Origin of the sequence: Acinetobacter sp. UBA3461, from assembly GCF_002381195.1 — a bacterium.
GTDB classification, from domain to species: Bacteria; Pseudomonadota; Gammaproteobacteria; order Pseudomonadales; family Moraxellaceae; genus Acinetobacter; species Acinetobacter schindleri.
This window is the reverse complement of sequence record NZ_DFRO01000027.1, coordinates 115343-173013: the sequence shown is the minus strand read 5'-3', so window position 1 is coordinate 173013 and position 57671 is coordinate 115343. Positions and strand designations below refer to the sequence as shown.

General features: G+C 44.1%; 59 protein-coding genes, 5 tRNA genes, 1 other RNA gene and 1 riboswitch (2 of these 66 running past the window's edge). Of the genes, 37 read left to right on the top strand and 28 right to left on the bottom strand.

Annotated features, from left to right (window positions below; all coding sequences use genetic code 11):
* Together ftsH and rlmE are read right to left on the bottom strand one after the other, a co-directional pair.
* Nucleotides 1-1392: the 5' portion of an ATP-dependent zinc metalloprotease FtsH gene (ftsH, locus tag B3D47_RS08250; RefSeq protein WP_004814946.1), read on the bottom strand. It extends 498 nt beyond the left edge of the window; the window shows 1392 of its 1890 coding nt (coding positions 1-1392); it begins with the start codon at nucleotides 1390-1392; its stop codon lies off the left edge, out of view.
* A gap of 129 nt (nucleotides 1393-1521) precedes the next feature.
* Nucleotides 1522-2172 carry a 23S rRNA (uridine(2552)-2'-O)-methyltransferase RlmE gene (rlmE, locus tag B3D47_RS08245; RefSeq protein WP_048882412.1) on the bottom strand — a complete coding sequence of 217 codons (651 nt, stop codon included), beginning with the start codon at nucleotides 2170-2172 and terminating at the stop codon, nucleotides 1522-1524.
* Nucleotides 2173-2368: 196 nt separating this feature from the next.
* Here rlmE and yhbY point away from each other — a divergent pair, with 196 nt between their 5' ends.
* Both yhbY and B3D47_RS08235 read left to right on the top strand, forming a co-directional pair.
* A complete protein-coding gene (yhbY, locus tag B3D47_RS08240; protein WP_004814942.1) occupies nucleotides 2369-2692 on the top strand; it encodes a ribosome assembly RNA-binding protein YhbY in 324 nt (107 codons plus the stop codon).
* Between the two features lie 11 nt (nucleotides 2693-2703).
* A complete protein-coding gene (locus tag B3D47_RS08235) occupies nucleotides 2704-3243 on the top strand; it encodes a DOMON-like domain-containing protein (protein WP_163165331.1) in 540 nt (179 codons plus the stop codon).
* Nucleotides 3244-3345: 102 nt separating this feature from the next.
* On the opposite strand, the gene B3D47_RS08230 is transcribed toward B3D47_RS08235, so the two are convergent.
* Nucleotides 3346-3567, bottom strand: coding sequence for a hypothetical protein (locus B3D47_RS08230; RefSeq protein ID WP_286861270.1), 222 nt, complete (start codon nucleotides 3565-3567; stop codon nucleotides 3346-3348).
* A gap of 99 nt (nucleotides 3568-3666) precedes the next feature.
* The gene (locus B3D47_RS08225; protein ID WP_163165328.1) at nucleotides 3667-4158 is read right to left on the bottom strand and encodes a hypothetical protein; all 492 of its coding nucleotides are present in this window, start codon (nucleotides 4156-4158) and stop codon (nucleotides 3667-3669) included.
* A 308-nt stretch (nucleotides 4159-4466) separates the two neighbouring features.
* Here B3D47_RS08225 and carA point away from each other — a divergent pair, with 308 nt between their 5' ends.
* From carA to greA, 3 genes are all read left to right on the top strand, one after another.
* Nucleotides 4467-5609 carry a glutamine-hydrolyzing carbamoyl-phosphate synthase small subunit gene (gene carA, locus B3D47_RS08220; protein WP_004814933.1) on the top strand — a complete coding sequence of 381 codons (1143 nt, stop codon included), beginning with the start codon at nucleotides 4467-4469 and terminating at the stop codon, nucleotides 5607-5609.
* A 13-nt stretch (nucleotides 5610-5622) separates the two neighbouring features.
* Nucleotides 5623-8853 (top strand): carbamoyl-phosphate synthase large subunit, encoded by a 3231-nt coding sequence (carB, locus tag B3D47_RS08215; protein ID WP_286861265.1) that lies wholly within the window; start codon nucleotides 5623-5625, stop codon nucleotides 8851-8853.
* Between the two features lie 97 nt (nucleotides 8854-8950).
* On the top strand, nucleotides 8951-9427 hold the full coding sequence (gene greA / locus B3D47_RS08210; RefSeq protein WP_005222895.1) for a transcription elongation factor GreA: 477 nt from the start codon (nucleotides 8951-8953) through the stop codon (nucleotides 9425-9427).
* Between the two features lie 78 nt (nucleotides 9428-9505).
* Here greA and B3D47_RS08205 read toward each other — a convergent pair whose 3' ends face one another.
* Nucleotides 9506-10087 carry a TetR/AcrR family transcriptional regulator gene (locus B3D47_RS08205; RefSeq protein WP_286861264.1) on the bottom strand — a complete coding sequence of 194 codons (582 nt, stop codon included), beginning with the start codon at nucleotides 10085-10087 and terminating at the stop codon, nucleotides 9506-9508.
* 141 nt (nucleotides 10088-10228) lie between these two features.
* Here B3D47_RS08205 and B3D47_RS08200 point away from each other — a divergent pair, with 141 nt between their 5' ends.
* Both B3D47_RS08200 and B3D47_RS08195 read left to right on the top strand, forming a co-directional pair.
* Nucleotides 10229-10624 carry a RidA family protein gene (locus B3D47_RS08200; protein WP_286861261.1) on the top strand — a complete coding sequence of 132 codons (396 nt, stop codon included), beginning with the start codon at nucleotides 10229-10231 and terminating at the stop codon, nucleotides 10622-10624.
* A gap of 107 nt (nucleotides 10625-10731) precedes the next feature.
* Nucleotides 10732-11346: a CatB-related O-acetyltransferase gene (locus B3D47_RS08195; RefSeq protein ID WP_286861259.1), complete on the top strand. Its 615-nt coding sequence runs from the start codon at nucleotides 10732-10734 to the stop codon at nucleotides 11344-11346.
* Here the strand turns inward: B3D47_RS08195 and B3D47_RS08190 are convergent.
* The 5 genes from B3D47_RS08190 to coaD form a co-directional block, all read right to left on the bottom strand.
* Nucleotides 11343-12149 (bottom strand): hypothetical protein, encoded by an 807-nt coding sequence (locus tag B3D47_RS08190; protein WP_286861256.1) that lies wholly within the window; start codon nucleotides 12147-12149, stop codon nucleotides 11343-11345. The genes B3D47_RS08195 and B3D47_RS08190 overlap by 4 nt on opposite strands.
* A 102-nt stretch (nucleotides 12150-12251) precedes the next feature.
* Nucleotides 12252-12328 (bottom strand) — tRNA-Met (locus B3D47_RS08185).
* 72 nt (nucleotides 12329-12400) lie between these two features.
* Nucleotides 12401-12778, bottom strand: an RNA gene (gene rnpB, locus B3D47_RS08180) — RNase P RNA component class A.
* 26 nt (nucleotides 12779-12804) lie between these two features.
* Complete coding sequence (locus B3D47_RS08175; RefSeq protein WP_034434081.1) at nucleotides 12805-13068, bottom strand: YfhL family 4Fe-4S dicluster ferredoxin; 264 nt, start codon at nucleotides 13066-13068, stop codon at nucleotides 12805-12807.
* 1 nt (nucleotide 13069) lies between these two features.
* A complete protein-coding gene (gene coaD / locus B3D47_RS08170; protein ID WP_004814921.1) occupies nucleotides 13070-13561 on the bottom strand; it encodes a pantetheine-phosphate adenylyltransferase in 492 nt (163 codons plus the stop codon).
* Between the two features lie 139 nt (nucleotides 13562-13700).
* Between coaD and smpB the strand changes: the two genes are divergently transcribed.
* Entirely contained in the window at nucleotides 13701-14180 is a 480-nt protein-coding gene (gene smpB, locus B3D47_RS08165) for an SsrA-binding protein SmpB (RefSeq protein WP_004891982.1), read from the top strand.
* A gap of 59 nt (nucleotides 14181-14239) precedes the next feature.
* On the opposite strand, the gene B3D47_RS08160 is transcribed toward smpB, so the two are convergent.
* Genes B3D47_RS08160 through rluD form a run of 3 tightly spaced genes read right to left on the bottom strand, consistent with a single transcriptional unit; the run spans nucleotide 14240 to nucleotide 16674 of the window.
* Nucleotides 14240-14800 (bottom strand): flavodoxin family protein, encoded by a 561-nt coding sequence (locus tag B3D47_RS08160; RefSeq protein WP_286861251.1) that lies wholly within the window; start codon nucleotides 14798-14800, stop codon nucleotides 14240-14242.
* 31 nt (nucleotides 14801-14831) lie between these two features.
* A complete protein-coding gene (gene pgeF, locus B3D47_RS08155) occupies nucleotides 14832-15581 on the bottom strand; it encodes a peptidoglycan editing factor PgeF (protein WP_286861248.1) in 750 nt (249 codons plus the stop codon).
* Nucleotides 15582-15621: 40 nt separating this feature from the next.
* On the bottom strand, nucleotides 15622-16674 hold the full coding sequence (rluD, locus tag B3D47_RS08150) for a 23S rRNA pseudouridine(1911/1915/1917) synthase RluD (RefSeq protein WP_004814917.1): 1053 nt from the start codon (nucleotides 16672-16674) through the stop codon (nucleotides 15622-15624).
* 71 nt (nucleotides 16675-16745) lie between these two features.
* On the opposite strand from rluD, the gene B3D47_RS08145 reads away from it, so the two are divergent.
* Together B3D47_RS08145 and B3D47_RS08140 are read left to right on the top strand one after the other, a co-directional pair.
* Nucleotides 16746-17735: an outer membrane protein assembly factor BamD gene (locus B3D47_RS08145; RefSeq protein ID WP_004814916.1), complete on the top strand. Its 990-nt coding sequence runs from the start codon at nucleotides 16746-16748 to the stop codon at nucleotides 17733-17735.
* A gap of 190 nt (nucleotides 17736-17925) precedes the next feature.
* The gene (locus B3D47_RS08140) at nucleotides 17926-19860 is read left to right on the top strand and encodes a DNA primase (protein ID WP_004814914.1); all 1935 of its coding nucleotides are present in this window, start codon (nucleotides 17926-17928) and stop codon (nucleotides 19858-19860) included.
* A 68-nt stretch (nucleotides 19861-19928) separates the two neighbouring features.
* Here the strand turns inward: B3D47_RS08140 and hemA are convergent, their stop codons facing one another.
* Nucleotides 19929-21212: a glutamyl-tRNA reductase gene (gene hemA / locus B3D47_RS08135; protein ID WP_286861243.1), complete on the bottom strand. Its 1284-nt coding sequence runs from the start codon at nucleotides 21210-21212 to the stop codon at nucleotides 19929-19931.
* 79 nt (nucleotides 21213-21291) lie between these two features.
* Between hemA and B3D47_RS08130 the strand changes: the two genes are divergently transcribed.
* From B3D47_RS08130 to panD, 11 genes are all read left to right on the top strand, one after another.
* Nucleotides 21292-23004, top strand: a complete 1713-nt coding sequence (locus B3D47_RS08130) for a tetratricopeptide repeat protein (RefSeq protein ID WP_004891967.1) — start codon at nucleotides 21292-21294, stop codon at nucleotides 23002-23004.
* Between the two features lie 7 nt (nucleotides 23005-23011).
* Nucleotides 23012-23593: a lipoprotein insertase outer membrane protein LolB gene (gene lolB, locus B3D47_RS08125; protein WP_004891964.1), complete on the top strand. Its 582-nt coding sequence runs from the start codon at nucleotides 23012-23014 to the stop codon at nucleotides 23591-23593.
* A 22-nt stretch (nucleotides 23594-23615) separates the two neighbouring features.
* Nucleotides 23616-24446: a 4-(cytidine 5'-diphospho)-2-C-methyl-D-erythritol kinase gene (gene ispE / locus B3D47_RS08120; protein WP_004814910.1), complete on the top strand. Its 831-nt coding sequence runs from the start codon at nucleotides 23616-23618 to the stop codon at nucleotides 24444-24446.
* Nucleotides 24445-24519: transfer RNA gene (locus tag B3D47_RS08115), tRNA-Gln, on the top strand. The genes ispE and B3D47_RS08115 overlap by 2 nt, the downstream gene beginning before the upstream one ends.
* A gap of 26 nt (nucleotides 24520-24545) precedes the next feature.
* A tRNA-Gln gene (locus B3D47_RS08110) sits at nucleotides 24546-24620 on the top strand.
* A gap of 18 nt (nucleotides 24621-24638) precedes the next feature.
* A tRNA-Gln gene (locus tag B3D47_RS08105) sits at nucleotides 24639-24713 on the top strand.
* Nucleotides 24714-24804: 91 nt separating this feature from the next.
* A tRNA-Gln gene (locus tag B3D47_RS08100) sits at nucleotides 24805-24879 on the top strand.
* A gap of 36 nt (nucleotides 24880-24915) precedes the next feature.
* Entirely contained in the window at nucleotides 24916-25869 is a 954-nt protein-coding gene (locus B3D47_RS08095) for a ribose-phosphate pyrophosphokinase (protein WP_048882398.1), read from the top strand.
* A 99-nt stretch (nucleotides 25870-25968) separates the two neighbouring features.
* Entirely contained in the window at nucleotides 25969-26265 is a 297-nt protein-coding gene (gene rplY, locus B3D47_RS08090; protein WP_004891957.1) for a 50S ribosomal protein L25, read from the top strand.
* Nucleotides 26266-26284: 19 nt separating this feature from the next.
* On the top strand, nucleotides 26285-26866 hold the full coding sequence (gene pth / locus B3D47_RS08085) for an aminoacyl-tRNA hydrolase (RefSeq protein ID WP_004814907.1): 582 nt from the start codon (nucleotides 26285-26287) through the stop codon (nucleotides 26864-26866).
* 143 nt (nucleotides 26867-27009) lie between these two features.
* Nucleotides 27010-27390: an aspartate 1-decarboxylase gene (gene panD, locus B3D47_RS08080; protein ID WP_099338479.1), complete on the top strand. Its 381-nt coding sequence runs from the start codon at nucleotides 27010-27012 to the stop codon at nucleotides 27388-27390.
* Between the two features lie 71 nt (nucleotides 27391-27461).
* Here the strand turns inward: panD and B3D47_RS08075 are convergent, their stop codons facing one another.
* Together B3D47_RS08075 and B3D47_RS08070 are read right to left on the bottom strand one after the other, a co-directional pair.
* Nucleotides 27462-28046 carry a GDYXXLXY domain-containing protein gene (locus B3D47_RS08075; RefSeq protein ID WP_286861233.1) on the bottom strand — a complete coding sequence of 195 codons (585 nt, stop codon included), beginning with the start codon at nucleotides 28044-28046 and terminating at the stop codon, nucleotides 27462-27464.
* The gene (locus B3D47_RS08070; RefSeq protein ID WP_286861231.1) at nucleotides 28043-29848 is read right to left on the bottom strand and encodes a DUF2157 domain-containing protein; all 1806 of its coding nucleotides are present in this window, start codon (nucleotides 29846-29848) and stop codon (nucleotides 28043-28045) included. Before B3D47_RS08070 ends, B3D47_RS08075 begins: the two co-directional genes overlap by 4 nt.
* A gap of 170 nt (nucleotides 29849-30018) precedes the next feature.
* Nucleotides 30019-30173, top strand: a riboswitch (FMN riboswitch).
* Between the two features lie 106 nt (nucleotides 30174-30279).
* On the opposite strand from B3D47_RS08070, the gene ribB reads away from it, so the two are divergent.
* Complete coding sequence (gene ribB, locus B3D47_RS08065) at nucleotides 30280-30939, top strand: 3,4-dihydroxy-2-butanone-4-phosphate synthase (RefSeq protein ID WP_286861230.1); 660 nt, start codon at nucleotides 30280-30282, stop codon at nucleotides 30937-30939.
* A gap of 65 nt (nucleotides 30940-31004) precedes the next feature.
* Here ribB and B3D47_RS08060 read toward each other — a convergent pair whose 3' ends face one another.
* The gene (locus tag B3D47_RS08060; RefSeq protein ID WP_286861227.1) at nucleotides 31005-31616 is read right to left on the bottom strand and encodes a LysE family translocator; all 612 of its coding nucleotides are present in this window, start codon (nucleotides 31614-31616) and stop codon (nucleotides 31005-31007) included.
* Between the two features lie 44 nt (nucleotides 31617-31660).
* Nucleotides 31661-32149, bottom strand: a complete 489-nt coding sequence (locus B3D47_RS08055) for a DUF1289 domain-containing protein (protein WP_005222926.1) — start codon at nucleotides 32147-32149, stop codon at nucleotides 31661-31663.
* A gap of 188 nt (nucleotides 32150-32337) precedes the next feature.
* Here B3D47_RS08055 and B3D47_RS08050 point away from each other — a divergent pair, with 188 nt between their 5' ends.
* The 5 genes from B3D47_RS08050 (at nucleotide 32338) to B3D47_RS08030 (ending at nucleotide 35535) form a co-directional block, all read left to right on the top strand.
* Nucleotides 32338-33270 carry a rhodanese-related sulfurtransferase gene (locus tag B3D47_RS08050; RefSeq protein WP_004814900.1) on the top strand — a complete coding sequence of 311 codons (933 nt, stop codon included), beginning with the start codon at nucleotides 32338-32340 and terminating at the stop codon, nucleotides 33268-33270.
* Nucleotides 33271-33475: 205 nt separating this feature from the next.
* Nucleotides 33476-33754 (top strand): hypothetical protein, encoded by a 279-nt coding sequence (locus B3D47_RS08045; protein WP_004814898.1) that lies wholly within the window; start codon nucleotides 33476-33478, stop codon nucleotides 33752-33754.
* 84 nt (nucleotides 33755-33838) lie between these two features.
* Nucleotides 33839-34456: a DedA family protein gene (locus B3D47_RS08040; protein WP_004814896.1), complete on the top strand. Its 618-nt coding sequence runs from the start codon at nucleotides 33839-33841 to the stop codon at nucleotides 34454-34456.
* 30 nt (nucleotides 34457-34486) lie between these two features.
* Nucleotides 34487-34909, top strand: coding sequence for an ABZJ_00895 family protein (locus tag B3D47_RS08035; RefSeq protein WP_008307594.1), 423 nt, complete (start codon nucleotides 34487-34489; stop codon nucleotides 34907-34909).
* Between the two features lie 185 nt (nucleotides 34910-35094).
* Nucleotides 35095-35535: an ABZJ_00895 family protein gene (locus B3D47_RS08030; protein WP_163165298.1), complete on the top strand. Its 441-nt coding sequence runs from the start codon at nucleotides 35095-35097 to the stop codon at nucleotides 35533-35535.
* An 80-nt stretch (nucleotides 35536-35615) separates the two neighbouring features.
* On the opposite strand, the gene B3D47_RS08025 is transcribed toward B3D47_RS08030, so the two are convergent.
* Both B3D47_RS08025 and B3D47_RS08020 read right to left on the bottom strand, forming a co-directional pair.
* Nucleotides 35616-36140 (bottom strand): YecA family protein, encoded by a 525-nt coding sequence (locus B3D47_RS08025; protein WP_004814890.1) that lies wholly within the window; start codon nucleotides 36138-36140, stop codon nucleotides 35616-35618.
* 72 nt (nucleotides 36141-36212) lie between these two features.
* The gene (locus tag B3D47_RS08020) at nucleotides 36213-36419 is read right to left on the bottom strand and encodes a PA3496 family putative envelope integrity protein (protein ID WP_004814888.1); all 207 of its coding nucleotides are present in this window, start codon (nucleotides 36417-36419) and stop codon (nucleotides 36213-36215) included.
* A gap of 398 nt (nucleotides 36420-36817) precedes the next feature.
* Between B3D47_RS08020 and rpoD the strand changes: the two genes are divergently transcribed.
* The 6 genes from rpoD to B3D47_RS07990 all read left to right on the top strand — a co-directional run bounded on the left by rpoD (nucleotide 36818) and on the right by B3D47_RS07990 (nucleotide 43391).
* A complete protein-coding gene (rpoD, locus tag B3D47_RS08015) occupies nucleotides 36818-38704 on the top strand; it encodes an RNA polymerase sigma factor RpoD (protein WP_286861222.1) in 1887 nt (628 codons plus the stop codon).
* Between the two features lie 113 nt (nucleotides 38705-38817).
* A complete protein-coding gene (locus tag B3D47_RS08010) occupies nucleotides 38818-39105 on the top strand; it encodes a YbeD family protein (RefSeq protein ID WP_004814884.1) in 288 nt (95 codons plus the stop codon).
* A 167-nt stretch (nucleotides 39106-39272) separates the two neighbouring features.
* A complete protein-coding gene (gene lipB, locus B3D47_RS08005; RefSeq protein WP_163171007.1) occupies nucleotides 39273-39932 on the top strand; it encodes a lipoyl(octanoyl) transferase LipB in 660 nt (219 codons plus the stop codon).
* A gap of 75 nt (nucleotides 39933-40007) precedes the next feature.
* A complete protein-coding gene (locus B3D47_RS08000) occupies nucleotides 40008-40541 on the top strand; it encodes a hypothetical protein (protein ID WP_180184737.1) in 534 nt (177 codons plus the stop codon).
* 1 nt (nucleotide 40542) lies between these two features.
* Complete coding sequence (locus B3D47_RS07995; protein WP_286861217.1) at nucleotides 40543-41727, top strand: iron-containing alcohol dehydrogenase; 1185 nt, start codon at nucleotides 40543-40545, stop codon at nucleotides 41725-41727.
* 269 nt (nucleotides 41728-41996) lie between these two features.
* Nucleotides 41997-43391, top strand: coding sequence for an APC family permease (locus tag B3D47_RS07990; protein WP_180184738.1), 1395 nt, complete (start codon nucleotides 41997-41999; stop codon nucleotides 43389-43391).
* Between the two features lie 81 nt (nucleotides 43392-43472).
* Here B3D47_RS07990 and B3D47_RS07985 read toward each other — a convergent pair whose 3' ends face one another.
* The 8 genes from B3D47_RS07985 to rplU form a co-directional block, all read right to left on the bottom strand.
* The gene (locus tag B3D47_RS07985) at nucleotides 43473-43862 is read right to left on the bottom strand and encodes a hypothetical protein (protein ID WP_312441526.1); all 390 of its coding nucleotides are present in this window, start codon (nucleotides 43860-43862) and stop codon (nucleotides 43473-43475) included.
* 174 nt (nucleotides 43863-44036) lie between these two features.
* Nucleotides 44037-44513 carry a tRNA (cytidine(34)-2'-O)-methyltransferase gene (locus B3D47_RS07980; protein ID WP_005222949.1) on the bottom strand — a complete coding sequence of 159 codons (477 nt, stop codon included), beginning with the start codon at nucleotides 44511-44513 and terminating at the stop codon, nucleotides 44037-44039.
* A 36-nt stretch (nucleotides 44514-44549) separates the two neighbouring features.
* Nucleotides 44550-45923 (bottom strand): siroheme synthase CysG, encoded by a 1374-nt coding sequence (gene cysG, locus B3D47_RS07975; RefSeq protein ID WP_286861211.1) that lies wholly within the window; start codon nucleotides 45921-45923, stop codon nucleotides 44550-44552.
* A 71-nt stretch (nucleotides 45924-45994) separates the two neighbouring features.
* Entirely contained in the window at nucleotides 45995-47266 is a 1272-nt protein-coding gene (serS, locus tag B3D47_RS07970) for a serine--tRNA ligase (RefSeq protein WP_103799678.1), read from the bottom strand.
* 100 nt (nucleotides 47267-47366) lie between these two features.
* On the bottom strand, nucleotides 47367-48128 hold the full coding sequence (locus B3D47_RS07965) for a DUF3298 domain-containing protein (RefSeq protein WP_286861209.1): 762 nt from the start codon (nucleotides 48126-48128) through the stop codon (nucleotides 47367-47369).
* 168 nt (nucleotides 48129-48296) lie between these two features.
* Nucleotides 48297-48989, bottom strand: coding sequence for an outer membrane lipoprotein chaperone LolA (gene lolA / locus B3D47_RS07960; protein ID WP_005222953.1), 693 nt, complete (start codon nucleotides 48987-48989; stop codon nucleotides 48297-48299).
* A 240-nt stretch (nucleotides 48990-49229) separates the two neighbouring features.
* Complete coding sequence (rpmA, locus tag B3D47_RS07955; protein ID WP_004814861.1) at nucleotides 49230-49484, bottom strand: 50S ribosomal protein L27; 255 nt, start codon at nucleotides 49482-49484, stop codon at nucleotides 49230-49232.
* A 19-nt stretch (nucleotides 49485-49503) separates the two neighbouring features.
* Nucleotides 49504-49815: a 50S ribosomal protein L21 gene (rplU, locus tag B3D47_RS07950; RefSeq protein ID WP_004814860.1), complete on the bottom strand. Its 312-nt coding sequence runs from the start codon at nucleotides 49813-49815 to the stop codon at nucleotides 49504-49506.
* A gap of 456 nt (nucleotides 49816-50271) precedes the next feature.
* Between rplU and sdsA the strand changes: the two genes are divergently transcribed.
* The 4 genes from sdsA to B3D47_RS07930 form a co-directional block, all read left to right on the top strand.
* On the top strand, nucleotides 50272-51249 hold the full coding sequence (sdsA, locus tag B3D47_RS07945) for an All-trans-nonaprenyl-diphosphate synthase (protein WP_004814857.1): 978 nt from the start codon (nucleotides 50272-50274) through the stop codon (nucleotides 51247-51249).
* 15 nt (nucleotides 51250-51264) lie between these two features.
* Entirely contained in the window at nucleotides 51265-53307 is a 2043-nt protein-coding gene (locus B3D47_RS07940) for a site-specific recombinase (RefSeq protein ID WP_286861202.1), read from the top strand.
* 743 nt (nucleotides 53308-54050) lie between these two features.
* A complete protein-coding gene (locus B3D47_RS07935) occupies nucleotides 54051-55319 on the top strand; it encodes an efflux RND transporter periplasmic adaptor subunit (protein WP_286861199.1) in 1269 nt (422 codons plus the stop codon).
* A gap of 12 nt (nucleotides 55320-55331) precedes the next feature.
* Nucleotides 55332-57671, top strand: the 5' portion of a protein-coding gene (locus tag B3D47_RS07930; protein ID WP_163171003.1) for an efflux RND transporter permease subunit. 840 nt of this gene lie beyond the right edge of the window; 2340 of the gene's 3180 nt are visible here — the first part of the coding sequence; the start codon lies at nucleotides 55332-55334; the stop codon falls past the right edge of the window.

The window sequence follows — 57671 nt, the reverse complement described above, 5'->3', positions numbered from 1 at the left end:
TTTGTAATGGCTGGTCTGGTCAAACTCAGGCAACTGCCAGGTTACACCTAATGCCCAACCACGCGGCATGATCGTTACTTTATGCACAGGGTCAGTACCTGGCAGCATTTCCGCAACAATTGCATGTCCTGCTTCATGGTAAGCCGTAGCACGACGCTCTTCTTCACGAAGTACCATCGATTTACGTTCAGGACCCATATACAGCTTGTCTTTAGCATCTTCAAAGTCATGCATGTCGACAGTATTCTTGTTACGACGTGCCGCGAATAATGCTGCTTCGTTTACAAGGTTTGCCAACTGCGCACCAGAGAAGCCTGGAGTACCACGAGCCAGGACTTTCACATCCACACCCGTTGTAGACGGCAGTTTCTTCAAGTGAACATTCAGGATTTGCTCACGGCCTTTAATGTCTGGCAAGCCAACCATTACTTGACGGTCAAAACGACCTGGACGAAGTAAGGCTTTATCCAGTACATCAGCACGGTTAGTTGCCGCGATGACGATAATACCTTCATTGCCTTCGAAACCGTCCATTTCAACCAGCATCTGGTTCAGTGTCTGTTCACGTTCATCGTGACCACCACCTGTACCTGAACCACGGTGACGACCAACAGCATCAATCTCATCGATGAAGATGATACATGGCGCATGACGCTTCGCCTGTTCGAACATGTCACGTACACGAGATGCACCAACACCCACAAACATTTCTACGAAGTCAGAACCGGAAATACTGAAGAATGGAACTTTCGCTTCACCTGCAATCGCTTTTGCAAGCAGGGTTTTACCCGTACCTGGAGGACCCACCATCAGGACGCCCTTAGGAATAGTTGCACCTAGACGTTTGAATTTTGCAGGATCTTTCAGGAAGTCAACGATTTCTACAACTTCCTGTTTTGCTTCATCACAACCCGCAACATCAGTAAAGGTGACTTTAATCTGGTCTTCAGACAACATTTTCGCCTTCGACTTACCAAAGCTCATCGGGCCGTTCTTACCGCCTGCACCGCCACCCATGTTGCGCATAAAGAACATGAATAACAAAATGATTAAGAGCACAGGGAAACTTGCAATCAGCAACTGCATCAACAAGCCTTGGCGTTGTGGTGCAGTACCTTCAACAACCACATTGTTCTTGATGAGATTTGGCATCAGTTCAGGATCCTGAACTGCAGGACGAATACTTTCAAACTCGGAACCGTTTGATTTCTCACCACGAATTCTTTCGCCATCTATTGTCACTTGCTTAATCTGGCCGTCATTCACCGCTGCAACAAACTCTGAATAGTTCATTGTTGTCGGCTGATTGCGATCACTGACGTTGCTGAAGATGAGCACCAGCACACCCAGTATCACGAGCCACAATACGGCATTCTTAAAAAGATCGCTCAAAGCTTTATTCCCATTTCCAATCTAATTTGATCATGCCCTCGCGGGTGACCTGAATTTCCAAGTTTGTTCAACTTGCAATTATTAAAAACGTACAAAATGCACAATTTTTAGCGTGTTGGCAAGTAGACTTTATTTAGAAGCCTTCTTGCGCCCCTGCCCCACCAGAAAGACTTCTTTCGAGCGAGCACGCGATGCAGCAGGTTTTACCGTTTTCAGAACATCAAAACTATTAACAACTTCCTTACGGAATTCATCAAAGCCAGTGCCCTGGAAGACTTTAACAATAAACTGACCTTTAGGACCTAAAACCTTGTTGGCAAAGTCGAGGGCCAGTTCACAGAGATAGATCTGACGCGGTTGATCTACAGCCTTATTACCTGATGTATTGGGGGCCATATCGGAAATTACAACGTCTACCGTACGTCCATCTAAAATATTTAACAATTTATCGAACACTTCCTGCTCACGAAAGTCACCTTGCAGAAAGGTCACATCTGGCAGTGCATCCATTTCCAGGATATCCGATGCGATCACCAGACCTTTAGAACCGACCAGTTTGCCAGCAATTTGCGACCAGCTTCCTGGCGCTGCGCCCAGATCGACAACCGTCATACCTGGTTTGATAATGCCGTATTTTTCTTGAATCTCAAGAAGTTTATACGCTGCACGTGCCCGATAACCTTCTTTTTGCGCTTTCTTCACATAAAAGTCATCGAGATGCTCTCTCATCCACGCACGACTACTTTTGGATAACTTCTGGTTGGTAATGCGTGTTGCCATAACTCTCTAAATAAAAAAAACTTCCAATTATTAATTGTACGTGAAAAACACATGATTTGCAGTATTGATCTGTATCTAAATCTAAGACAGTTGGTTGGATTTTTTATGTGATAGCACCGATTATTTCCGGAGAATATAAAGCGTTTGTTTTTTGCTTTTGCTATACTAAGCCGTTTTAAAAATCAGGTTATCTCTCATGGCGTCTTTATCTATTCAGGAACGTAAACGTTTACGTCAAATCGGACATGCATTAAACCCGGTGGTAATGCTTGGTGACAAAGGCCTGACTGAAAATGTGATCGAAGAACTTGAGCGTGCGCTGAACGACCACGAACTGATTAAAGTGAAAGTTGTGGCTGAAGATCGTGAAGCACGTGCTGTTCTCATTACTGAGATCGTTGAAGCAACAGGTGCTGAAATCGTACAAACCATTGGTAAAATCGCGTTGCTTTACAAAAAAGCGCCGAAACAGAACCAAAAACTGTCTAACCTTGTTCGCTTTGCGCACTTGTCTAACTAAGTTCAGGATCTATGGCTAGTTACGAACTGAATGCATTCGATCGTCGTTTTCAGGCGATCTCGCTGGTCGGCGCGATTGAACAGCAAGGCCCATCCACATTGAATGTGGGTTTTTGGCTACGCGATCCGAACCAGTATGTGCTTTGGCCAGAACTGGTCGCAGCACACCCCCGTCAGGACTTTCTCTGGGAACAGACGTGTTTTGAAATTTTTATTGGGGTAAAGGACGAAGATTTTTATCGCGAAATCAATCTCTCTCCTTCTCAGGCCTGGCAAGCCTATCAGTTTGAAGAATACCGTTATCCGGAAGAAATGCCGCCACAAGTGGCTTATGATATCGACCTGAACCAGCTCAAGCGTACCCATTATGGACTCAATGTCAGTCTGGATCTAACCGATTTTATGGCCCTGAACAAGCTAAAATGGGCTGATCTGTTCCTTGGCTTGTCTGCTGTATTGAAAACCCCTCAAGGCGATCAATACTATGCCATGCAGCACAGCAGTCCACAGGCAGACTTTCATAACAAGCGTGACTGGTTACATGTGTTCTAGGATGTAAATACTCTCCTGTAATACACAAATGATAAAAATATAAAAACGTGAGGCTCATCGGTCTCACGTTTTTTATTTTGCCTGCAGTTCAGGGTAAGTGGATTAGTGATGTAGTCTTGCATTTCTCTGTACTGTTGTCACAGCAGCGTAAAAAATCAGAATCATCGTAATCGCAATAATGGAAACTGCGGCCTGTAAAACACTGAGATAGCTAAAACTCAATGTCACCATGGCAAGATAGGCTAGACGGCTTTTCCAGGTTTCAAGATTCAGAACCATGATCAAGGCGAGTAGAAATATTGCCGCTATAAGATGATGTTGCATCATGACCCCCTATTTTTTTTTATGAGTCAGTGTTGCGTACAACACGAAAGGAGAACTTAGATGCTCCCCTTCAGCTGCTTTTTTTGTTTTGTTGCTTGTTTAACTTTTTAGATCAGTTTCTTTTTCTTCGGTTTCTCCTTTTACAACGACGGGTTTAACTTTTTTCAAAACTTCAATCGTACTGTCTTTAGAGCGTTTTAGGGTATCTGCCAGATGATCCTTATGTTTGGTCGAAATCTGGGTGACATCTTCTTTTAATTCTTTACCGAGTTTCGATAGATCATCAATGACCACATTAAATTCGGTTTTGATAAAGCTGGTCAGTTCATTCAACTCTTTTTGTGAGCCAAACAACTGCTCTTTCAGGGTATCGATGCGCTGCAGTAAATCCTGTTTAAACTGGGTCAGCTGATCAGTCACAGTATTGCTCAGTTTTTTTACTTCAGCTTCAATATTTTCTTTGCTTTCGCCAAGCGTTTCCACTGCCTGCTCTTTCGCCTCTATTGCTGCTTTTTCAAGCTGCTCGGCAGTTTCTGTGACAACGACATTCAGATTTTTTTTAGATGTTGTAGTTTTAGTTGGGGTAGCCATGTCTTTTGCCTTTAGTTATGTTTTGACGATTTCATTTTAGTAAATTCGATAAAATTTAAGACTTGATTTGTCTGACAATTATTAAATGGTTACATTTTTCAACATTGATCATGAAACAGACTTTCAAGCAAAAAGCAAGCCATTTATCTCATACTTTTGCAGCAAAGCTATTGGACTTAGCAGGTGTTACTGCGTATAATGCCGTGTTAAGTTCAAGCGAGCAGACATAGGAGGGTAGGTTTAAAAATTAACCTTCCTTTTTTTTCGTCTACTCGCTTTTTTACAGCCTAAATTTCAGGAGCTTTGGTTTGAGCACCCCAGCAATTTTAGCCCTTGCCGACGGAACTATCTTTAAAGGTACTTCGATTGGCGCATCGGGTTGTACGACTGGTGAAGTCGTTTTCAACACTGCCATGACTGGCTATCAAGAAATTTTGACTGATCCAAGTTATGCACAGCAGCTTGTAACTTTAACTTACCCACATATCGGTAATACGGGTTGCAACGAAGAAGACGCAGAATCAGGTCGTATTCATAAAGTATGGGCAAACGGTTTAATTATCCGTGACCTTCCTTTATTACACAGTAACTTCCGTGCTGAACAATCACTAGGTGAATATCTAGAACAGCACAATGTAGTGGCTATTGCTGACATCGACACGCGACGATTAACTCGAATTTTGCGTGATAAAGGTGCACAAAACGGTTGTATCCTTGCAGGCGAAAACATCACTGAAGAAGAAGCACTTGAAAAAGCACGCGCATTCGGTGGTCTGAATGGTTTAGACCTTGCAAAAGAATGCTGTGATCCTGAAGGTTTTGAATGGACTGAAGGTTCATGGACTTTAGGTAAAGGCTTCGCTCAACCAGAATTTAAATTCCATGTTGTTGCATACGATTACGGTGTCAAAACCAACATCTTACGTATGCTTGCAGATCGCGGTTGTAAATTGACCGTTGTGCCTGCGCAAACTCCTGCTGCTGACGTACTTGCACTGAATCCAGATGGCGTGTTCCTGTCGAACGGCCCTGGCGATCCAGCTGCATGTGACTACGCAATTGAAGCTGTAAAAACAATTGTAGAAGATGCCCGCAATATTCCTGTATTCGGGATTTGCCTGGGTCATCAGATTCTTGCGCTTGCAAGCGGTGCCAAGACTGTGAAAATGCCTCACGGCCATCACGGTGCCAACCATCCTGTACAAAACATTGAAACTGGTACAGTGATGATTACTTCTCAAAACCACGGCTTCGCAGTGGATGAAAGCACCTTGCCTGCGGTATTGCGTGTGACTCATCGCTCACTGTTTGATGGTACTAACCAAGGTATCCATCGCACAGACAAACCTGCATTCAGCTTCCAGGGTCACCCTGAAGCAAGCCCTGGTCCACATGACTGCGCACCATTGTTCGATCATTTCATCGAACTTATCGAAGCATCTAAGAAGTAATTAAGGAAGCATCATGGCTAAACGTACAGACATTAAAAGCATCTTAATTATCGGTGCTGGTCCTATTGTGATTGGTCAGGCGTGTGAGTTTGACTATTCAGGCGCGCAAGCGTGTAAAGCGCTTCGTGAAGAAGGCTACCGTGTTATTTTGGTGAACTCTAATCCAGCAACCATTATGACTGACCCTGCGATGGCAGACGCAACGTATATCGAACCGATTACCTGGCAGACTGTTGCAGCAATCATTGAGAAAGAACGCCCAGACGCAGTTCTTCCTACAATGGGTGGTCAAACTGCATTGAACTGTGCCCTTGCCCTTGATGAGCACGGCATTTTAGAAAAATTCAATGTTGAACTGATCGGTGCGACCAAAGAAGCGATTGAAAAAGCTGAAGACCGTAAACTGTTCGACCAGGCAATGCGTAAAATTGGTCTTGAATGTCCAAAAGCAGACATTGCCGAATCAATGGAAGAAGCTTTAGAAATTCAAGCGCGCTTCGGTTTCCCTGTGATTATCCGTCCATCATTCACCATGGGTGGTTCAGGCGGCGGTATCGCATACAACAAAGAAGAATTCATTGAAATCTGTGAACGCGGTTTCGATCTTTCTCCAACCAAACAATTATTGATCGATGAATCATTAATTGGCTGGAAAGAGTACGAAATGGAAGTTGTTCGTGACAAAAACGACAACTGTATCATTGTATGTACCATTGAAAACTTCGACCCAATGGGCGTGCACACAGGTGACTCGATCACTGTTGCGCCTGCGCAAACGCTTACAGATAAAGAATTCCAGTTACTACGTAACGCTTCTCTAGCTGTACTTCGTGAAATTGGTGTAGAAACAGGCGGTTCTAACGTTCAGTTCGGTATTAACCCGAAAGATGGCCGTATGGTTGTGATCGAGATGAACCCGCGTGTTTCTCGTTCATCTGCGCTTGCGTCTAAAGCAACTGGTTTCCCAATTGCGAAAATTGCGGCGAAACTGGCTGTAGGTTATACCCTTGATGAACTGAAAAATGACATTACTGGCGGTACAACACCTGCATCATTCGAACCTGCGATTGACTATGTAGTTACTAAGATTCCTCGTTTCAACTTCGAGAAATTCCCACAAGCTGATGCAACTTTGACAACACAGATGAAATCTGTGGGTGAAGTGATGGCCATTGGCCGTAACTTCCAGGAGTCTATGCAAAAAGCGCTTCGTGGTCTTGAAGTCGGTGCATCTGGCTTTGATGAGAAAATCGAAGCGGGTACTGAAGGTGCGCGTGAGAAAATTTTACAAGAGCTTAAAGTTCCAGGTCCTGAGCGTATCTGGTACGTGGGCGATGCATTCCGTCACGGCTTCACGCTTGATGAAGTCTTTGCTGCGACCAACATCGACCGTTGGTTCTTGATCCAAATCGAAGACATCATCAAAACTGAAAACCAGATCAAAACTTTAGGTTTTGGTGATTTGAATGCGGATAACATCCGTGCATTCAAACGTAAAGGTTTATCAGATCTTCGCATTGCGAACTTGATGGGTATTTCACAAAAACAATTCCGTAAACACCGTTGGAACCTGGGCGTAACGCCAGTTTACAAACGTGTCGATACATGTGCTGCAGAATTCGAATCTGATACAGCTTACATGTACTCAACTTACGATGAAGAATGTGAAGCAAATCCATCGACTCGTGACAAGATCATGGTGATTGGTGGCGGTCCTAACCGTATCGGTCAAGGTATCGAATTCGATTACTGCTGTGTACACGCGGCGCTTGCAATGCGTGAAGACGGTTACGAAACGATCATGGTGAACTGTAACCCAGAAACAGTTTCTACGGATTACGACACATCTGACCGTTTGTACTTCGAACCAATTACACTTGAAGATGTGCTTGAAATCGTACGTATCGAGAAGCCGAAAGGTATTATCGTTCAGTACGGTGGTCAAACACCTTTGAAACTGGCTCGTGCTTTAGAAGAAGCAGGTGCGCCAATTATCGGTACATCTCCTGATGCGATTGACCGTGCAGAAGACCGTGAACGTTTCCAACAAATGATTCAACGTCTACAACTTCGTCAACCAAACAACAGCATCGTAAAATCTGCTGAAGAAGGTATGGCTGAGGCATCTAAAGTAGGCTACCCACTTGTGGTACGCCCTTCTTACGTCCTTGGTGGCCGTGCGATGGAAATCGTGTATAACGATGAAGAACTCAAACGCTACTTACGTGATGCGGTTCAAGCATCAAACGAAGCGCCTGTTCTGCTTGACCGTTTCCTGGATGATGCCATCGAAGTTGACGTAGACTGCGTATCTGACGGTAAAGACGTTGTGATTGGCGGCATCATGCAGCATATTGAACAAGCAGGTATTCACTCTGGTGACTCAGCATGTTCGATTCCTCCTTACTCTCTTTCTAAAGAGATTCAGGACGAAATGCGTCGTCAGACAATTGCAATGGCAAAAGAACTTGGCGTAATTGGTCTAATGAACGTTCAGTTTGCGGTCAAAGGCAAAGACGTTTACATCCTGGAAGTGAACCCACGTGCATCACGTACTGTGCCGTTCGTTTCTAAGTGTATCGGCGAATCTTTAGCGAAAGTGGCTGCACGTTGTATGGCGGGTCAATCTCTAGAATCTCAAGGATTCACTTCAGAGATTATCCCTGAACACTTCTCTGTCAAAGAAGCAGTGTTCCCATTCAACAAATTCCCTGGCGTTGACCCGATCCTTGGTCCTGAGATGAAATCTACAGGCGAAGTCATGGGCGTTGGTAAAACATTTGGTGAAGCATTCTATAAAGCTGTTTTAGGTGCGAACGAACGTCTACCTGGTCTTCCGACAGAAGGTGAAGTGAAACACGCATTCATTTCTGTACGTGACTCAGATAAACCTCGTGCAGCAGGCATTGCGAAACAATTGATTGACCTAGGCTTCAAGATTCTTGCAACTGATGGTACATTTAAAGTGATTAGCGAAGCTGGTCTTGAATGTGAACGCGTAAACAAAGTAACTGAAGGTCGTCCAAACATTGTGGACCGTATCAAAAACGGCGAAATCCACCTTGTAATCAATACGACTGAAGGTAAAAAAGCGCAGGAAGATTCATTCTCGATCCGTCGTTCCGCACTTCAAGGTAAAGTGTATAACACAACTACCTTGAATGGTGCGGATGCAGTATGCCAAGCTTTAGCAATTAAATTGCCGATGGATGTATATCGTTTGCAAGATTTAACAGTAGGTTAATTCGTTACTGAGAAGTCCCGCCACCTTCTCGGTGGCGGGCTTTTTTTCATTTATACACTTTGTATTTTACTTACATACCTAATTTTGAGGGACAACTATGCAACGTTATCCTATGACTCCTGAAGGCAAACTTGCCTTGGAAAAAGAATTACATCAGCTAAAAACTGTTGATCGCCCGCGTATTACAGCTGCAATTGCTGAAGCACGTGAACATGGAGATCTAAAGGAAAATGCAGAGTATCATGCTGCACGTGAACAACAGGGCTTCTGTGAAGGTCGTATTCAGGACATCGAAGGTAAACTTGGTGCTTGCCAGGTGATTGATGTTAAAGCACTGGAACAAAACGGTCGTGTTGTATTTGGCGTGACAGTGACCATTGAAAATCTGGACACTGAAGAACAAAAAACTTACAAAATCGTGGGTGATGACGAAGCAGACTTTAAGATTAACAAGATCTCTGTGAACTCTCCGATCGCACGTGGCCTTTTAGGTAAAAACGAAGGCGACGAAGTGAAAATCGTGACACCACAAGGTGAAGTGGAATACGAAATTTCCAAAGTTGAATATATCTAATTTTTATTTAGATATTTTTAGGCTGTAAGACCCCTCGCTTGAGGGGTTTTTTATTAATCCTGAAAATTTCTATCGATTTTATTTTAAGAAGCCAGAAGCCAATGCTTCAAATGCCTGTAAAGCCTGAGGTAAAACCTGTGCAGGATCATCGCTGGATGCCACCCACAGTGCTGCATTCATTGCTGCGCCATTTAGCAAGACCGCGGTAGCAAGCGCATCGACTGGTTTTAATCGACCCTCAGCCAATAACTGTTCTACACATTCACGTGTTGATTGCAAGCATTTATTTTGACTTGGCCAATGCGCTGGATCACCCAGCACAGCCGGCCCGTCACGCAGTACAATGCGCTGGAATTCCGGATTCAGGGCATTTTGAATATAGGTCCGCCCTTCTAGCATCAATCCTTCCCAAAGATCATCAGGCTGCTCCAGATGTTGCTGGGCAGATGAAGCCATTTCTGAATCAATCTGATCGACCACTGCCGCAAATAAGCCCTTTTTATCACCAAAATGATGATATAGCGCACCACGGGTCAGCCCTGCTTCTGCTGTGAGTTTATCCATTGAAGTCTCTGCATAGCCATATTCCCCAAATGCACGGCGTGCCACTTGAATCAGTTTTTTATGGGTCTCGGCCATTTTTAATTCACGAACAGACATTTCTATTCTCACTTCAGCATTACAAAAATTTTAATTGACATACGCAGCGTATGTCAATTATGTTTACATACGAAGCGTATGTGAAACTGCCAGATGCTTTAAGAAAAATTTTTCATAGTAAGTATTTCAAAGAGAATAGCCATGACTAGAACTGCAATATTTCCCCAAGACCGCCATGCCCTGTATGAACAACATGGTTATTCTGCTGCAATCAAATCGCAAGATTTACTGTTTGTTTCAGGTCAGGTCGGTAGTCGTGAAGATGGCTCTCCTGAACCAGATTTTGAAAAACAGGTAGAACGGGCTTTTCAAAATTTAGCTGCGACATTGGCAGCGGCTGGTTGTACTTTTGATGATATTGTCGATGTCACCACCTTTCATACCAATCCTGAACAGCAGTTTGAAAGCATTATGAAAGTTAAAAACCAGATTTTTACCCAAAAGCCTTATCCGAACTGGACGGCTGTGGGGGTGACCTGGCTGGCAGGTTTTGACTTCGAAATCAAAGTCATTGCGCGTATTCCTCAAAGCCCTTAGATCAGCATTTACTTTAAAATTTTCTTCACGGACTAGATTGAGATTGTTGATTCAGCTTGCAGCGCAATTCGGTATAATGATCCATTCCTTATTATTCTTGTCTCCCTATGTTCGAAAAGTTAATTAATTCGCCTGTGAATCATTGGTGTGAATTTGAGTTCATCTCAAAAACTGTGAAGAACCCGAATATTCATATTAAAGGGAATTATTCCTACTATTCAGCCTATTGGGATCAAGGTTTTGAGCGCTGTGTAGTACGTTATTTACATGATAAGCCTGCCACGCCAGACAAGCCGATTGATCAGCTTTATATCGGTAATTTCGTCTGTTTTGGCGCAGAATGCGTGATTATGATGGGTAGTAACCAATTGCACCGTATCGACTGGATTTCAGCGTTTCCGTTCGATACACGTGGTTTTGAGCTTGCTGGTGATACGATCATTGGTGATGGCTGCTGGATCGGCTCTCGTGCCATGATTATGCCGGGTGTAAAGCTTGGTGAAGGTGCTGTGGTCGCAACGGGGGCTGTCGTGACTGAAGATGTGCCACCTTATGCCGTCGTTGGTGGTGTACCAGCCAAAATTATTAAATATCGCTTTCCTGAGGAAGATATAAAAAAACTGCTTTCACTTAAACTTTATGACTTAGATGAAAAGCAGTTTTTAAAGATGCGTGAGCAGTTGCAGACGGATGATGTTAAAAATCTATTAGAAATCTTTTAATAATTTCCTTTCTTTTTATATCGATTGATCATCACACTATAGGATTTCATATATGGATCATCATATTCATAAATCTTAATCTCTATCTCTTCATTATATTGCAATCCATAACAATCATGATATTGAATTAGAAATAGTTGTTGTAATTTTTTATTTTTTTGAACCTCATTAATTTCATCATCAGATAGATAAATGAGAAATTCATTCTTAACTTTTTTTTGTATTTCATGTCTAGTACAAATAATACGTTTACTATCCACCTTAATAATTGATATTTCTTTTGCAACTTCCCCTTCATTTTCAATAATTAAATTATAGCTAGCTTCATAACCCATCTCTACATCTATGACTTCACCATCAGCATCTCTTATTTCTCTTTGCCGATCTTCGATAAAGAAATTTTCGCTCTTAAAATTTAAAAATGGCTTCGCCGCGAATTGTTTTTGCTTAAGTTCATTTTCATAAAATTCTGCCAACCGTGATTGTTGTTCAACGGAAGCTCTCATTTCTTTAACTTGCAGATCCAAAGCGTCAGTTGTTTTTTTAAGTTCATCTGCCTGTAATTTTAAGGCTTTAGAGTTTTGCTCAAGTCCTTTACCTTGCTGATAAAATCCTCTAACTAACCAGAAAAATGCCAAGGGTGCAAAAGCTCCAGCAATAAAATCACCGAATTCATTTAAGTTTGTAGGCAAAATTCCATTATGAATTTTAAAATAAATAAAAATGAGCCATGCAAAAGTTATCGCCCACGACAAACAGCTCCCAATATTTAATTTGAACCATTTAAAAAAGTCTTTAGACATTGTTCTTAAAATTCAGTTGCTTATTTCGTGATTATCATATCATTGTAATTCTTATAGGCATAAAAAAAACCCACTCAATCGGAGTGGGTTTTTCTAAGAATATGGTGGCTATGACGAGACTTGAACTTGTGACCCCCGCATTATGAGTGCGGTGCTCTAACCAACTGAGCTACATAGCCTTAAACTGTGCGCGCATTATGAGTTTTTCTAAAAAAAACGTCAACCCCATAATGCACTGATTGATCAAAATTTGGTGAAGTGAGCCGATAAGCCGGGTTCTGTCGAGAACGATCATTCCTCTAGGCGTACAATCACTCATACGCTCAAGCGACCTACCCGGATCCAGCATGGGCCATGCCTAAAGGATCCCTATTTGGTCTTGCTTCCGGTGGGGTTTACCATGCCATGAACTGTTACCAGTCATGCGGTGCGCTCTTACCGCACCCTTTCACCCTTACCTCCGATTCCGATTGCTCAGAACCATAATGAAGGCGGTCTACTCTCTGCTGCACTTTCCGTCGGCTCACGCCGCCCAGGCGTTACCTGGCACCTTGCCCTATGAAGCCCGGACTTTCCTCCCCTGCTTCAATCACGGAGATCTCCACAGCAGCGATCGTCTGGCTCACTTCGAGCCGCATAGTATCAAATCTGGCAACTAATTGCTTGATGTTTTTTGAGCAGTCAGTTTTTCATACTTGGCTTGAAGCTGTTCCTGCGTCTCTGCATGGTTTGGATCCAGCGGGATACAGTCTACAGGACAGAATAACTGACACTGCGGTTTATCATGATGTCCGACGCACTCGGTACACAGATCAGGATTGATCTCGTAAATGAGTTCCCCCATATAAATTGCCTCATTCGGGCATACAGGTTCACAGACATCACAGTTGATGCATTCATCGGTGATATATAAAGACACGCTACCAACCTTGTTGAAGTTTACGCTCGAAGGCAGCAACCACGTTTGGCGGAACAAACTTGGTTACGTCCCCTCGCAAGCGGGCAATTTCACGCACCAGAGTGGATGAAATAAAGGAATACTGTTCTGAAGGGGTTAAAAATACCGCTTCAAAATGTGAATCCAGCTGACGGTTCATATTGGCCAACTGAAATTCATACTCAAAATCTGACACTGCACGCAGACCACGCAGGACTGCTGTAGCATTCTGCTCACGAAAGAAATTCACCAGCAGGCCATCAAATCCTACAAATTCAACATTGTTCAAATGGCTCAACGACGCTTGGGCCAGCTCAACTCGCTCTTCCAGACTAAATACCGGGTTCTTGTGATGTCCAATCGCAATTGCAACTACAACTTCATCAAACATCTTTGCTGCACGGGTCACCAGGTCAATATGGCCATTGGTGATCGGATCAAAGGTCCCCGGATAAATTACACGAGTTTTAGTCATCCATTTTTACTCTGTTTATTGTGTAAGTTTTCCATTTTAACAAAATCTTGATTTTTTGGCGAAGAAACTCCATCAATTTAAAAACTTCAACTCAATTAAAGTTGCGGTACAATAGCAGCAAGTTTGGAAGTATCAGATTATGGCGAAAGCAAGTATTGTAGTTAAAAAAAATAACGGCGGAACGATTGCGCTAAACAAACGTGCCCGTCACGATTATTTTATTGAAGAAAAATTTGAAGCTGGACTTTCCTTACAAGGCTGGGAAGTAAAATCCTTGCGTGCTGGTCGTATGACCATCGTGGAGAGCTATATCACCTTTAAAAATGGTGAAGCTTTCCTGTTTGGTGCCCAGATTCAGCCGCTATTGAGTGCGTCTACCCATGTGGTGCCTGAAGCGACGCGTACCCGTAAACTGTTGCTGAATCGCCGTGAAATTGAAAAGCTTCTGGGTGCAATTAACCAGAAGGGTTATTCATGCGTACCACTGGCTTGTTACTGGAAAGGTCCAAATGCCAAACTGGAAATTGCGTTGGTAAAAGGTAAACAGCTGCATGATAAGCGTGCAACTGAGAAAGACCGTGACTGGCAACGCGACAAAGCGCGAATTTTCCATCGCTAATGGTTACATAATGCCTATAAAAAAACCTCCATGAAATGGAGGTTTTTTTATGAATCCAATTAAGCCTTCAGATTCATACGGGCCAGCGTCAAGGCAATATATTCACCAAACCAGAGCGCAGTTTTTAAATCTCCCTCAGGTGGGGTTACATCAACAGGTGCATTATCCGATTGAGTCATTAAACCTAAAAAGCTGGACATACGGTTGAGGTCAGTTACGCTACGTCCAGTTGGCATTAACGGCAAACCTGCCCATAACATGCCGTGCTGCATGGCAAACAGATTAATCTGCTGCAATACCGCCAGCTTGTCGCCACTGAGACCGCCGCCATTGGTAAAAGCTGCTGCCAGCTTGCCCTGCCATGCACGTGCCAGCCAGCGTTTCGAAGACTGTTCCATAAACAGCTTCATCGCCGAAGTCAGACTACCCATATAAGTTGGACAGCCAAAAATAATCGCATCGGCAGCGTCCAGCACTTCCCAATCTATATGTTCGACATTCATCATATGCACCTGAACACCAGTTTCCCGTGCACCATCGGCAATGAAATTTGCCACTTTAGCCGTGTGTCCATAAGGACTGTGATAAACAATCGCAACAGATTGGGAAGATAGGGACATAATACTTAAAAACCAAGAATTTCAGTCAAGTTTAACATTTCCAAGCCATAAACACGAATGTTGCCATGCGTCCGGTCTTGGCTTCACGGCGATAAGAGAAGTATTCATCTGCCTGACGGTAAGAGCACTGATCACCCCCCAGCACGGTTTTGATACCATGCTGATTCAGGATATAACGCGCAATTGCATACAGATCGGCATAGTGCTTGCCTGCCTGCTCTCCTGCCTGAAATGCACTGTCCAGTTCAGGATATTTGGAACAGAAAGCTGCTTTTACTTCTGCGCCAATTTCAAAACACGGCTGACTAATCGCCGCACCGAGCCATGCCCAGGTCGGCTGAGTCTGCATGGCAGCAATGGTATTTTCCACAATCCCACCTGCCAGCCCACGCCAGCCTGCATGTAAATTGGCAACTTCTGTGCCATCTGCATTTCCCAGTACCACAGGTAAACAGTCTGCGGTCATCATCATCAAGGCGTGCGCTTTGCGCTGCGTAACCAGACCATCACCGATCAGCGCCTCAAATGGCATCTGCTCATTGATGGTATAACAAATCGTGCTATGGGTTTGGGTCATCCAGGTGATTTTATCCACGCCAAAAGGCTGGAAGTCTTTTAGCAACTGGATGCGATGTTTTTGCACACGCGCCGGATTGTCATTGACATGCAATGCCAGATTAAAGCCCGCCAGTTCTGGCTGCTCCGATGGCTGTATCTGTTCATGATGAACACGAGTCTGACCCACATAAACGCTTTGAGGCAAACCTTGTACAAATTGCATGTCTCTTTCCTTTTAATGACCAATGCTGGAAATGAAGAAATTAATAAGCCTTGTTTTCGCTGCGCAGTACTTCAACCAGATTGGTGAAATCTTCTGGCCACGGCGCATTAAAGGTCATTTCTTCTTTGGTCCGTGGATGTTTCAGACCTAAAGTCGCAGCATGCAGTGCCTGACGTTTAAAGCCACGCAAGGTATCTTCAAGCAACTGTGAAGCACCGGCTGGCATACGCACACGCGGCATATACACCTGATCACCCACCAAACCATAACCGATATAGCTAAAGTGCACACGGATCTGATGGGTACGACCAGTTTCCAGACGTGCTTGAACACGGGTAAAGTGCTGAAAGCGTTCTTTCACATTGTAATGCGTGACTGCATCCTTGCCACCTGGAAGTACGGTCATTTTGACACGATCTACCGGATGACGTTTGATTGGCTCATCAATGGTACCGCCGGCAATGATGTTGCCATATACAACTAGATCATAAACGCGGTATACCGATTTTTTCTCAAGCTGACGGCTTAAAGAAAACTGTGCTTCCAGGTTTTTCGCAACCACCAGTAAACCCGAGGTATCTTTATCGATACGATGTACCAGACCGGCACGCGCCAGTTCTGCTGATTTTGGATAATGATGCAATAAAGCATTCACCAAAGTACCAGAACTATTGCCTGCACCCGGATGTACGACCATGCCAACTGGTTTGTTGACCACAATAATGTCATCATCTTCATAGATGATATCCAGTGGAATATCTTCAGGAAGGCTGCGGGTCTGTGCTTCAAGTTCAACATTTAGTGTAAGCGTTTCAAAACCATCACATTTATATTTAGGCTTTACAGGCTGGCCATTGACCAATAAATTACCGTCTTTAATCCACTGTTTCAGCTTTTCGCGGGAAAAATCGCTCCATACGATCGCGGCAACCTGATCGATACGCTGGCCCAGATAGGTTTCATCCACTTGAAATTGCAACGCTAAACGTGTTGCAGTTGTGTCTGAAGTATGGTTATCTGCATCCTCAGAATCTTCAAGTAAATTAAAATCAGTTTCAGGGAAATTAGAATTGGAAGATTGTGCTTGACTCATTTGCTCATTCAGACAAAAGTGGTTTAATAGTGCAATTGTAGCTCATTGCCCGTATTAACAGAGGAATTTTTATGTCGCTACCACATTATAAAATGACAATGCTTGCAATTACGTTAGGCGTTGCATCGGCAATGGTAGGCTGTAGCAGTAATCCAACAAAAAAAGACGTCGTGGATAAAGGCCCTGAAGCCAGCGAACAGGTTTATATTCAAAAAGCACAAAAAGCGCTTGATCGTCAGCAATATAGTGATGCTGCACGTCAGCTTGAAGGTCTGGAAACCTATTTCCCTACCAGTCAGTATGCAGCTCAGGCGCAACTGGATCTGATCTATGTCAAATTCCAGCAAAAGGATTTTGAAGGTGCAGTGGCATTGGCTGAACGCTTCATCCGCCTGAACCCACAACATCCAAATGTGGACTATGCCTACTATGTGCGTGGTGTAGCCAACATGGAGCAGAACTATAACGGTCTGCTGCGCTATACCAAACTGAAACAGTCACACCGCGATGTCAGCTATCTGAAAGTGGCTTATCAGAATTTTGTCGATTTTATTCGTCGCTATCCTTCAAGCGAATATGCAGTTGATGCTGCTCAACGTATGAAGTTTATTGGTCAGGAACTGGCTGAGCACGAAATGAATGCGGCGCGTTTTAATATCAAGCGTAAAGCCTACCTTGCGGCTGTTGAACGTGCGCAATGGGTGATTGAACACTACCCACAAGTGCCACAAACTCCGGAAGCTCTGGCGACCATTGCCTATGGCTATGACAAGCTCGGTGATAAAGCGACTTCACAGCAATATATCGAAGTGCTGAAACTGAACTATCCAAATCTGGTGAATGCCGATGGTACAGTGGACTTAAGTTCGGCACGCAGTGAAGGCAGTTTCTTTAACCGTGCAACCTTAGGGATCTTCGGTAAGGAAGCGCGTACCTACTCAGGTTCAGACAATATTCCGGAACCGAAACAGGAACGCAGCCTGACCAATCGCATGTCCTTTGGTTTGTTAGATCGTCCTAAAAACACTGAAACTGAACAGCCTGAGCCGACTGCTGAATAAGCCGACTGTTACAGGTGCAATTTTGCAAAGGGCAAGGTATCATACTTGCCCTTTTGCCATTTCTGAGCAACGCTTGAACAAATCGTGCAAAAGGTATACAAAGGAATTTATATAGAGCCGGCTTAATTCCTACTCTTAATTTTTCAATGATTTACACCTTATAAACGCAGCACGAGAAGCTCAGCAGACTATGGCTATTCCTCAACATACGATTGATCAGATTCTCGATCGCACCGACATTGTCGATGTGATTGGTCAATTCGTGAAATTAAAAAAAACTGGCCGTACCTATTCGGGCTGTTGCCCTTTCCATCAGGAAAAATCGCCTTCTTTCCACGTTTACCGAGACAAGCAGTATTTCCACTGTTTTGGCTGTCAGGCCAATGGGAATGCCATCCGTTTTTTAATGGACATTGGCAACCGTAATTTCATTGAAGTGATGAAAGACCTGTCCAGTCAGACCGGCATTGAATTACCTAAAGATAATCAGGAATCCAGCAAGCTTAAATATAAGCGTGAAGCAGCGAAGCCTAAAGCTGCAACAAAACCGTCTGTGCCAAAGGCAGCAACCAATACATCCAATAATCAGAATCAGGCAACTTCAGCTGCCAGTAATACTGCATCGGTCACCAGTTTTGACCCTTTTGCAGAGTTTCAGAATCCTGAACAGGATTACTATAGCGATCCGTTTGCTGCTTTTGAGCAAATGCCAATGCAGGACGCGCCTCAGGAAGGCAACCTGTTTGACCTATTGGAAAATATCGCACAATTCTATGAGCGCCAGTTACCGAATAGTGCCAGTGCACAGCAGTATTTCCGCCAACGTGGCCTCAGTGCTGAAACAATTGCCTATTGGCGCTTAGGCTATGCACCGGAAGACTGGCAGCACCTGGAAAAAGCTTTCCCGCAGGATATTGAAGGTCTCAAGCTCTTAGGTTTGATTCGTACCAGCGACAATGGTCGTGATTTCGACCTGCTTCGTGACCGGGTGATTTTCCCGATTCGGGATGCGAAAGGTCGCGTGGTCGGCTTTGGTGGCCGTGCCCTAAATGATGAGATCAAACCAAAATATATTAACTCGCCGGATTCGGAAGTTTTCCATAAGAACCAGTTGCTGTATGGCCTGTATGAGGGCCGTAAGCAGAAAGCCCAAGAGTGGCTGATGGTCGAAGGCTATATGGATGTCATTGCCTTGCAGCAATATGGCATTCATGGTGCTGTGGCGACACTGGGGACTGCCAGTAATACCGAACATCTAAATATCCTGTTCAAGCAGAATCATCGTATTACCATTGCCTTTGACGGTGATGCTGCCGGTCAGAAAGCGGCACGACGTACACTTGAGATTGCCCTGCCGTTACTCAATGATGGTCGTGAGCTGAAGTTCTTTGTACTGCCAAATGACCATGATCCAGATTCATTGATCCGTCGTGAAGGCATTGAAAACTTTCGCCGTCTATTAGATCAGGCTCCGCTGTTATCTGATTTTGTATTTGCTCATCTGGCCCAAAACCATGATGTGACCACACCTGAGGGTAAAAGCCAGGTCATGGCAGAGTTGCGTCAGCTGACCGAGCTATTACCAAAGCAAGGTTCTTATCGCTATTTGCTGCAACAGTTCTTCCGGGAAAAACTGGGTTTTAACCGCAAATGGCAACCCAAGGTTAATAATGACGCGAGCTTAAGCTTTAGTACCAAGATTGATGCTGAAGAATATGTAATTGCAATCTTGCTGAATCATCCTTATCTGTATATCCATTTTGAACCATTGCGTGCTCTAGTTTCACCGGACCAATTGCTCTACAAGATATTGAATATTCTAAATGTAATTTTTGATGATCTACCAGATGATCCAGAGTTGTCGACTTATTATGTACTCGGTGCTTGTGCCGCACATCACCATGAATTACAGCACATCCTGCAACATGCTAATGTCAGCGACTATACCTCTTCTCCTGAACAGGCAGACAAGCTGGCAGCTGATTTCTCCACCAAGCTGCAATATCAGTGTTTAAAAAACAAGATTAAGTCGAAGAAATTTAGCAGTATTGAAGAAATGAAGAATCTGAAGTTGCAGATTTTTGAGATTGACCGGAAGCGTACCATGACACTGCTTGAAGAATAATTTTCTTATTTTTAAGTTGAGTAATGGAGATCTGTGTAGATCTCCATTTTTTATTGGATCGAAAACATCTAGTGCTTTGGTTTACGGCGTTTTAGCATGACCTCATGCAAGGTATGCTGTACCATCTCAAAACAGCTCGGGTCTTCAGCTTTGGCCGCTTCACGCAGCACAATCGAAGTGGGATGTAGCAGCTTTTGAGTCAGACGATGTGATAAATCTACTAGTACCTCTACAGCCAGATCACCTTTGGCAATACGTTGCATGGCATGGGCCAGTTCTTCTTCACGTAACTGTTCACCATAGTCACGATAGGCATGAATGGTGTCACCTGCCAGATTTACTTTCTGTTGGGTAACCAGTTCAGTTGCCAGCTGATTGACCATTACTTCCGCTTCAACCGCCGCCTGACGACGCTGTGCCAGGTTTTCCTCAATCACGCTTTGCAGGTCATCGACACCATAGAGATAGACTCCATCCAGCTTTTCAACCTTGGCATCGATATCCCGCGGTACAGCCAGATCAACCAACAGCATTTGCTGGTAACGGCGTTTCTTTAATGCCGCTTTGACATCAGCAAAGTAAATCACCTGATGCAGACTACCGGTACAACTGGAAATGACATCAGCACGATGCAGGTTCGCTGCCAGCTGATCAAATTCAATAATTTCAACATCGACACGATGCGCGATTTCCTGTGCCAGACTTTCAGCACGTGCGCGGGTACGGTTGCAGATAATGACCTTACCGACACCCATTTCCGCCAGATGCTTGGCCACCAGGCTATTCATTTCACCTGCGGCAACAATCATGACGGTCAGTTTTTCTGGCTTGGAAAAAACCTGGATCGCCAGCTGTGCCACCGCATACCCCATCGATACGGCATGACTCCCCACTGCAGTTTCCGAACGCACACGTTTGGCGGCATAGAAGGCATATTCAAATATACGGTTGAGGTTTGGCGAAACGGTATGAGCTTCTTTAGCCAGGGATAAAGCGGTTTTTACCTGTCCCAGAATCTGTGGCTCACCTAACATCAGTGAATCCAGACCACTGGCGACACGCATCAGATGTGTAACTGCCTGAGCATTTTCATAGCGATACACATGGTTTTGCAGCTGCTTGACATTAACCCCATTTTTTTGGGCGAGCCAGTTCAGCACCATGTCGACATTGTCAGACATCGCGTAGATTTCAGTTCGATTACATGTAGACACCACCACCATGTCATTCAGCTCAGGGTGCTGGCTTTGTTCAGCAAGCAAGACACTTAATTTTTCAGGACTAAAAGCAACTTGTTCACGAAGTTCTACAGAGGCAGTTTGATGGTTGACACCCAATGCAAAGAAAGACATATCAGGTCATCATTTCACTAAATTTATGCTATTGTGCAACATCGGTGTCATAAAAAGCATTACTTGGATCAAGAAAAAATTGCGATATATCAACAGCCGTAGTCACGGCCATACAATTAAGCAATATTCTACCACATTCTTACTTGTGGGTAGCATGGCTTCCACTGCCCAGCTTCAGGCAGCAGGAACAGTTTACCATGCCAACCCAAATTATGAAGCAATAAAACAGAGTATGATCGCCGAGTTTGCTTTAGCTTCCAACGACATTCCAACTGCACTACATAACTATACTGTGCTGGCCATCAAGAGCAATTCCACCACAGTAAAACAACGTGCCTTGAATGTTGCTTTGGAACATGATGATCTGCGTGCAGCCCTTGATATTTCGACACATTGGGTAGTTCAGGAACCACAAGATGTCCCAGCAATGTTCTATCTGGCGCATATCGCCTTAAAAGCCCACGAATATGAACTGGCAGCAGAAACCCTAGATAAAATTCTACAGATTGATGACAGTGCCGATCTGGAAGAAATTCTTGCAGGAATCGTCCCAACAGATACTGAAGATCGAAATTATCTGATACAGGCACTCAGTTCCAGCAAAGCCAAAAATAACCCCTCTATTCTTGTCCTGGTCGCAGGACTGGAAGCCCAGAATGGTCAGTTTGAACAGGCACTGCTGACCATTAATCGTGCTCTAAAGAAGCGTCCCAGATCTACGGGCTATATTCTGCTGAAGGCCAATCTGTTACAGGCCTTAGATGACCAGGAACAGACCTTAAAATGGTATGAAAAAGCCAGCAACAAAAACCGCAACAATATCGAAGTGCGCCTGGCTGAAGTCAAATACCTGATCAAGCTCAATGAAACTAGATTAGCCCTGCAAAAACTGGAAACTATTCTAAAAAAATGGCCTACGCATGAAGAGGCCTTATTTATTGCAGGCCTGACCAGTATTGACCTTGAAGAGTACGACAAAGCAGAAAAATATCTGGTCGAACTGCGCTACTCAGATCAGTATCAGAATGAAGCTTATTATTATTTGGCGATTAATGCCGAGCGTAAGCAGCATTATGAAACTGCCAAAGCCTATTACCGTCTGGTGGATGGCAGCCTGTATACCGTTTCCAGGCGTAACATGATCTCTATCTTCAGCAAGCAGGAAAAACTGACAGATGCCCTGCGCTTCCTGACCCAGGAACGAGTTAATTATCCACAACATGCCAGTTTTCTGTATCTGGCTCAGGCGGACATCTTAAAAAAGATGGACAACAAGAAAGCTGCCCTGCGTCTACTGGAGGAAGCCAGCAACAATCTGCCAGATGATCCGGAACTGGTCTATGCTCAAGTACTATTGTTAGATCCACATCAGGATCGTCTTCTGCTCGATCAGTTGCTGAAACGCTTATTGAACATTGAACCGAATAATCCAGCTTATTTGAATGCCTATGCCTATACACTGGCAATGCAGAACCGTCGTCTGGAAGAAGCCCGTCGTTATGTCGAGCAAGCACTGGAATATGCTCCTGAGCAAGCCTCGATTTTAGATACCTTCGGCTTTATCTGCTATCAGCAAAATGACTTTGCTACTGCTGCTCTAGCTTGGGAAAAAGCTTACAACCTGAATCCGAGCGCAAAAATTGGCGTACGACTGGCTCGCTCACTGTACATGAACGGTGATATTGAACAATTCCAACAAGTCTTTAAACAATTACAACAAAATTATCCGGATGATCCTGAATTAAAGCAGCTTCATTCGTTATTGTTATCACCACCGATGAAAACGAGTTAATTCTATTATGCCTAAGCTTAGCCAGCTGGCCTGTTGCTTCCTTGCATCAGGCACTTTGATTCTGACCGGTTGTCAGCAGATCGCGCAACCCAAACAACCTGCCACATCGGCAATTCCAACTGCTGAAAATGAATTCCAGCTCCAAGGCAAGATTGGTGTGCGTACCCCACAACAAAGTGGCAGTGCCTTCTTCACCTGGGCACAGCAGCAGGAACAATTTGATATTGAACTGACGGGTATTCTGGGCGTAGGCAAAACCCAGATCACTGGCCAACCTGGTCAAGTTTCGCTGAATAGCGCCAAAACAGGTCTGATTAAAGCTGCTACACCAGAAGAGCTACTGCAACGTGCAACTGGCTGGCAGGCACCGATTACCCATCTGGTCGATTGGGTACAGGCTCGTCCTGCGACCAGCAATGCCCAATTGCAAAAAGATGATACTCAACGCATCAGCCAGATTATTGAAGATGGCTGGACCGTGGATCTCAGTTATGCAGCACAGGCACGTCTGCCAAACCGCCTGATTTTAAAACAGACACTTGGGAATGGCGGTGAAAACCGTATTACAATGGTGATTCAAAATCGTTAATGCATTTGATTGAAACTTAACCATGATTCGTGTTCCCTCGCCTTCTAAACTGAATTTGTTTCTCCACATTACGGGTCGCCGACCAGATGGTTATCATGAGCTGCAAAGTATTTTTCAGCTGATTGATTTGTGCGACTGGCTGGAGTTTGAGCAAACTGCAGATAAACAGATTCAGATTGAAGGGCTGGCATCTGTCGATCTGGAACAAAACCTGATCTATCGTGCGATTCAGGTGCTTAAACCTTATGCAAAAGCTTATTCGGGTCTAAAAATCCGTCTGGAAAAAAATATTCCGATGGGTGCTGGACTGGGTGGTGGTTCATCGAATGCTGCCACCACTTTAATTGTCGTGAACCAGCTCTGGGATTGTGGGCTAACAATTGAGCAGTTAGCTGAACTGGGTGTCAAGCTTGGTGCCGACGTGCCGATTTTTGTTTATGGCCGAAATGCATGGGCAGAAGGCATCGGTGAACACTTAACATTCATTGACTTAGATCAAAAACAGTTCATTGTGCTCAAACCTGACTGTTTTATCAGCACTCAACTGCTTTTTTCACAAAAAACGTTGACAAGAGACACGAAGAGCTCTAAATTTTGCGCCTATCAGATAACGCCATCTGATTTCGGAAATAACTTTGAGCCACTGGCAAGAAGCTTATATCCTGAAGTCGATGAAGCAATGCAGTATCTCGACCAGTTCGGTGTTGCAAAGCTTACAGGTACAGGTGCCTGCGTGTTTATCGAAGTAACTGAAAAGATGAATGTAACCAACATTCTTGAAAATGCACCATGTAAAGCTTACCTGGTGAATAGTTTACAAGAATCACCATTACGTCATTTTAAGGTTTGTTAGGGGTATCGCCAAGTGGTAAGGCAGCGGGTTTTGATCTCGCCATCCGTTGGTTCGAATCCAGCTACCCCTGCCATTTTTCACCTGTAGATGTACTGTAGTAGGGGCGTCGCCAAGTGGTAAGGCAGCGGGTTTTGATCTCGCCATCCGTTGGTTCGAATCCAGCCGCCCCTGCCATTTTACAGTCATCAAATTAGGGGCGTCGCCAAGTGGTAAGGCAGCGGGTTTTGATCTCGCCATCCGTTGGTTCGAATCCAGCCGCCCCTGCCATTTTCTCAAAAAAGACAGGACATGGTTTTGCAGTAAGAGTGTTAATTTACCTTGACACAATAGCGCAAAAATATTAAAGTTCTGCCGCATTAGGGGTATCGCCAAGTGGTAAGGCAGCGGGTTTTGATCTCGCCATCCGTTGGTTCGAATCCAGCTACCCCTGCCATCTATTCCCATATTTCCTAACCGCCAAGGGTGCTTCATGCCCAATCTTGTCGTTTTTAGTGGAACCGCGCATCCACAATTCGCTCAAAAAGTCGTAAGCCATTTACACATTCCTCTAGGTGCTGCATCTGTTTCTACCTTTTCTGATGGTGAAATTGCTGTAGAAATCACTGAGAATGTACGTGGTAAAGACGTATTTATCGTACAACCTACTTGTGCCCCAACGAACGACAACCTAATGGAAGTCCTCGTGATGGCTGACGCGCTGCGTCGTGCAAGTGCTGGTCGTATTACCGCCGTTATTCCTTACTTCGGTTATGCCCGTCAAGACCGTCGTCCTCGTTCTAGCCGTGTACCAATTACCGCAAAAGTTGTTGCAGATATGCTGACGACTGTGGGTATTGACCGTGTAGTGATGATCGACCTTCATGCTGACCAAATCCAAGGCTTCTTCGATATCCCTGTAGACAACATCTACGGTACTCCAGCATTGCTTGCTGACTTACGTCAACAACAGCATCATAACCTGATGGTTGTTTCTCCTGACGTGGGTGGTGTAGTACGTGCTCGTGCTGTTGCGAAACAGATGGGTGATATCGACCTGGCAATCATCGATAAACGTCGTCAAAAAGCGAATGAATCACAAGTGATGCATTTGATTGGTGATGTTAAAGATCGTGACTGTGTCATTGTTGATGACATGGTGGATACAGCGGGTACGCTTTGCAAAGCAGCTGATGCATTGAAAACTTTCGGTGCTCGTAAAGTGGTGGCTTATGCAACTCACCCGGTACTGTCTGGTAAAGCGATTGAAAATCTTAAAAATTCTGTAATCGACGAACTGGTTGTAACTGATACCATTCCGCTTTCAGAAGAAGCTTTATCTCTTGGTAAGATTCGCCAGGTTTCAGTAGCAAGCATGGTTGCTGAAACAATTCGTCGTATTAACAACGAAGAATCTATTAGCGCAATGTTCGATTCTTATCTATAATATAGCGCTGAATTTCCAAAGCCCTGCCATTTGGCGGGGCTTTTACTCACTAGATTGGTCGCAGATCTAGTCAATTAAACTTAAAATAGGATGTCTATCATGGCAAACTTCGTATTAAACGCAGCAGCACGTGAAGAAGCAGTACAAGGGAAAGGTGCGAGCCGCCGCCTTCGTCTTCAAAACAAAGTACCTGCAATCATCTACGGTGGCGAAGCTGCTCCTGTAGCTGTTACTCTTGAACTTCGTGAGCTTGTTAAAGCTTTAGAAAGCAACGCTTTCTTCGAAGAAGTTGTTGAAATCAACATCGACGGCAAAACTGAAAGCGTTAAAATCCAAGCGCTTCAACGTCACCCAGCTAAAAACACACCTATGCACGCTGACTTCAAACGCGCATAAGTGTTGATGGTGTAAATTAGTGTCAAATATTTCACTGATTGTAGGTTTGGGCAACCCAGGTTCTGAGTATGCCCAGACCCGCCATAATGCAGGCTTCTGGTTCGTAGAACGCCTTGCCGAACAATATGGCATTTCCCTCAAAAAAGACCCAAAATTCAATGGATTTAGCGGTCGTGGCAATATCGAAGGCCAAGACGTTCGTCTACTTCTTCCAACAACATTCATGAATCTTTCTGGTAAAAGTGTTGTTCCCTTTGCCAAATTCTATAATATCGCTCCTGAGTCAATCCTGATCGCACATGATGAGCTGGATATGAATCCAGGAATCATTCGCCTGAAAACTGGCGGTGGTCATGGTGGTCACAATGGTTTGCGCGATATCGTGCCGCACATCGGTCCGAACTTCCATCGCTTACGTATCGGTATTGGTCACCCAGGTTCTAAGGAACGCGTGTCCGGTCATGTGCTGAGTAAGGCACCGAGCAGTGAGCAGACTTTAATGGATGACGCGATTGCACATGCCATGAATCGCATCAAGATGCTGGTCAATGGTGAAGTACAACAGGCCATGAATCAAATCAATGCCTATAAACCAAACTGATCATTCTATAAATTGTTGAATAATCTTTCTTGCCATCTTTCGCATTTCAGAGCAAAATGCGGTTGCTTGATTGTTCACAATATATCAAGTCAGACTGATTTAACCATAAGATCAAACTCTTAGGTCCACCAAGGAGACGCTACATGCTATCTCGTTTATTAAAAGCTAAAATCCACCGTTGTGTCGTAACACAAGCAGAATTACATTATGAAGGTTCTTGTGCAATTGACGGTATTCTTCTGGATTTGGCAGGCATCCGCGAATATGAAGAAATTCATATGTGGAACGTGACGAATGGTAAGCGTTTTACCACTTATGCAATCCGCGGTGAAGAAGGTTCAGGCATCATTTCTGTTAATGGTGGCGCTGCGCTGCAAGCAGATGTCGGTGACCTAATGATTATCGCGACTTTCGGTGATTTCACTGAAGCTGAAGCAAATGCTCACAAACCACGCCTTGTCTATGCAAATCCAGACAACACGGTGAACCACACAGCGAACTGTATTCCTGTGCAAGTAGCTTAAGTCCAAGATTTTAAAAAGCCCGCAATATGCGGGCTTTTTTATTGAAAAATACTTCTAAAGATAGATCCTAATTAACTGCCCTGTGCCCAGTCTTTTTGGCTTTCGCAATTTAAAGCTCGCAGATTCTGATCCACCAGATTCGCCAATAAAGCCTGTGCATTATCTTTAACTTTAATCTCGGCATATTTTGCGTTGCGATAGCACGGTTCCAATCCTTCTGCAAACATAAAGCTATTCGCTGCCGGATATAAATTGGCTAATCGGTTGGAAGGATTTTTTAAAATAAGTGGCATTGAAGTTTCTGGAGCAATCTTCAAAAGACTTTTATCCAGGCTGGTTTGAATCACACGATGCTGATCATCTAGCTGCACATAGCTTAAAAGATGTGTCTGATCCTGAATACGCTTTTCTAAGGCTGCAATTTTCTTATCCGGTAAACTACCCTCTTCTCCACGGTCAGCTTCAGCATCACCCTCGAAATGCAGCTCATAATTCAGTGCCATATAATCGCCTTGCAAGATTGAGCGCGGATCGACCGGAGCAAGCTCAACAAAGATGGACTGGCTGTTCGCTAAATGATCTTCATGTTTGAGGATCAGCCCCACAAAGAGCAGAATACTGAATCCGGCCAGAATCAGAGGAAGAAACTTTTTCATGCAGTTTCCTCCTGACCAGATCTAATCCTTACCTGCTTTAAGCCATAGACCATGCACCAAACCATGAGACCTGAGATGAAAATCGTGAGGCTCTTTACCAGGAAACTCAGCCCCAGATTGTAATACAGCATCCATAACCAAAAGATCAGCAATAAAATCGATAGGGCTTGAATCATTCGTTGCTGATAGACTACAGCCCAGGCCATGAGCAGCATAATGATAAAAATTTCAAAATAGCCCAGCAGGATCAGTAATAAACCCAGAACCGGAATTAACCAGAGCCATTTTTCAGAAAATTGTTGCCAGTTTTGCCAAATAAAACTGAACAACAATAAGCTCGGAAAAATATAAAACAGCAGGACTTGGTCAAAGCTGATCTGTCCGATGCTCTGCCAGTGCTCTAATCCGGTCACTGCCTGAACCACCGCTGAACCTGTCAGCATGGCGATCATCCAGAGAAAGATACTTTTCTGATAATGCGAAGATTGCCAATAACGCGCTGTTAGGAATAGTCCGATGAAAATGACATAGTTCAAGCTGAGTATGATACTGATCACCATGTCATCATGTTTAAAAGAATTTTCTAAGACCAGAACCACGATTGCTAATGCATGCGTAATCAGCAGCTGTAGGGTCAAAATAGACCAGTGCATCCGTTTGATGGTAGTAAGCCCCAGCATTAGTAATTGCAGCAGCCAGACTACAACCATACTGTCGGTGAGCAGTTCTGTATGAATTAAAACTGCTGCCTGACCACAGATCCACAAGCAATAGGCAAACTGGCGCATAAAAACTGAAGTCTGCTGACCCAGCAGTTTCCAGGCGATGCCTATAAAGATGATCCCCATTAAGATCGAAAAGGCTTCCCAGTAAGTCAGTAACAGGACTGCAAGAATAATCCCGGAAATCCAAGCACCGAGTGCCAGAGGAATCACGGAGAATTTGGTTTGTGGAAAAATTCTATTTAAAGCAAAACTAATTAAGGCAAACCAGCCAAAAATCAGCACAGCTAGCACAAATAGTCCAGTAGCTGAATTGGTCAGTTGATTTTCAACCAGGTCAAATACCCATAAGCTCACACTGGCAGCCAAACCTGCAATGAGAAGAATGGCTTCTAGCGCCTGATGTTTCCTATAAAAATAAAATGCGGCACCTGTCGGTAAAACAACTGAAGAAGCTAAATAGATCAGCTTAAAGTGATGGGTAAACTGCATCATGCTGCTGATCGAAATCACGATCACAAATGTGATAAACAGAAAACGTAGCAGCGCGTAATAGCGCATGGCATACGCAAAGCTAAGTGCTGCCAGCAAATTTAGACCGAGCAAATACAACCCTTCTGCTCTTCCCATCCAGAAGCTCTGTTTAAAATACAGATAAAACGTCAGCTGGCTCACTACGCAAAGCATGACAAAAATGCCAATATTGGAGCGATAGAGCCATGGTAAGAGCAAAGCTGACCAGAGCAAAAATAACAGATAACTATTTGCGCCAGTTTGATAAATCTGCCCAATCACTGCCAGACTTAAACCCAGCATGAGACCAGATACCGTATCCAGACTCTGTCTCACCCATTCCTGCTGGTCGAAGTAAACACTTGCTGCTGCACTACATAGTAAAATCAGCATCGGGATTGCCAGCTGAACCGGATCCGGTAGCATCCACCAATTCGCTGCCATTAAATACAGCAAACTGACCGTGATGAGTGCCAAGCCCAAGATTTTTAAATAACGTAGTACTTCTACATTACAGAACAGCAAGGGCGAAAATTGATTATTTCGAATCAGCTCAGTTTTATGCATTGTTAGAATTATTGAAGGATTTCTAATCTTCCTCACACCATAGCATGTTTCCAGTATTTTGCTAAAAACTTGGGTAATTCAGATTATCTGTTTTGTTTATCTAAAATTCTGCAAATTACTTTCCATTTCAACCATCCCATCTTTTTAAAATCAGGACTATAATGATCCTACATCGCTTCAGGGCGGGGTGTGATTCCCCACCGGTGGTAATTTCAGCTTTTTATAATTAGGCTTGAATCAGCCCACGAGCGGTCAATTTCGATTGATCTGCAGATCTGGTGCAAATCCAGAGCCGACGGTATAGTCCGGATGAAAGAAGACGAAAGCAGCACCAAGGCTGTATGCCGTGCATACACCTGTTTTTGCTATAAGCCTATTTTCACTCAGTCCTGAAATGTTCAATCATATTTTTAGTTTAGGTGAGCATTTCAATGTCAAGTTTGATTCAACCCGAAATTTTCTCTTCTGCTTTAGCCCCTGCTGAACAACGTATCCTTCAGGCACTCGAAGATCTCCGCCAAGGCAAACCTATCTTGGTCATGGATGATTTTGACCGTGAAAATGAAGCCGATCTGATTGTGGCAGCTGAAACTTTAACTGTAGAAACCATGGCGCGTATGATTCGTGATGGTTCAGGCATCGTTTGCTTATGTCTGACTGATGAGCTGGCAAATCATTTAGAATTGCCACCAATGGTACAAGATAACTCTAGTCAGTTTAAAACTGCCTTTACTGTAAGTATTGAAGCAGCAGAGGGTGTAACAACCGGTGTTTCTGCCAAAGACCGCACGACTACAATTAAAACAGCGATTAAAGACGGCGCAGTTGCCAGTGATCTGAATCGTCCTGGTCATGTATTCCCATTACGCGCCCGTGAAGGTGGTGTCTTAACCCGGCGTGGTCATACTGAAGGTACTATTGACCTTGCGCGTCTGGCTGGTTTAAAACCTGCCGGCGTGTTGTGTGAACTGACTAATCCGGATGGCAGCATGGCTTCTGGTATTCAGGTTCTGTCATATGCACAGACGCATCAACTGAGCCTAATTACTATTGACGAACTGGTAAAGTATCGCCAGCAACACAATATATAAGTCTATTTAAAAAGAAAATCCCGGCATTTAGTTCGGGATTTTTTGTGTCATGTATATTGATTGAATTAACTGAAGATGGAATAAATTCCATACAGTGCAACCATTAACAAGATCAAGCCGCATAGCCCCAGTAAATGCGGATAAAGCTGAGACCCAGATAATCGCTGAAACCCCAGATACACCAGTGACAGGGTGAGGAAATCCAGAACAATCCAGCTAATTGTCAGAATCACCAAGCTTAAATCGAGGTTTGGGCTAATGCCTATAAATTGCGGAAAAAAGGCGGCAAAGAAAATAATATCCTTGGGATTAGAAATACCTACCAGAAAACCGGTACGAAAGCCGCCCTGTACAGGCTGCAGGCTTTGTGGTCCAGTTGATCCCTGCCCTTGCCAGACTTCCCTGAAAATCTGAATTCCCAGCCAGGCAATATACAAACAGCCAAGTAGCTTAATGCCATTCAGCCAATTTTCGTTAACAACCAGAAGACCTTTTAGACTGAGAATGGATAAACCAATCAGAACCAGTGAGGCAAAGTTAGTCCCGAAAATAGTCTGCAAGGCATGCTTATAGCCGCCTTTGAGCCCGGCACTAGCGACCAGTAACATTACTGGCCCGGGCGTCGCGATCATGATTACTACGGCCAGACAATACAGCAGATATTCGGTAATATTCACCCCATTCCTCCTTGTCTAATATAGTCAGTATAAAAAAAGAGGACCTACTCGTCCTCTTCTTCCATCTGGATCAGATGCTGACTCATCCCATCAGCACGCAAAAATGCCAGATCATAACTGGCTTTTGCCAATGCCAATACTCGACGTTCAAATTCATCCCAAATCGGACGTACCTGTTTATAATGAATGCCTAGGCCACTCTCATCAGTCAAATGCCGGTTTTTTTCACACAATTTTAATGCATGATAGAGCTTACGCCCTTTACTGGCATCATCACGCAACCGCACCCGCTTGGACAATACAAATTTCTCGACATGAGCCATATCTGCCAGAGGCAGCATCGGGACTAGAATCTGATCAAGTTGAGCATCCAGACGTTGCCATACTGCGTTATGCTGTTCAGCCGTATAGGTATTCCACTGAATCACTTCATGATTAAAACGGCGACAACCGCGACATACCGCATCACCAAATACGGTCGAGCAACGCCCTGCACATGGGGTTAAAGATGCAATACGACGATCTGAACTCAAAACTTACTCCAACATTGCTGATCATTTCAGCACAGGCAGGTCTGCAATAATACCGGGTCGGGCAAGACTATACACGCTCTCCTGCATGAATTGAAGTCCCTATAAATGCTATGGGTTTTACTCGCATAATCATGCAAATCACGTTAAAATGTGCGCCTTTCAAATATCATGCTACGTTGGAGTATTCCATGAACGCTACTGTAGAACAGCTTGCACCTGTAGAACAGCAAGCGACGACTGGTTGGGTTGTTGCCGCACTTTATCAATTTAAGGAAGTTCAAGACCCCGCAGGTCTTCAACAACGCCTCCTTGACCTGGTAAAAACCATCGACCTTTGCGGTACTCTAATTGTGGCAGGCGAAGGCATCAACGGTACCGTTGCAGGTAACCGTGAAGCCATCGACAAAGTACATCAGTTCCTTCTAAACGAAGGCTTCAACGAAATGGAATACAAGGAGTCTCATAGCTCTGACAAGCCATTCCGTAAAATGAAGATCAAACTGAAGAAAGAAATCGTGACGTTAGGGGTACCTGTTAAGCCACGTGATCTTGTCGGTCATTACCTTGATCCTAAAGAATGGAATGAGCTGATTGCGCGTGATGACGTGATTCTGGTCGATACCCGTAATGACTACGAATACAAGGCCGGTACATTTAAGGGTGCGATTGACCCGAAAACTGAAACTTTCCGCGAATTCCCGGAATACGTGAAACAGAATTTGGAACAGCACAAAGACAAGAAAATTGCCATGTTCTGTACAGGCGGGATCCGTTGTGAAAAATCGACCTCTTTACTTCTTCAAGAAGGCTTTACTGAGGTTTATCACCTGAAAGGTGGTATTTTGAAATATCTGGAAGAAACCCCACCAGAAGAGAGCCTATGGGAAGGTGAATGTTTCGTATTTGATGGCCGTACTGCCGTGACTCACGGTATGGAAGAAGGCCAAAATACTAAATGTCACGCATGTGGCTGGCCACTCACTCCCGAGGAAGCAGCATTACCAAGCTATGAACACGGTGTATCTTGTGTGTACTGTATCGACAAAACAACTGAGAAGCAAAAAGAAGGCTTCCGTATGCGCCAGTCACAAATCCTCGCTGCAAAACGTAAACGTTTATAATGTGTAGAATGTAACTAGATGTATAAAAGCCCTCATTTGAGGGCTTTTTTTTACACAAACTTCACAATCTAAATAAAAATCTCAACACGCTTTTACCAAGATTCCCCTTTAAAAAGAAAAAGTCTTGATAATCTATATACAGTAATCATTTTCCACCTAAGTGTTTAATTACTAAATATATTTTTTATATGAAAAGGAACACAAAATGGCAAAATCCTACGCAAAATATGAAGATAATATTGTTCAGTTTCAACGCAAGGATCAAGTAAAAGTACAGCGGACTGTTGAAGTCATGGACCAGCTGGAACATGAATCACATCTTTTTATTGTTGTGCTAGGAACTGTTATTGGTGCGATCTTAGCGCTATTTATTGGCTATCACATCAACACTGGCATCGTGCAATTTTTGCTATTAAGTATATTGCCAGTATTCAGTGCCTATCTGCTGCGTCGAGTTTATATCTATACCCTCACGCATAGCTAATTTGTGCGATCTACAATTTATCTACTTTACCCATTCTGGAATACTCCGTAGGATAAAAGCAGTATTTTCAATTAACTGCTGCTTATGAATCTGACTGACTGGATTATTTCTATTATGGAACAGCTGGGCTATTGGGGTATTGCCCTGCTCATGTTCCTCGACAATGTCTTCCCGCCTATTCCCTCTGAAATCATTATGCCATCTGCGGGCTATTCCGCGTCCCAAGGTCAATTAGTACTGGTCGGCGTGATCATTGCGGGTTGCCTCGGCTCCCTGCTGGCTGCTGCCTTACTTTACTGGATTGGTTATAAATTCAGTCATGAATCGATTTTCAGATTTGTCGACCGTTATGGTAAATATCTGTTTATTAAATCTGATGATGTAAAAAAATCTTTAGCATGGTTCGAGCAGTATGGTCATCGCATTGTTTTTGCTGGACGTATGATTCCCGCAGTGCGCTCCCTGATCAGTATTCCTGCTGGAATGAGTCGTATGCCCTTCTGGAAATTCATGTTTTATAGCAGCTTGGGAACAATCATCTGGACGACTTTTCTGGCCTGTATTGGATTTTATTTCGGCGAAAATCAGAACTTGATGCATCAGATTTTTAGCAAGGTCAGTTATATCATTATTGCAATTGTAGCGATTATTATCGGCTGGGTTCTGTACCGTAGACATCAACGCAAAAATCGTCCATCCTGAATAGTAAGTCCTGTTAAGGAGGCCAGAACGATGTCGCATTATCTTAAATATTTTGCAGCCGTTTATCTTGCCTTGCTGGTTTTGGTTGGCATGATTGTGTATTGGTTAAACTTGGGTGCCATTATCTTCATTCCTGCATTAATTGCAGCAGCATTCTTGAGTGCCCGGCATTTTGTGCATAAGGAACTGCGTGTACCTGACGCCAAGGAAAAAAATACCTTGGTCTGGGGCTCTACCATTATTGCCATGAGCCTTGGCTTTATTTTTATCTTGGTGATGATCTGGCTGCACCCTTATACCGAGGAAATTCTGCGCCGAATGAATTATACAGGCCGAGGCCCAAATTCATTTATTGTCGCTGCCTTGATTGCCTTGCATGCCGCCCTGTTTCATGTCGCCTATCATGGCTATACCCACTATAGCTTGGCTAAACAGCCAAAGAAACACGCTTAATTTCAATCTAGTTCAAATCATGTCACGTGATCCTTCTATGCTTCACGTGACATTCGTCATATTCTTTTAATTTATCTTGCTGAATATTCGAGCAAATTATTAAAATAAACAAACTTATTGGTATAGCTTTTCCCATTTTCAACCACACAAGCAACAACAATAAAAACACAATATTCGAGATAAAAATGATGATTAAAAAATATTTTGGCTATTTCACTATAGTTTATCTGGTCGCGATTCTGATTGTCGCTGGTTTAAATATGTTTATCGATTTGCCTGGCAGCAGCACTGCCATCCCGGCATTATTCGGTGCAGGGGCAGCGGCAGCGATCAAATTTGTTCAGGATCAACAGCGTCTACCAAGTGCTATAGAGAAAAAACAGTTAATTTGGGGGTGTCTAGGCATTAGCGTGCTAATTGGCTTGATCTTATCCTTATCAATATTGGGTATTGCAGAACAACGGGAAATTATCCTCGGTATACTGGAATCTTTATCTTTTGGCATCTGGATAAGCGTATTGCTGCTAGGCTTGGCGATTCAATATGTTGTCCTTGCCTTATGTTTCGGCTGGATGAGTAAAAGCGCTCTTAAAGGTCTGGAAGCAAAAAAACAGGCCAAGGAATAACTGCTTAGCTTAAAATCACAGATATATAAAAAAGCAAATATAAAAAAAGCACCCGAAGGTGCTTTTTTGATTTGGGAGAGTTAATCTGGTGTATGATACATCAGGTACAATTCATTCAGGTTTTCTGGAATTTCTTCCGCAAGCTCGTCCATTAACTGGCCGTTACGACGGAAAGTTTCCATTTGTGGGTCTTCTTCATCAATCCCACTGAAGACCATGATTGGCAGGGTTAAATCCACCAGCTGTTCTTCAAATTCTTCTGCAAACCATGCTTCTTCGTTCAGGAACATGGCATCAACAAAGCCCACACTCCAGTCACCAAGACTTGATTCGGTATCTGCTTCCTCGATTTCAAACGGGAAAGTGATGCCTTCTTCATTGGCCAAGCTTTGACGGATAGACTCCAGCCATACTTTAACCTGTTCGATGATTGCTGCTGGAACTTTTTTCTGATTGTTATCAAAAAGCTCATCCAGCCATCTGTCAAACTGCGGACCTACTGCAATTGCACACAGGAAACCGTGAGTTGCCGCGAAATCCAGACCATACTCATTTTGGTCGCCATCCAGATAGTCACTCAACAGGTCTAAATCTAAAGCACTCATCTAATATCCAAACTTAGAAATTCCGAAAGGCCTAGCATAGCATTTATTCAGGCCATGCTAAATCCGAATTGCTTAATCTTCGTCGTCGAAGTCATCGTCATCGTCGAAGTCGTAGTCAAAATCTTTGAGTTCGCGCTCGAGGCGGCGTTGAGTCAACAGGTCATCAATCAGACGACGTTTTTCCAACGACTCTTTTGCGCTGAGCTTGCTGGAAGCCTCATCGAAGCTAACATCATCATCACCGTAGTTATCATCTAGTTCAAAATCTGTAGAAGACACTAAAACTACCTCATTGTGAAAAATGTAAAGGGTCCTAGGCGCTATTTATCTTGCCTAAAAATACTTGTCAAGTTTTATTTAAAATTTAGTATCTTAAATTTGTAAATAGGGCTTTTTTTCCAAGTAAATTGTATGGCATGATATAATCCACCCTGCGTCCTTATATTTTTTGACTATTATATTTTTGGTCAGATACAGATACGCCGGGGCTGGACTTGAAAATAACAAATTCATCCCCATCTTAAATTACTGAATTTCATTTTAAATATTTTGTCAGACAGCCTTGATGCTGAATACTCTGATGAAATATGTAGGCTATTCACTAAATTTAATGAGCTTAAGTCGTGCAGAGTTGTACGATTTTTTACTGTCACAGATTCAACGAAGAGTAAGCAAAGATGAGCGATATGACTTCCCCTACTTCGCAAGTAGCGGCTCTGATTAGCCGAGGCAAAGAACAAGGTTATTTAACCTTCGCTGAGGTTAACGATCATCTCCCGGACTCAATCACAGAAAGTGAACAGATTGAAGATATCATTCAGATGTTGAATGACGTCGGCATTCCGGTACATGATCGCGCGCCTGAATCTGATGATGCGATGTTTGAGGATACTGCAGAAGCTGCCGATGAAGTTGCAGAAGAAGAAGCTGCAGCAGTACTTGCATCTGTAGAAAATGAGCCAGGTCGTACAACTGACCCAGTACGTATGTATATGCGTGAAATGGGTACTGTTGAACTTTTAACGCGTGAAGGCGAAATCAGCATTGCAAAACGTATTGAAGAAGGGATCCGTGACGTTCTTCACTCCATTGCTTACTGGCCAAATGCCGTAGAAGTTGTACTACAAGAATACAAAGATTATGAAACTGGCGAACGCCGCCTGGCCGACCTGCTTTCAGGTTATTTAGACCCTGAAACTGATGATGATATTCCAGAAGTGCTGGAAGAAGTCGCTGACATCGAAGAAGATGAAGAAGCAACTACCAAGTCAACCAAAGATGTAAAACTGGATGATGAGGAAGATGAAGAAGAGTCTGACAGTGATGACGATTCTGAAGGTGACTCAGGTCCAGATCCAGAAATCGCTAAAGTTCGCTTTGCTGAACTTTCAGATGCATGGAAAAATACCAAGGCTGTCATTGAAAAGCATGGCCGCAACAGCAAAGAAGCAGAAGAGGCACTGCAAGCTTTAGCTACTGTGTTCATGATGTTCAAGTTCACACCGCGCCTGTTCGATATCATTTCTGAAATGATTCGTGGTACCCACGACCAGATCCGTAGTGCAGAACGCGAAGTAATGCGTTATGCAGTCCGTCGTGGCCGTATGGACCGTACCCAGTTCCGTACTTCTTTCCCGGGTCAGGAATCTAATCCAGCCTGGTTAGATGAGCAAATTGCGAAAGCGCCTGCCGATCAAAAAGCTTATCTGGAAAAAGTACGCCCTGACGTGCTGGCATTCCAGCAAAAGATTGCAGACATTGAAAAAGAACTTGATCTGAAAGTTCGTGACATCAAAGACATCGCCAAACGTATGGCGGTGGGTGAAGCGAAAGCGCGCCGTGCCAAGAAAGAAATGGTTGAAGCGAACTTACGTCTGGTCATTTCGATTGCGAAGAAATATACCAACCGTGGCTTGCAGTTCCTGGATCTGATTCAGGAAGGTAACATTGGTCTGATGAAAGCCGTAGACAAGTTTGAATACCGTCGTGGTTACAAGTTCTCGACTTATGCAACCTGGTGGATTCGTCAGGCGATTACCCGTTCAATCGCGGATCAGGCACGTACTATCCGTATTCCAGTACACATGATCGAAACCATTAACAAGATCAACCGTGTATCTCGTCAATTGCTTCAGGAAATGGGCCGTGAACCGACTCCGGAAGAACTAGGCGAACGTCTGGAAATGGACGAAGTGAAGGTTCGCAAAGTACTTAAAATCGCTAAAGAACCGATTTCGATGGAAACACCGATCGGTGATGATGAAGATTCGCATTTAGGTGACTTCATTGAAGACAGCAACATCACCTCTCCGGTAGATGCGGCAACGTCAGAAGGCCTGAAAGAAGCGACGCGTGAAGTACTGGAAAACCTGACTGAACGTGAAGCGAAAGTCCTGAAAATGCGTTTTGGTATCGACATGCCAACTGACCATACTTTGGAAGAAGTAGGTAAGCAGTTCGACGTAACCCGTGAACGTATCCGTCAGATTGAAGCGAAAGCCTTACGCAAGCTGCGTCATCCTTCCCGTTCTGAACACCTGCGTTCATTCCTTGAGAATGATTAAGATTTGATGCTTGTTCTGGAGACTTGAAATTTGCTTCAGGGTCTCCATTTTAACTAGCCAAGACAGACCCAAACGCCTGCATGATTGCAGGCGTTTCAAATAAGGGGACTACCATGTTAGACCGTACACCTTCTCGCGAATTACAGGAACATCTCTGGGTGTTCCCGATGGACTATCCGATCAAACTGATTGGCCTTGCTGGTATTGAGTTGCATCAGGCCGTAAATGAGATCTTTGTAAAGCATTTTCCTGAATTTGATGGCAGTAAAATGACCGTTACGCCTTCACGTACAGGTAAATATCATTCGATCACTGCACAGCTCCGTTTTCTAGAACTGGAACAGGTTCATGCGGTCTATGCCGACTTAGCCGCTTGTCCGCTGATCAAAACTGCGCTTTAAACCTGATTTTGCTTCATGCCAGGTACATAAAAAAAACACGCTTATGGGCGTGTTTTTTTATGCTTATGAATTTACTGTAGACAATGACGAGCAATCACTCTCCTATCTGCCGCTGAAATCATTATAATTATTGGCAGTATTTTTTAATCTTTCCAAGGACGCACACTGTGACTGATGCGGTTCAAAAACCCTGCCTGATTATTCGTCAATATAATGACCTGACTCCCTATGAAGACCGTTTTCTGGAAATGAAAGCCCTGACTGAAAACCGTGATGAAAACACCCCAGATGAGTTGTGGATTTTGCAGCACCATGATGTCCTGACTCAAGGGCAAGCGGGTAAGCCGGAACATATTCTGATGTCATCCAATATTCCGGTAATTCAGACCGATCGTGGTGGTCAAGTGACCTGGCATGGTCCGGGCCAGCTGGTGGCGTATTTTATGTTTGACCTGAACCGTCTTGGCTGGAATGTCCGTACGCTGGTGTCCTATGCCGAAAACCTGATGATTGAGCTACTCAAGAAGCATAATATTGAAGCCTATGCCAAACCGGATGCACCCGGTGTCTATGTCAATGAACGCAAGATTGGTTCCCTCGGCTTTAAAATCCGTAAAGGTCGCAGCTATCATGGTCTTTCCTTGAATATTGACTGTGACCTGACAGGTTTCCATACCATCAATCCATGTGGCTATGCAGGACTAGAAATGGTCCGCATTAACGACTTGGTCAACAACCCGCCAAAATTTGCTGACTTGTGTGTCGAAATTATTGAAACTTTAACCAGCAGCGGTTACTTTAAGGACGTTAGCGTCGAGCAAAGATAAAGCCTTTGCATTTCAACAATAAATAAATTAGAGTAATTACTCTAAACTAATAATATTCCAGGTAGGGATCATCACGTGATTGCAACTAAATCCGTTAAACCTGCTTTGCAACAGGCCTATGTCAAACTCATGATGGATGTGATTGGCAGAGGCTTAGTCATGGCAAGTCAGGTCGATGAAGAAATCAAAAAGGAAGTTGCCCAGTTTCCGGCGAATTTCAGTCTTTCCATGCAAGTCTTCCCCCACGGCCCGGCATTTATTGCCCGGGTTACTGAAGAGAAGCAACTTGAACTCGTGAAATCTATGGACACTGCGCCTGACCTTACGATCACTTTTAAGCATCTGCATCATGCCTTTTTGGTCTTTTCATTCCAGGAAAGTACCTCACAGGCCTTTGCCCATGACCGCATGATTGCCGATGGTGATATCTCTTATGCTATTCGTCTGGTGCGTTGTCTGAATAAAATGGAAGCCTTGATTTTGCCGAAAATGGTGGCACAACTGGCTGTCAAAGAATATCCAAGTAATCTCAGCCTGAAAGAAAAATTAACTGAAGCAAGCAGCATCTATTTAAAAATTGCTCAATCTTATTTGAAACGGAGTGCCTAACATGACCAAGCCTTATTATGAATTTTTCTGTCCAGTCAAGGTGATTGCCGGTCATGCTGCGCTCGAACATATTCCGTTTGAACTCTCGACTTTAGGTGCCAAACGTCCACTCATCATTACCGATAAAGGCGTACGTGCCAATAACCTGCTTGTGCCGATTGAAGCTGCTTTTGAATCGACGGATGCAGAGATTGCAGCGATTTTTGATGATGTCCCACCCGATTCGAGCTTAGGTACAGTACGTCGTGCTGCACAACTATATCGTGACAATAACTGCGATGCGATTATTGCCATCGGTGGCGGTTCAGTTATCGATACCTCAAAAGCGACCAACATTCTGGTCTCTGAAGGTGGTGATGACTTGCTTAAATATTCTGGCGCACATAACCTGCCAAAGCCCTTAAAACCATTTTTCGTGATTCCAACCACCTCTGGAACAGGCTCTGAAGTAACCATGGTTGCAGTGGTATCGGATACTGAAAAGAACCTGAAAATGCCGTTCGCATCTTATTATCTGATGCCGCATGCTGCAATTCTTGATCCACGTATGACCCAGACTTTGCCACCGCATTTAACGGCAATGACTGCAATGGACGCGATGACCCATGCGGTTGAAGCCTATACCTGTATGGCAGCTAATCCGATTTCAGATGCTTATGCCACAGCAGCAGTGAAGAAAGTCAGTGAGAATCTGTTTAAGGTGCTGGATAATCCGTCTGATGCTCAAGGTCGTCTGGAACTGGCACAAGCTTCTACCATGGCTGGGATCGCTTTCTCGAACTCGATGGTTGGTCTGGTGCATTCACTTGGTCATGCGCTCGGTGCGGTGGCTCACTTGCCGCATGGACTATGTATGAACCTGTTCCTGCCTTATGTCCTGGAATACAACAAGGAAGTGAATGGTGGCAAGATTGCAGAGCTGCTTCTGCCACTGGCTGGCCCGGATATCTATGCACAGACCCCTGGGCATCTGCGTGCCGATAAAGCGATTGCAACCATTCAGGCGATGCGTGACCGTATTTATGCCCTGACTAAATTACCACGTACATTAAGTGAAACAGGTAAGGTTTCTGAGGCACAACTGGATGAAGTTGCCGAGAAAGCATTAAATGATGGTTCTATCATTTATAACCCGAAAGAAGCCACGCTGGAAGATTTGAAAACCATCTTAAAAAAAGCTTGGTAATTCCTGAAAAATAAGCGAATATAGCGAAAATTTAGAGCCTGGTGTTTTTTTAAGCATCAGGCTTTTATCTTGCATGAAAATTTCATCATCAATCATGATAATTTTGGCATATTTCATGCTGTAGTAATCTCAAAAAAATTGCTAGCAAAAATGTTCATTCTAGAGTAGATTGGCGCGCTTTTGCTTAATTTGTAGGGGGGATCGTTCGTCTCAAACGATCCTTATTCAATATGACTGATCCTTGATCAACGATTAAGAGGATAACGCCGTTGACAAATTTCTCTGGGACTCAATCGGCAGCTAAACTGCAAAAAACGCTGGGACTCTGGCACATCATTATTATCGGTTTAGCTTATATTCAACCCATGACCTTGTTTGATACTTTTGGTCTGGTATCTGAAGAAAGTAACTTTCACGTTCCTACCTCTTACATTTTTGCACTGATTGCAATTTTGTTAACCTCTTTGAGCTATGGTCATATGATTCGTCGCTACCCATCTTCGGGTTCGGCCTATACCTATGCCCAAAAATCCATCCACCCAAATGTTGGTTTCATGGTGGGTTGGTCATCTTGGCTCGATTATCTATTGTCGCCAATGGTCAACATCATTCTTGCAGTCATTTATTTAGAAGCTCTGTTCCCTGATGTTAATCACTGGGTTTGGGTTATTGTTCTTACTGCATTTATGACCGGAATCAACTTACGTGGTGCGCGTTTTGTTGCTAACTTCAACAGTATGATCGTATTCGTGCAGTTGCTTGTGATTGCAGTATTTACCTGGATGGTCTACACCAAGTTACAAGCTGGCTTTAATGCGGATGGTCCGATCACCGCTGAGCAACGCTACCAGCTGTGGAGTTTAGAGCCATTCTGGAATGAGTTAACATCGGTAGGTGCATTGATTACTGGTGCCACTTTACTGTGCTTTTCATTTACCGGTTTTGACTCCCTCAGCTCTCTAGCAGAAGAAACCAAAGATACTGAAAAAACTTTGCCTAAAGCGATTTTCTTGACCGCTTTAATTGCAGGTATCATTTTCATTATCAGTACCTACTTCATGCAGATTTACTTCCCGAATAATCCAGGTTCATATTTCCAGAATATTGCTGAAACTCAGCCTGAAATTTTGATGCTGGTGGGTGGTTCATTATTCCAAGCCTATGTACTCGGTTTTGCAATCATTACAGTAATGGCATCAGGGATCTCTGCACATGCCGGGGTATCGCGTTTGATGTACGTGATGGGTCGTGATGGCGTAATTAACAAAAAAATCTTTGGTCACATCAGTCCGAAAAACTACACACCTTCTTATAATATTATGATTGTCGGTGCTGTAGCTTTAACTGCTGGTTTCATGGACCTGGACTTTGTTATTTCATTGATCAGTTTTGGCGCCTTGACTGCATTCAGTTTTGTAAACCTGTCAGTAATTTCACGTTATGCATTACGTGATGGCCGTACCAAGTCAGCAAAAGAGATTCTGAACTTTGTGGTGGTGCCACTTGCAGGTTTCATTGCGGTATTTGCTTTATGGCTCGAAGTAGATCAAACCTCGCTTAAATACGGTTTGATTTGGGCATTTGGCGGTATCTTGTACCTGGGTTATAAGACCAAAGGCTTCAAGCACCCTGCTCCTCAGCACAATGAATTTGATGATAAATAATATCCTTCTTATTCAAATAAAAAAGGCGCTTAGTGCGCCTTTTTTAGTTCTGATTTATTTATTTTTTAGTTCAGTTCAAAATCATTTTAGACGACAGTTAAAGCCCATGCGGGTATCAACAATATTGTCTTTATAACCAAGCTGTTCGATAAATAGATTACGATTTTTTAAAACCTCCTGACTTTCAAGGCTCAAACGCGCCTTGTTCTGTTCAGCCAGATGATAGGTTTCATTTACGACACCCTGGAAGATATTACAGACTTCCTGACGTTTTGATTGATTCAGAATCCTTCCGCGCCAACTCCATTCAAAATCATCTTTACTGAGGGTTTTACCCCAAGCTTCAATACGCTCATTCAGTTGCTGCTGCATCTTTGCCATACCCTGCCTGATTTCCTCCTGAGTGAGCGGTTTTACTTCTTCTGCAGGCTGTTGTGGTTCTGGCTGTGCTTGGCTTGCTCCACTAAACATTAATAAAACCACACAACTTGCTGTGATCCACCCCTTATTCAAGTTCTTTTCCTTTTTTTGTGTTCTCAACTATTTATACCGAAGATAAGCCCAATGACCAACCACTGCACAAGACTTGTTACACAAATCAAAAAAAGCCACCAATTGGCAGCTTTTCTTAAAAAAAGAAACTAATTAAAGCGTTTTAAAACCCTGCTGACGCCAGGCTTCGTACACAATCACTGCTGTCGCATTGGACAGGTTCAGACTACGTGAATTCTCAGCCATTGGCAGACGGATCCAGTGTTCTTTCGGGAACATCATACGCACATTTTCTGGCAGGCCGCGTGTTTCCGGCCCCATCAACAAAGCCACAGGACGATTCAAGTCTGAAGTATGTGGGGTTTCAAAACCTTTAGTTGTCAATGGATAGACCGCATCTGTACCAATGCCTTGAGAAGCTAAATCTGCCAGACATTCTTCAATATTTTCCCAGATTTGCATATTGGCATATTCATGGTAATCCAGACCGGCACGTTTTAGCTTCTTGTCATCCAGTTCAAAGCCCAGCGGCTTGACCAAATGCAACTGTGCTCCCGTATTTGCGCATAGGCGAATAATATTACCTGTATTGGCAGGAATTTCAGGCTCATATAAAACAACATGGATCACAGCTTTTCTCTACTTTTGGGGGAGTTAAGTGGTCGTTTACGACCACTTAAGTTTTTCACGTAAACGCACCACTTCACCAATAATGGTCAAAGTTGGTGCTTGAATATGGTGCTCAGAGACTTTAGATGCAATATCTTGGAGCGTTCCAATTACTACTTTTTGCTCAGGCGTAGTGCCTTTAGACACTAAGGCCACCGGCATATCCGGGCGCTGGCCATGCGCGATCAGTTGCGTACAGATCTTTTCCAGCCCAACCAAACCCATATACAGCACTAAAGTCTGGTTTTCATAGACCAGTTCACTCCAAGGCAGCTCGGGTGAACCTTCTTTTAAGTGACCTGTCAGGAAACGTACACTTTGCGCATAATCACGATGAGTCAGTGGAATACCGGCATAGGCTGAACAGCCAGAAGCCGCGGTAATACCTGGCACCACCTGGAAAGCCACACCCGCAGCGAACAGTTCTTCAATCTCTTCACCACCACGGCCAAAGATAAACGGATCACCACCTTTCAGACGACAGACACGCTTACCTTCACTGGCATATTTTACCAATAAGGCATTGATCCCTTCTTGTGGCACTGCATGATTAGATCGTGCTTTACCGACGTAGATCTTCTCTGCATCACGCCGGCACAAGTCCATGATTGGTGCAGAGACCAGACGATCATAAATCACCACATCGGCTTGTTGCATTAAACGCAATGCTTTTAAGGTCAAGAGTTCTGGATCACCAGGACCTGCGCCAACGAGATAAACCTCACCTTTTGGCTTTTGCCATTCCAGTAGCGCCTGTTCAATCAGGTGGTCAGCTTCAGCCAGATTGTCATTAAAGACCTGTTCTTTCAAAGGACTAGCATAAAGCTCTTCCCAGAAAATACGGCGTTCATCAGGATGAGTAATCTTGGCTTTTACCGCGCTACGCCACTTACCTGAGAATTCAGCCAGTTTACCCATACCATATGGAATGGTGGTTTCTAGCTGGGTACGAATCTGACGGGATAACACTGGTGACGTGCCATTTGATGCCACCGAAATCACCAGCGGTGAACGGTCAATAATCGCCGGAACCATAAAGCGGCAATGCGGTGGATCATCTACACTGTTCACCAGAACATTTTCAGCTTCACAGGCATTAAAGACCTGACGGTTGACTTCAGCATCATCAGTCGCTGCAATCACCAGACGATAAGAGCGTAATGGAATTTCAGGATTGAAAGGTGCCTGAACATATTGGCCAGCAGTTGCTTGAACAATCTCAAGCAGAGCTGCTTCAATTTCAGGTGCAATTACCGAGATAACTGCGCCTGCTTTCTGTAGCAATACCGCTTTTCGGTACGCAATATGTCCACCACCGACAATCAGACAGGGTTGCTGCTGCAACTTTAACGAGATTGGGAAAATATCCACGAAAAGCCTCAAATATTTAGATCTGACTGTCTAAGCAATTTTCATGCACATTTTGGTGCATACACCGATATTTAGTCGATGTAAGTTGCACCACCCATGTACGGACGCAATACTTCAGGGATCTCAATTGAACCATCTGCACGTTGGTAGTTTTCCATCACAGCAAGTAAGGTACGACCTACTGCTAAACCTGAACCATTCAAGGTATGTACGAATTCAGTTTTCTTCTGGTCGGCACGGTAACGCGCTTTCATACGGCGTGCCTGGAAATCACCCATATTTGAACATGAAGAAATTTCACGATAGGTATTTTGGCTTGGTACCCAAACTTCCAAGTCATAAGTCTTGGTTGAACCAAAGCCCATGTCACCGCCACACAGAATGATCTTACGGTATGGAAGGCCTAAAGCTTGCAGAATACCTTCAGCATGACCAGTTAAATCTTCCAGCGCCTGCATAGAATCTTCAGGTTTTACGATCTGAACCATTTCAACTTTGTCAAACTGGTGCTGACGGATCAGGCCACGGGTATCACGACCATAAGAACCTGCTTCACTACGAAAACATGGTGTATGTGCAGCGTATTTCAATGGCAGGCGATCGGCATCAATGATTTCATCACGCACGAAGTTGGTTACTGGCACTTCAGCTGTTGGGATCAAATAGAATTCTTTTTCGCCTTGCAGCTTGAACAGGTCTTCTTCGAATTTGGGTAACTGACCTGTGCCACGTAGCGAATCAGCATTTACTAAATACGGTACATAAGCTTCGGTATAACCATTTTTGGTAGTGTGCGTATCCAGCATGAATTGAGTCAACGCACGTTGTAGACGCGCCAAAGGACCTTTAAGAACGCTGAAACGTGAACCAGTCAATTTAGTTGCTGTTTCAAACTCCAGACCGCCCATCATTTCACCCAGGTCAGTATGGTCTTTGATTTCAAAATCAAATTCGCGTGGTGTACCCCATTTCAGGATTTCCACGTTGTCAGACTCATCTTTACCTTCAGGAACAGATTCATCTGGCAAGTTTGGAATAGACAGGGATTTTTCTTCCAGCTCAGCTTGTAATTCAGCCAGTGCTGCTTCTGCTGCTTTAATTTCATCGCCAATTGCAGACATGCGTGCCATGATTTCAGACGCATCGCCACCGGCTTTTTTGATTTGGCCAACTTGTTTCGCACCCGCATTACGCTCAGCTTGTAGCGATTCAGTTTTAGACTGAATTTCTTTACGGCGAGCTTCAAGTGATGCCCACTCTTCGACATTCAGTTGAACACCACGTTTTGCCAAGGCTAAATTTACAGCCTCAATATTATTTCTGAGTAATTTCGGGTCGATCATAGCCAATCTTTAGATAAGAAAAAAACTGGCTATAGTGTAAGCTCTTAACGGCAAAAAATACAGTGACCTGGTGAATGGCTGCGCCTTATTAGCACAATATTTAAGGGGTTGTTCTTGGCAAAATGGATAAATACTCAGGTCGGATGATCCGGTTTAATGCTGTATAAGGTACTTTTAATTCTACCATCACACTTGTCGACTTGCTTAACTCACCTGCTGGATAAATCAGTACCAAGCCTTGTCTGTCAAAATAATAATTATCACTTAATTCCAATTGCTTTGATGTTATTTGGGCACGATCCAACCAGTCTTTGTTTTCTTGATACAAGCTTTGTTTTAACTTTCCTTCAGTATTGCCCAGCATAATTTGATAAAGAGCCAGACGCTTCTTTTGCTTTAGGTCCAGATTGACGTATTCAGTATGAGATTGTGGCTGTGCTGCACGTCTAGGCTGATGAGCAGTTTTGAATATAAAAGTCGCCAGATGACCATACTGATTCAGGTAACTGACCTGAATAGAACGCTGCTCAAAAAGTTTCGGCTGATCCTTTGCTTTAATTTTATCACTGCTTACTGTGCGAAAGGCAACTGGCTCGGTACGCTGGATACGCTCTAGAAAATACTGGTCAATCCAAGCCATATTGGTATTTACAGTTTGCAGATCAAAGCGCACACAACTCTCTACTTCGCACACGACCTGATTAACACCTTTAACCGGAATGGTTTTGGATTGTATTTGCCCTGCTTCTTCTGTTTGCGCAGATGCATTGACTGAAGACATTTGAGGCTGACAGGCAAACAACCCCACATTTAAACATAAAATACAGCTGATCCAGCCGGTTTTAAATGTAGTCATTTTCATCCTAAGCACCTGAAATTTCATAATTTAATTGACTTGACTTTTGATTATTCTAAAACGCCTGAATCTCTAGCTATAGACAAACCTTGTAATGTCTCCAAATCCATTTCTATTATTGGCAAATAAAAAGCAACCCGAAGGTTGCTTTTTTTATTTTGCTGACATTGATGCTTATTGATCAATAATGTCCGTTCCTTTAGGCGGTGTGAAATTAAAGGTAGATGCCGGAATGCTGGCATTCACTTTCACATTGCTAAAGTTGATATAAGTGGTTTGACCCAATGAATCTTCCAGAATCATCAGACTCGGTGCCTTGTTAGCGCCAAAGCTGATCGTCAGGCTTTCAAACACACCATCACTTGCCTTTGGATACAGCTTGTAATAGGTCTTGCCTTTGTTTGGCTGTGTCACACGATAAGACTGCATGATCTGGTTGGTGTTTCCAGAGAGCAATAATGCTGGTGTATTGGAGACTTGTTCATCCAGGCTCTGACGAACGGCTTGCTGCAAGTCTGGGTCATAGATCCAGACAGTTTTTCCTGTGGTAGCAATTGTCTGTTTCGAAGGTGCCGTGGTTTCCCAATAGAATTTACCCGGACGCTGCACTTTCATCACACCACGAAAGGTCTGGTTCATGTGCTGGGCGCTCAAACCCTTTTTCTGAGTTGCTTTCGGATTGGTAATCTTGGTGGTTTGCTCAAAGTTTGCCGTTAAGCTACGGATATTACTGAGCTGCTTCACCAGATTGGCAGTGGCTTGCTGCTCCGTCGCTGCAGTTGCGGCAAATACAGTCGTGCTCATGACAGGAGCCAGTGTTGCCGCACCGATTGTTATGGCACATACAGTTTTACGAAGCATATTCATAATCTCACCTTTTTGTATTTGCATATCGCTATTTATCTAATGGCTCATCTTAAACGAATTTCAAAAACTAAGATGATAGAAAATAAGAAGTTTTGTATTGTTATTAATGCAAAATCCCTGCTTTTGTTCATCATGATGAAGATCACCGTTTATTCTTCAAGCATATGTTTCAGACTAACTCGTCAATCTTCAAGCATAAAAAAACCCACAGAATCTGTGGGTTTTTTCTATTGTCGCAGATTATGCTTCAACAGATACGTAGCGACGACCGAACTGGCCTTTCACTTCGAATTTTACTACGCCATCAGCAGTAGCAAATAAAGTATGGTCACGGCCCATACCTACGTTAACACCAGCGTGGAATTCAGTACCACGTTGACGAACGATGATGTTACCTGCAGTTACAGTTTGACCACCGTAAACTTTAACACCTAACATCTTAGGATTCGAATCACGACCGTTCTTAGTCGAACCACCGGCTTTTTTAGTTGCCATGTCTCATTACTCCTAGTAATTAGCCTGAAATGCTAGTAATTTTCAACTCGGTAAACCATTGACGGTGACCTTGTTGTTTACGGTAGTGCTTACGACGACGCATTTTGATGATGCGGATTTTGTCGTGACGACCATGGCTAACTACTTCTGCAGTTACTTTAGCGCCAGCTACCACTGGAGCACCGATTTGAATGCTTTCACCGTTTACAAGCATCAACACGTCATCAAAAGTAACAGTTGCGCCAGTTTCAGCTTTCAATAATTCAACTTTAAGGGTTTCACCCTCAACTACACGGTGCTGTTTACCACCGCTTTGGATTACTGCGTACATAATGTACTCCAAATATGCCCGTGTCGTCGTGCCGATAAAGGGATATACCGGTCTTAAAACGTACGCCACTGGGGGTTATACAAGGGCAAAGATTTTAAGGGATATTCGTATAAACAACAAGCCATTTTATAGAAATATTGATGAACGCATTTATCCATCTCTTTGAGATTATACTAATTTTAGTAAAATCAGACACTCATGCAATTTTTTGCTACAAAAATCAACAGAGCCGGACGGTTATTTTTGAGTAGTATACTGAGCCACAAATTTCGGAGTACATGATCCGTAAAGGTAAATCGATAGAGTACAGTCAGCCACCAGAATCGGGCTGGATGGATTATATTCATCATAAAAAACTGATTTTTAGTGGAGTTTGTACGTTTCTTATGTTTCATGGATGTTATAAATTGTTAAACTACCGACTTGAGATTTACCAAACTAGAGGTTTCCTTTCACATGACCATCGACTTTAAGCAAGATATTCTCGCTCCTGTGGCACATGACTTTGCTGCGATGGACACATTCATTAATGAGGGGATTACTTCAAAAGTTGCCTTAGTCATGGCAGTGAGCAAACATGTGGTTGAAGCCGGTGGCAAGCGTATGCGCCCGATTATGTGTTTACTTGCAGCCAAAGCCTGTGGCGCAGATGATCTGGATCAGCATCGTAAACTCGCGGCGATCATTGAAATGCTACATACTGCAACGCTGGTACATGATGACGTCGTGGATGAATCTGGCCTGCGCCGTGGCCGTCCAACTGCGAATGCGACCTGGAATAACCAGACTGCCGTATTGGTCGGTGACTTCCTGATCTCACGTGCCTTTGACCTGCTGGTTGATCTGAACAATATGGTCTTACTCAAGGACTTCTCAACTGGTACCTGTGAAATTGCCGAGGGTGAAGTATTGCAGTTGCAATCGCAACATCAGCCTGAAACAACTGAAGAAACGTATTTAAATATTATTCATGGTAAAACTTCTCGCCTGTTTGAACTGGCCACTGAAGGTGCTGCCATCCTAACTGGTAAAGAAGAGTTCCGTGCCCCGCTACGAACTTTTGCCGGTCACTTTGGAAATGCATTCCAGATCATTGACGATATTCTGGATTACACCTCAGATGCAGAAACACTGGGCAAGAATATCGGGGATGACCTGATGGAAGGTAAACCGACTTTACCTTTGATTGCGGCACTGAAGAATACCTCTGGAGATGACTTCGAGATTGTGCGTAAGAGCATTGCAACGGGCGGTACTGACCACCTTGAACAGGTGATTCATATTGTCAATGCATCCGGTGCTCTGGATTACTGCCGTCAGCGTGCGACTGAAGAAACCGAAGCTGCGATCGCTGCACTGGATCTACTGCCGGATTCTGAATACCGTCAGGCGCTGATTAACCTGGCCAAACTTGCGCTTCATCGCATCCAATAGATACCCACCTCGCCTATGCATATTAAGTTTCTCGATATTTTCCAAAACATGCAGCAACAGCTTGAGCAGCCTCAGGCAAAGCTGGATGAAAACCTGTTAATTGAACTCGTGAATCGTATACGACCAATAGACAGCAAGAATACCGAAGAAATCGAAGAAAAATTTCAGGCATTTTTACAGTCTTTACTGATCACTCCTAATGCGGTTTCTACCTTGCAGACCTTTGTGCTGCGCGTGATTAACCGCTACAAACAGACCAGCCTGTTTTCTGATACAGGTATCTTATCCCTGGACGGTTTCTGGAATCAGCTCAATCAGCGTATTGGTGCACATATTCTGCCCATGATTCCGGATGATAAAAGCCTGCAGGAACTGATGCGTCGGGTATTTCATGAACGTAGTGACCGCTACTGGCTCGACTATCTGGCCGATGAAGACTGGCTGCGACTGTTTAGCGTGATGAATCAGGGCCATTCTAATCAGCCTGAAAAAATCCGGATTAAAGATGAACTGATCAAGGCACTGACTATCCTGTCATATCGCGTCAGTGGTATTGCCCTGCATCCTGAATTTATCAATGCTCAGCCTGAACTGATGGAATATGAATCGCCTTTTCTGATTCAGAACCGTGAGATCAATGAATTTATTCAGGAATATAAAAAGCGCTTTAACAATGTAGAACTGGTGGATTCAATCCTGCCACCAGACGCTTCTCAGGCAATGGTGATGCTGGAGCAATGTCATGATGTCGTCGCGAAAATTCGCCGCTCTACCAAACGCATTGGTGTAAGTGTCAGTTTAACCTATATGCTGGCTCTACTGGAACAATGTCTGGAACGGATTGAAATTCTGCTGAATATGATCATGGATGATGACCAGTTGCGTTATCAGTCTATGGGGTATTTTCTGGTAGATATTACTGAAGCACTTTATAGTGAACGTAGTGTCCGCTCCCTGCTGGCGACCAACAGCGAATTACTGGCTTTACAGGTGACTGAGAATGCTTCCAAAACTGGAGAGCATTATGTAAGTACCGACAAGCAGGGCTTCCTGGCCATGTATAAGGCCGCAGCGGGTGCCGGAGTCATTATTGCCACTATGGCTACCCTGAAGATACTCATGGCACGTGTCACCATGGCACCGCTCATGCAAGCCTTTAGCTACAGCATGAATTACTCATTGGGCTTTATGCTCATCCATGTGCTGCATTTTACTGTGGCGACCAAACAGCCCGCGATGACCGCAGCTGCACTGGCTTCTACCGTACAGCAACGTAAAGGCTCTAAAACCGCACAGATTGCTGAACTGGCTGCATTGATCGTGAATATTATCCGGACCCAGTTTGTAGCAATCCTCGGGAATATTTCGATTGCCATACCCGTTGCTGCCTTGCTGACCTTTATGTGGGATGCTGCCCTTCATGAACCTTTAATGAATCATGCCAAAGCGGCCAAGACCTTACATGACCTGAATCCGTTTACTTCACTTGCGATTCCACATGCTGCAATTGCCGGGGTTTGCCTGTTCCTGTCTGGCCTACTTGCAGGTTATTTTGACAATATGGCGGTATATCGTAAGGTCGGACCACGCCTGAAAGCGCATGCCCGTCTGGCTAACCTGATGGGACAAGAGCGCTTAAACAAATTTTCCGAATATATGGAACGTAATTTGGGAGCCTTGGGGGGTAACTTTATTTTCGGGATCATGCTCGGCAGTATGGGCACCATTGGTTTTATTCTGGGTATGCCGCTGGATATTCGCCATATTGCCTTTGCTTCGGCCAACTTTATTCAAGGACTGATAAATATTAATGGGCCTGATATTGGCCTGGTGGTGGTGTCATTTCTAGGTGTTCTACTGATTGGTCTGACCAACCTGTTTGTCAGTTTTAGTCTGACCATTATTGTGGCATTACGTGCACGTCGGGTGCGTTTCGAACAATGGAAACCACTGGCGAAACTGGTCATGACCCATTTCCTGACTCGACCGAGCGATTTCTTCTGGCCACCAAAGCAAGATGTTGATATTGACGAAAATCATACAACCAGCAAAGGTTGAAACTGAGACAATTCTTGTTGATTTATCAACAGAATTACCTAATAAAAATATGGATTTTGTATAAATTACGCACACTTGAAAAAAGTGTACTGACAAGTACACTTCAGATCAGACGGTTAACCGGTATCATGTCGGTTAGAAAGAACAAGGATATCTGGCATGCCCTACTTGTTGCTTTTTGTCGGTTTTTTTATTTGATTTTCAGTGTGTTCGTTCATCTTGATTCAGCTTATAGCAAGTTTGATTTGCTGATTGCTGAATAAATAAAGTACTACACAGAGATCTGTCTGTATTAAATAACCGCAGCCATAAGGTGCCTGTATGGCATGCCATTTGTATTACTTTTAACCATCTGCTGGTGTATTGCCCCAGTTTGGTATAAAAAGTATGCAAACTTAATTTTATATGTATCGGAATTCTTGGAGGATTTATTCTCAAATGGCGACTTAAAATTCTCATTGCCTCAGTATGGCATTTTGGATGTTTCATAAATTGAACAATACAGATTGCCCATTCCAGTTATGTCGCTTGGTGATTTACATCAGCCAGCAATATCTTCCTCATAAACTGATGGTGTGATGGGCATAAGAATTTTAAAAAACCTTTGGTGAATATGGTTTCCTCTAAAAGTAATCGCCGACCGGAGTATAAGTTTTATTTGGATCTTGTCATTGTGTTTAATTTTTTAAATACAATAAGTTACAAATAAAAAATTTAGATAAAAATCTAATCGAGGTGGAACAATGATGTCTGCAAAGCTTTGGGCACCTGCCCTGACTGCTTGCGCATTAGCAACAAGTATCGCGCTTGTTGGCTGTAGCAAAGATCCTAAAGAGGGCCAGCAAGCTGGTGCTCAACAGCAAATGCCACCGACTGAAGTTGGTGTGCTGGTTGCACAGCCACAAAGTGTTGAGCAGTCTGTTGAACTCTCAGGTCGCACAACAGCATTTGAGATTTCAGAAGTACGTCCACAGGCGACTGGTGTCGTGCTAAAACGCTTATTCAGCGAAGGCAGCTATGTCCGTGAAGGTCAGGCGCTGTATGAAATTGACTCTAGTACTAACCGTGCCACAGTGGACAATGCTCGTGCAGCAATTGCACGTGCTGAGGCAAATCTGGGCGTGTTACGAGTTAAAGAAGGTCGTTACCGTCAACTGGTTGGTACTAATGCGATTTCCAAGCAGGAATATGATGATATTGTAGCGCAGGTTAAACTGGCTGAAGCTGATTTGAATGCGAACCGTGCAACATTACGTAATGCTCAAATTAACTTAGGCTATTCAACTGTACGTGCGCCAATTTCTGGTCAGACTAACCGTTCTTCAATCACTGCAGGTGCGCTGGTAACTGCAAACCAGCCAGAGCCGCTGGTAACTATTCAGCGTCTGGATCCGATCTATGTAGACATTAACCAGTCAAGTGCGGAATTGCTGCGTCTGCGTCAGCAGTTGAGTAAAGGTGACCTGAACAGCTCTAATAACACACGTGTGAAGTTAAAACTGGAAGATGGCAGCATCTATCCGGTTGAAGGCCGTTTAGCATTCTCTGATGCCAGCGTGAATCCTGAAACTGGTACAGTGACACTGCGTGCAGTATTCCCGAACAAGAATCACCTGTTGCTACCAGGTATGTTTGCTACTGCGCAAATCGTTCAGGGTGAAGTACCAAATGCTTACCTGATTCCTCAGGCGGCATTAACACGTACGCCTACCGGTCAAGCTATGGCGATGTTAGTGGGTGCTGATAATAAGGTAATCCCACGCCCAGTCACTACTGCGGGTACACAAGGCCAAAGCTGGATCGTGACTGAAGGTTTGAATCCGGGTGATAAAGTGATTGTAGATGGTATTGCGAAAGTAAAACCGGAACAACAGGTCGTGGCTAAACCTTACCAGCCTCAAGCTGCTGCACCACAGGGTGCTGCACAACCTGCTGCCCAACAACCAGGTGCAGCGCAAAAAGCGGATGATGCAAAAGAACAATCTGAACAAAAACCTGCTGCTAAAGCATAAGGAGTAAGGTTTATGGCTCAATTCTTTATTCATCGTCCTATCTTTGCCTGGGTGATTGCACTGGTCATCATGCTGGCAGGTATTTTGACCCTGACCAAAATGCCGATTGCCCAGTATCCAACCATTGCTCCGCCTACAGTCACGATTTCTGCGACTTATCCAGGTGCATCTGCTGAAACGGTCGAAAATACTGTAACCCAGATCATCGAGCAGCAAATGAATGGTCTGGATGGACTGCGTTATATCTCATCTAACAGTGCGGGTAACGGTTCTTCGTCTATTTCCTTGAACTTTGAACAAGGTGTCGATCCTGATATCGCACAGGTTCAGGTTCAGAACAAATTACAGTCTGCGACTGCACTTCTTCCTGAAGATGTACAGCGTCAGGGTGTGCGGGTGACCAAATCAGGCGCCAGCTTCCTGCAGGTATTGGCTTTCTATTCACCTGATGGCAGCATGACCGCCGATGATATCAAAGACTATGTGAATTCGAACATTTCTGAACCTTTAAGCCGTGTGGCTGGGGTTGGTGAAGTTCAGGTCTTTGGTGGTTCTTATGCTATGCGAATCTGGCTTGATCCAGCCAAAATGGCGAGCCTGCAAGTCACGCCAAGTGATATTGCGACTGCTATTCGTACCCAGAATGCTCAGGTCGCTGTGGGTCAGCTCGGTGGTGCACCCGCTGTTGAAGGACAAGTCCTGAATGCGACTGTCACCGCACAAAGCCTGCTGCAAACTCCAGAACAGTTCAGCAATATCTTCCTGAAAAACACCACTTCGGGCGCACAAGTCCGTCTGGGTGATGTTGCACGGGTTGAACTCGGTGCAGATAACTATCAGTTTGATTCGAAGTTTAACGGTAAACCGGCTGGTGGTGTGGCAATTAAACTTGCCACTGGTGCTAACGCGCTTGATACAGCCCAAGCAGTAGAAGAACGCTTAGAGCAGTTACGTCCGAACTATCCGCAAGGCATGGTCGACCAACTGGCTTTTGACACCACGCCATTTATTGAACTGTCGATCAAGAGTGTAGTTAAAACGCTGATCGAAGCGATTATTCTGGTGTTCCTGGTCATGTTCCTGTTCCTGCAGAACTGGCGTGCTACCATCATTCCAACCATGGCAGTTCCAGTCGTGGTATTGGGTACCTTTGCAGTGATTAACGTTTTTGGCTTCTCGATTAATACCCTAACCATGTTTGCCATGGTACTGGCGATTGGTCTTCTGGTCGATGACGCGATTGTTGTGGTCGAGAACGTCGAACGGGTCATGGTGGAAGAGCATCTGGATCCAGTTTCTGCAACTGAAAAGTCGATGAAACAGATTTCTGGTGCACTGATTGGTATTACCTCGGTGCTATCGGCAGTATTCGTTCCAATGGCTTTCTTCGGTGGAACCACCGGGGTTATTTATCGTCAGTTCTCGATTACGCTGGTCACAGCAATGGTCTTGTCGCTGATAGTGGCATTAACCTTTACCCCTGCCCTATGTGCGACCCTGCTGAAACAGCATGATCCGAACAAGCCGCAAAGTAATGGTATATTTGCACGTTTCTTCCGCTGGTTTAATAGCAGTTTTGACAAGGTTTCTGTGAAATATCAGGGCGGCGTCAACCGTATGACTCACAGCAAGATTTTCTCAGGCGTGGTGTATGCCGTGGTACTGGGTATTATTGTGCTGTTATTCCAGAAACTGCCTTCTTCGTTCTTACCGGATGAAGACCAAGGTGTCGTTATGACGCTGGTTCAGTTACCACCAAATGCAACACTGGAACGTACTGACAACGTGGTTAACACCATGACGAATTATTTCTTGGAAAACGAGAAAGAGCATGTCGAGTCCGTGTTTAGTGTGGCAGGTTTCTCCTTTACCGGTGTGGGTCAAAACGCAGGCCTAGCGTTTATTAAACTGAAAGACTGGTCAGAGCGTAACAGTCCGGAAGCTCAAGTCGGTGCCATTATTCAACGTGGTATGGCGTTGAACATGATTGTCAAAGATGCATCTTATATCATGCCATTGCAGCTTCCTGCGATGCCTGAACTTGGTGTATCGGCTGGCTTTAACTTACAGCTCAAAGCTGCAAGTGGTCAAAGTCATGAGCAACTTCTGGCAGCACGTAATACGATTCTGGGGCTGGCAGCACAAGACTCGCGTCTCGCTGGTGTGCGTCCAAATGGTCAGGAAGATACTCCACAGTACCGTGTCATTGTCGATCATGCACAAGCCGGTGCACTCGGTGTCAGTGTTGCTGAAATTAACAGCACCATGGGTATTGCTTGGGGCGGTTCATATATCAATGACTTCATTGATCGCGGTCGTGTCAAGAAAGTCTATGTTCAGGGGGAAGCTGGC

Coding starts and splice junctions, on each gene's coding strand:
- rlmE (WP_048882412.1), bottom strand. CDS start 2,172: ATGGCAACACGCATTACCAACCAGAAGTTATCCAAAAGTAGTCGTGCG.
- yhbY (WP_004814942.1), top strand. CDS start 2,369: ATGGCGTCTTTATCTATTCAGGAACGTAAACGTTTACGTCAAATCGGA.
- B3D47_RS08235 (WP_163165331.1), top strand. CDS start 2,704: ATGGCTAGTTACGAACTGAATGCATTCGATCGTCGTTTTCAGGCGATC.
- B3D47_RS08230 (WP_286861270.1), bottom strand. CDS start 3,567: ATGCAACATCATCTTATAGCGGCAATATTTCTACTCGCCTTGATCATG.
- B3D47_RS08225 (WP_163165328.1), bottom strand. CDS start 4,158: ATGGCTACCCCAACTAAAACTACAACATCTAAAAAAAATCTGAATGTC.
- carB (WP_286861265.1), top strand. CDS start 5,623: ATGGCTAAACGTACAGACATTAAAAGCATCTTAATTATCGGTGCTGGT.
- greA (WP_005222895.1), top strand. CDS start 8,951: ATGCAACGTTATCCTATGACTCCTGAAGGCAAACTTGCCTTGGAAAAA.
- B3D47_RS08205 (WP_286861264.1), bottom strand. CDS start 10,087: ATGTCTGTTCGTGAATTAAAAATGGCCGAGACCCATAAAAAACTGATT.
- B3D47_RS08200 (WP_286861261.1), top strand. CDS start 10,229: ATGACTAGAACTGCAATATTTCCCCAAGACCGCCATGCCCTGTATGAA.
- B3D47_RS08195 (WP_286861259.1), top strand. CDS start 10,732: ATGTTCGAAAAGTTAATTAATTCGCCTGTGAATCATTGGTGTGAATTT.
- B3D47_RS08190 (WP_286861256.1), bottom strand. CDS start 12,149: ATGTCTAAAGACTTTTTTAAATGGTTCAAATTAAATATTGGGAGCTGT.
- coaD (WP_004814921.1), bottom strand. CDS start 13,561: ATGACTAAAACTCGTGTAATTTATCCGGGGACCTTTGATCCGATCACC.
- smpB (WP_004891982.1), top strand. CDS start 13,701: ATGGCGAAAGCAAGTATTGTAGTTAAAAAAAATAACGGCGGAACGATT.
- B3D47_RS08160 (WP_286861251.1), bottom strand. CDS start 14,800: ATGTCCCTATCTTCCCAATCTGTTGCGATTGTTTATCACAGTCCTTAT.
- pgeF (WP_286861248.1), bottom strand. CDS start 15,581: ATGCAATTTGTACAAGGTTTGCCTCAAAGCGTTTATGTGGGTCAGACT.
- rluD (WP_004814917.1), bottom strand. CDS start 16,674: ATGAGTCAAGCACAATCTTCCAATTCTAATTTCCCTGAAACTGATTTT.
- B3D47_RS08145 (WP_004814916.1), top strand. CDS start 16,746: ATGTCGCTACCACATTATAAAATGACAATGCTTGCAATTACGTTAGGC.
- B3D47_RS08140 (WP_004814914.1), top strand. CDS start 17,926: ATGGCTATTCCTCAACATACGATTGATCAGATTCTCGATCGCACCGAC.
- hemA (WP_286861243.1), bottom strand. CDS start 21,212: ATGTCTTTCTTTGCATTGGGTGTCAACCATCAAACTGCCTCTGTAGAA.
- lolB (WP_004891964.1), top strand. CDS start 23,012: ATGCCTAAGCTTAGCCAGCTGGCCTGTTGCTTCCTTGCATCAGGCACT.
- ispE (WP_004814910.1), top strand. CDS start 23,616: ATGATTCGTGTTCCCTCGCCTTCTAAACTGAATTTGTTTCTCCACATT.
- B3D47_RS08095 (WP_048882398.1), top strand. CDS start 24,916: ATGCCCAATCTTGTCGTTTTTAGTGGAACCGCGCATCCACAATTCGCT.
- rplY (WP_004891957.1), top strand. CDS start 25,969: ATGGCAAACTTCGTATTAAACGCAGCAGCACGTGAAGAAGCAGTACAA.
- panD (WP_099338479.1), top strand. CDS start 27,010: ATGCTATCTCGTTTATTAAAAGCTAAAATCCACCGTTGTGTCGTAACA.
- B3D47_RS08075 (WP_286861233.1), bottom strand. CDS start 28,046: ATGAAAAAGTTTCTTCCTCTGATTCTGGCCGGATTCAGTATTCTGCTC.
- B3D47_RS08070 (WP_286861231.1), bottom strand. CDS start 29,848: ATGCATAAAACTGAGCTGATTCGAAATAATCAATTTTCGCCCTTGCTG.
- ribB (WP_286861230.1), top strand. CDS start 30,280: ATGTCAAGTTTGATTCAACCCGAAATTTTCTCTTCTGCTTTAGCCCCT.
- B3D47_RS08050 (WP_004814900.1), top strand. CDS start 32,338: ATGAACGCTACTGTAGAACAGCTTGCACCTGTAGAACAGCAAGCGACG.
- B3D47_RS08045 (WP_004814898.1), top strand. CDS start 33,476: ATGGCAAAATCCTACGCAAAATATGAAGATAATATTGTTCAGTTTCAA.
- B3D47_RS08040 (WP_004814896.1), top strand. CDS start 33,839: ATGAATCTGACTGACTGGATTATTTCTATTATGGAACAGCTGGGCTAT.
- B3D47_RS08035 (WP_008307594.1), top strand. CDS start 34,487: ATGTCGCATTATCTTAAATATTTTGCAGCCGTTTATCTTGCCTTGCTG.
- B3D47_RS08030 (WP_163165298.1), top strand. CDS start 35,095: ATGATGATTAAAAAATATTTTGGCTATTTCACTATAGTTTATCTGGTC.
- B3D47_RS08025 (WP_004814890.1), bottom strand. CDS start 36,140: ATGAGTGCTTTAGATTTAGACCTGTTGAGTGACTATCTGGATGGCGAC.
- rpoD (WP_286861222.1), top strand. CDS start 36,818: ATGAGCGATATGACTTCCCCTACTTCGCAAGTAGCGGCTCTGATTAGC.
- B3D47_RS08010 (WP_004814884.1), top strand. CDS start 38,818: ATGTTAGACCGTACACCTTCTCGCGAATTACAGGAACATCTCTGGGTG.
- B3D47_RS07995 (WP_286861217.1), top strand. CDS start 40,543: ATGACCAAGCCTTATTATGAATTTTTCTGTCCAGTCAAGGTGATTGCC.
- B3D47_RS07985 (WP_312441526.1), bottom strand. CDS start 43,862: ATGTTTAGTGGAGCAAGCCAAGCACAGCCAGAACCACAACAGCCTGCA.
- serS (WP_103799678.1), bottom strand. CDS start 47,266: ATGATCGACCCGAAATTACTCAGAAATAATATTGAGGCTGTAAATTTA.
- B3D47_RS07965 (WP_286861209.1), bottom strand. CDS start 48,128: ATGAAAATGACTACATTTAAAACCGGCTGGATCAGCTGTATTTTATGT.
- lolA (WP_005222953.1), bottom strand. CDS start 48,989: ATGAATATGCTTCGTAAAACTGTATGTGCCATAACAATCGGTGCGGCA.
- rpmA (WP_004814861.1), bottom strand. CDS start 49,484: ATGGCAACTAAAAAAGCCGGTGGTTCGACTAAGAACGGTCGTGATTCG.
- rplU (WP_004814860.1), bottom strand. CDS start 49,815: ATGTACGCAGTAATCCAAAGCGGTGGTAAACAGCACCGTGTAGTTGAG.
- sdsA (WP_004814857.1), top strand. CDS start 50,272: ATGACCATCGACTTTAAGCAAGATATTCTCGCTCCTGTGGCACATGAC.
- B3D47_RS07940 (WP_286861202.1), top strand. CDS start 51,265: ATGCATATTAAGTTTCTCGATATTTTCCAAAACATGCAGCAACAGCTT.
- B3D47_RS07935 (WP_286861199.1), top strand. CDS start 54,051: ATGATGTCTGCAAAGCTTTGGGCACCTGCCCTGACTGCTTGCGCATTA.